The sequence below is a fragment of the Mesorhizobium sp. NZP2077 genome (assembly GCF_013170805.1).
In the GTDB taxonomy this organism is placed as follows: Bacteria; Pseudomonadota; Alphaproteobacteria; order Rhizobiales; family Rhizobiaceae; genus Mesorhizobium.
On the sequence record NZ_CP051294.1, the window covers coordinates 288358 to 346028 of the forward strand.

42 protein-coding genes and 2 pseudogenes (1 of these 44 running past the window's edge) are annotated in these 57671 nt (G+C 57.7%); 10 read left to right on the forward strand and 34 right to left on the reverse strand.

Annotated elements, in window-relative coordinates; translation table 11 throughout:
* Positions 1 to 3: 3 nt before the first annotated feature.
* Positions 4 to 1248 (reverse strand): Xaa-Pro peptidase family protein, encoded by a 1245-nt coding sequence (locus HGP13_RS37225; RefSeq protein WP_172235176.1) that lies wholly within the window; start codon positions 1246 to 1248, stop codon positions 4 to 6.
* Between the two features lie 331 nt (positions 1249 to 1579).
* Here HGP13_RS37225 and HGP13_RS37230 point away from each other — a divergent pair, with 331 nt between their 5' ends.
* From HGP13_RS37230 to HGP13_RS37240, 3 genes are all read left to right on the forward strand, one after another.
* Complete coding sequence (locus HGP13_RS37230) at positions 1580 to 2341, forward strand: SDR family oxidoreductase (RefSeq protein WP_172235177.1); 762 nt, start codon at positions 1580 to 1582, stop codon at positions 2339 to 2341.
* Positions 2342 to 2350: 9 nt separating this feature from the next.
* Positions 2351 to 3163: a 3-oxoacyl-ACP reductase family protein gene (locus tag HGP13_RS37235; protein WP_172235178.1), complete on the forward strand. Its 813-nt coding sequence runs from the start codon at positions 2351 to 2353 to the stop codon at positions 3161 to 3163.
* Between the two features lie 112 nt (positions 3164 to 3275).
* Positions 3276 to 5324, forward strand: a complete 2049-nt coding sequence (locus HGP13_RS37240) for a hydantoinase/oxoprolinase family protein (RefSeq protein ID WP_172235179.1) — start codon at positions 3276 to 3278, stop codon at positions 5322 to 5324.
* Positions 5325 to 5438: 114 nt separating this feature from the next.
* On the opposite strand, the gene HGP13_RS37245 is transcribed toward HGP13_RS37240, so the two are convergent.
* The 7 genes from HGP13_RS37245 to HGP13_RS37275 all read right to left on the reverse strand — a co-directional run bounded on the left by HGP13_RS37245 (position 5439) and on the right by HGP13_RS37275 (position 14239).
* Positions 5439 to 6533: a GlxA family transcriptional regulator gene (locus HGP13_RS37245; protein ID WP_172235180.1), complete on the reverse strand. Its 1095-nt coding sequence runs from the start codon at positions 6531 to 6533 to the stop codon at positions 5439 to 5441.
* A gap of 50 nt (positions 6534 to 6583) precedes the next feature.
* Complete coding sequence (locus HGP13_RS37250; RefSeq protein ID WP_172235181.1) at positions 6584 to 8104, reverse strand: trimethylamine methyltransferase family protein; 1521 nt, start codon at positions 8102 to 8104, stop codon at positions 6584 to 6586.
* A gap of 102 nt (positions 8105 to 8206) precedes the next feature.
* Complete coding sequence (locus HGP13_RS37255; RefSeq protein WP_172235182.1) at positions 8207 to 9253, reverse strand: betaine/proline/choline family ABC transporter ATP-binding protein; 1047 nt, start codon at positions 9251 to 9253, stop codon at positions 8207 to 8209.
* A gap of 72 nt (positions 9254 to 9325) precedes the next feature.
* Complete coding sequence (gene proX / locus HGP13_RS37260; protein ID WP_172235183.1) at positions 9326 to 10357, reverse strand: glycine betaine/L-proline ABC transporter substrate-binding protein ProX; 1032 nt, start codon at positions 10355 to 10357, stop codon at positions 9326 to 9328.
* A 17-nt stretch (positions 10358 to 10374) separates the two neighbouring features.
* Positions 10375 to 11358: an ABC transporter permease subunit gene (locus tag HGP13_RS37265; RefSeq protein ID WP_172235184.1), complete on the reverse strand. Its 984-nt coding sequence runs from the start codon at positions 11356 to 11358 to the stop codon at positions 10375 to 10377.
* A gap of 520 nt (positions 11359 to 11878) precedes the next feature.
* Entirely contained in the window at positions 11879 to 12106 is a 228-nt protein-coding gene (locus HGP13_RS37270) for a hypothetical protein (RefSeq protein WP_172235185.1), read from the reverse strand.
* A 483-nt stretch (positions 12107 to 12589) separates the two neighbouring features.
* Positions 12590 to 14239, reverse strand: a complete 1650-nt coding sequence (locus tag HGP13_RS37275; RefSeq protein ID WP_172235186.1) for an ABC transporter substrate-binding protein — start codon at positions 14237 to 14239, stop codon at positions 12590 to 12592.
* Positions 14240 to 14710: 471 nt separating this feature from the next.
* Between HGP13_RS37275 and HGP13_RS37280 the strand changes: the two genes are divergently transcribed.
* Together HGP13_RS37280 and HGP13_RS37285 are read left to right on the forward strand one after the other, a co-directional pair.
* Positions 14711 to 15772 carry an alcohol dehydrogenase family protein gene (locus tag HGP13_RS37280; protein ID WP_246707537.1) on the forward strand — a complete coding sequence of 354 codons (1062 nt, stop codon included), beginning with the start codon at positions 14711 to 14713 and terminating at the stop codon, positions 15770 to 15772.
* Positions 15773 to 15862: 90 nt separating this feature from the next.
* Positions 15863 to 16957, forward strand: a complete 1095-nt coding sequence (locus HGP13_RS37285) for a proline racemase family protein (protein ID WP_172235250.1) — start codon at positions 15863 to 15865, stop codon at positions 16955 to 16957.
* A 4-nt stretch (positions 16958 to 16961) separates the two neighbouring features.
* Here the strand turns inward: HGP13_RS37285 and HGP13_RS37290 are convergent, their stop codons facing one another.
* From HGP13_RS37290 to HGP13_RS37305, 4 genes are all read right to left on the reverse strand, one after another.
* Positions 16962 to 17990: a LysR substrate-binding domain-containing protein gene (locus HGP13_RS37290; protein ID WP_172235188.1), complete on the reverse strand. Its 1029-nt coding sequence runs from the start codon at positions 17988 to 17990 to the stop codon at positions 16962 to 16964.
* A 113-nt stretch (positions 17991 to 18103) separates the two neighbouring features.
* The gene (locus tag HGP13_RS37295; protein ID WP_172235189.1) at positions 18104 to 19441 is read right to left on the reverse strand and encodes an FAD-binding oxidoreductase; all 1338 of its coding nucleotides are present in this window, start codon (positions 19439 to 19441) and stop codon (positions 18104 to 18106) included.
* Positions 19438 to 20337 carry a dihydrodipicolinate synthase family protein gene (locus tag HGP13_RS37300; RefSeq protein ID WP_172235190.1) on the reverse strand — a complete coding sequence of 300 codons (900 nt, stop codon included), beginning with the start codon at positions 20335 to 20337 and terminating at the stop codon, positions 19438 to 19440. The genes HGP13_RS37295 and HGP13_RS37300 overlap by 4 nt, the downstream gene beginning before the upstream one ends.
* 1 nt (position 20338) lies before the next feature.
* Positions 20339 to 21769, reverse strand: a complete 1431-nt coding sequence (locus HGP13_RS37305) for an aldehyde dehydrogenase (protein WP_246707538.1) — start codon at positions 21767 to 21769, stop codon at positions 20339 to 20341.
* Between the two features lie 529 nt (positions 21770 to 22298).
* Between HGP13_RS37305 and HGP13_RS37310 the strand changes: the two genes are divergently transcribed.
* From HGP13_RS37310 to HGP13_RS37320, 3 genes are all read left to right on the forward strand, one after another.
* Positions 22299 to 23312 (forward strand): proline racemase family protein, encoded by a 1014-nt coding sequence (locus HGP13_RS37310; RefSeq protein ID WP_172235191.1) that lies wholly within the window; start codon positions 22299 to 22301, stop codon positions 23310 to 23312.
* Between the two features lie 242 nt (positions 23313 to 23554).
* Positions 23555 to 23737, forward strand: coding sequence for a 4-oxalocrotonate tautomerase family protein (locus tag HGP13_RS37315; protein WP_172235192.1), 183 nt, complete (start codon positions 23555 to 23557; stop codon positions 23735 to 23737).
* A gap of 97 nt (positions 23738 to 23834) precedes the next feature.
* Positions 23835 to 24623, forward strand: a complete 789-nt coding sequence (locus tag HGP13_RS37320) for a DMT family transporter (protein ID WP_172235193.1) — start codon at positions 23835 to 23837, stop codon at positions 24621 to 24623.
* Here HGP13_RS37320 and HGP13_RS37325 read toward each other — a convergent pair.
* From HGP13_RS37325 to HGP13_RS37335, 3 genes are all read right to left on the reverse strand, one after another.
* Positions 24607 to 26163, reverse strand: a complete 1557-nt coding sequence (locus HGP13_RS37325; RefSeq protein WP_172234322.1) for an ISL3 family transposase — start codon at positions 26161 to 26163, stop codon at positions 24607 to 24609. The genes HGP13_RS37320 and HGP13_RS37325 overlap by 17 nt on opposite strands.
* A gap of 130 nt (positions 26164 to 26293) precedes the next feature.
* The gene (locus HGP13_RS37330) at positions 26294 to 27850 is read right to left on the reverse strand and encodes an ISL3 family transposase (protein ID WP_172234322.1); all 1557 of its coding nucleotides are present in this window, start codon (positions 27848 to 27850) and stop codon (positions 26294 to 26296) included.
* Between the two features lie 38 nt (positions 27851 to 27888).
* Positions 27889 to 29190 carry an ISKra4 family transposase gene (locus HGP13_RS37335; RefSeq protein ID WP_172235194.1) on the reverse strand — a complete coding sequence of 434 codons (1302 nt, stop codon included), beginning with the start codon at positions 29188 to 29190 and terminating at the stop codon, positions 27889 to 27891.
* Between the two features lie 252 nt (positions 29191 to 29442).
* Here HGP13_RS37335 and HGP13_RS37340 point away from each other — a divergent pair.
* Positions 29443 to 29612 (forward strand): annotated as a pseudogene (locus HGP13_RS37340) (transposase); the annotation flags it as partial.
* Between the two features lie 108 nt (positions 29613 to 29720).
* On the opposite strand, the gene HGP13_RS37345 reads toward HGP13_RS37340, so the two are convergent.
* The 17 genes and pseudogenes from HGP13_RS37345 to HGP13_RS37425 form a co-directional block, all read right to left on the reverse strand.
* Entirely contained in the window at positions 29721 to 31109 is a 1389-nt protein-coding gene (locus tag HGP13_RS37345) for a PLP-dependent aminotransferase family protein (RefSeq protein ID WP_172235195.1), read from the reverse strand.
* 33 nt (positions 31110 to 31142) lie between these two features.
* Positions 31143 to 32579, reverse strand: coding sequence for an NAD-dependent succinate-semialdehyde dehydrogenase (locus HGP13_RS37350; RefSeq protein WP_109670665.1), 1437 nt, complete (start codon positions 32577 to 32579; stop codon positions 31143 to 31145).
* Between the two features lie 82 nt (positions 32580 to 32661).
* Positions 32662 to 33561, reverse strand: coding sequence for a dihydrodipicolinate synthase family protein (locus HGP13_RS37355; protein WP_109670667.1), 900 nt, complete (start codon positions 33559 to 33561; stop codon positions 32662 to 32664).
* 948 nt (positions 33562 to 34509) lie between these two features.
* Entirely contained in the window at positions 34510 to 35742 is a 1233-nt protein-coding gene (locus tag HGP13_RS37360; RefSeq protein ID WP_172235196.1) for a serine hydrolase, read from the reverse strand.
* Between the two features lie 126 nt (positions 35743 to 35868).
* Positions 35869 to 37104, reverse strand: a complete 1236-nt coding sequence (locus HGP13_RS37365; protein ID WP_172235197.1) for an FAD-dependent oxidoreductase — start codon at positions 37102 to 37104, stop codon at positions 35869 to 35871.
* A gap of 313 nt (positions 37105 to 37417) precedes the next feature.
* A complete protein-coding gene (locus HGP13_RS37370; RefSeq protein ID WP_172235198.1) occupies positions 37418 to 38608 on the reverse strand; it encodes a Xaa-Pro peptidase family protein in 1191 nt (396 codons plus the stop codon).
* A 263-nt stretch (positions 38609 to 38871) separates the two neighbouring features.
* A complete protein-coding gene (locus HGP13_RS37375) occupies positions 38872 to 39942 on the reverse strand; it encodes an ABC transporter ATP-binding protein (protein ID WP_172235199.1) in 1071 nt (356 codons plus the stop codon).
* Positions 39943 to 39955: 13 nt separating this feature from the next.
* Positions 39956 to 41797: an ABC transporter permease subunit gene (locus HGP13_RS37380; protein ID WP_172235200.1), complete on the reverse strand. Its 1842-nt coding sequence runs from the start codon at positions 41795 to 41797 to the stop codon at positions 39956 to 39958.
* A gap of 322 nt (positions 41798 to 42119) precedes the next feature.
* Positions 42120 to 43232: an ABC transporter substrate-binding protein gene (locus HGP13_RS37385; RefSeq protein ID WP_172235201.1), complete on the reverse strand. Its 1113-nt coding sequence runs from the start codon at positions 43230 to 43232 to the stop codon at positions 42120 to 42122.
* Between the two features lie 929 nt (positions 43233 to 44161).
* A pseudogene (locus HGP13_RS37390) lies at positions 44162 to 45561 on the reverse strand (ISKra4 family transposase).
* A gap of 255 nt (positions 45562 to 45816) precedes the next feature.
* On the reverse strand, positions 45817 to 46527 hold the full coding sequence (locus HGP13_RS37395; RefSeq protein ID WP_246707515.1) for a plasmid pRiA4b ORF-3 family protein: 711 nt from the start codon (positions 46525 to 46527) through the stop codon (positions 45817 to 45819).
* 201 nt (positions 46528 to 46728) lie between these two features.
* Positions 46729 to 47202, reverse strand: a complete 474-nt coding sequence (locus tag HGP13_RS37400; RefSeq protein ID WP_172235203.1) for a Mov34/MPN/PAD-1 family protein — start codon at positions 47200 to 47202, stop codon at positions 46729 to 46731.
* The gene (locus tag HGP13_RS37405) at positions 47199 to 49007 is read right to left on the reverse strand and encodes a ThiF family adenylyltransferase (protein ID WP_172235204.1); all 1809 of its coding nucleotides are present in this window, start codon (positions 49005 to 49007) and stop codon (positions 47199 to 47201) included. The genes HGP13_RS37400 and HGP13_RS37405 overlap by 4 nt, the downstream gene beginning before the upstream one ends.
* A complete protein-coding gene (locus HGP13_RS37410; protein ID WP_172235205.1) occupies positions 49000 to 50037 on the reverse strand; it encodes a cyclic GMP-AMP synthase DncV-like nucleotidyltransferase in 1038 nt (345 codons plus the stop codon). The genes HGP13_RS37405 and HGP13_RS37410 overlap by 8 nt, the downstream gene beginning before the upstream one ends.
* Entirely contained in the window at positions 50030 to 51154 is a 1125-nt protein-coding gene (locus tag HGP13_RS37415) for a patatin-like phospholipase family protein (RefSeq protein WP_172235206.1), read from the reverse strand. Before HGP13_RS37415 ends, HGP13_RS37410 begins: the two co-directional genes overlap by 8 nt.
* A gap of 211 nt (positions 51155 to 51365) precedes the next feature.
* A complete protein-coding gene (locus HGP13_RS37420; protein WP_246709237.1) occupies positions 51366 to 51998 on the reverse strand; it encodes an SMC-Scp complex subunit ScpB in 633 nt (210 codons plus the stop codon).
* Between the two features lie 163 nt (positions 51999 to 52161).
* A complete protein-coding gene (locus tag HGP13_RS37425; RefSeq protein WP_172235207.1) occupies positions 52162 to 55137 on the reverse strand; it encodes a Tn3 family transposase in 2976 nt (991 codons plus the stop codon).
* A gap of 233 nt (positions 55138 to 55370) precedes the next feature.
* Between HGP13_RS37425 and HGP13_RS37430 the strand changes: the two genes are divergently transcribed.
* Positions 55371 to 56021: a hypothetical protein gene (locus HGP13_RS37430; protein ID WP_172235208.1), complete on the forward strand. Its 651-nt coding sequence runs from the start codon at positions 55371 to 55373 to the stop codon at positions 56019 to 56021.
* A gap of 26 nt (positions 56022 to 56047) precedes the next feature.
* Here HGP13_RS37430 and HGP13_RS37435 read toward each other — a convergent pair whose 3' ends face one another.
* Complete coding sequence (locus tag HGP13_RS37435) at positions 56048 to 57607, reverse strand: ATP-binding protein (RefSeq protein WP_172235209.1); 1560 nt, start codon at positions 57605 to 57607, stop codon at positions 56048 to 56050.
* A protein-coding gene (locus HGP13_RS37440; RefSeq protein WP_172235210.1) for a PIN-like domain-containing protein crosses the window boundary here: on the reverse strand, positions 57600 to 57671 show its 3' portion. The gene runs 1860 nt beyond the window's last position; only the last 72 of its 1932 coding nucleotides appear in the window; its start codon lies beyond the right edge, outside the window — the gene reads right to left on this strand; the stop codon is at positions 57600 to 57602. The genes HGP13_RS37435 and HGP13_RS37440 overlap by 8 nt, the downstream gene beginning before the upstream one ends.

Here is a 57671-nt window from a genome sequence, read left to right on the forward strand (position 1 = left end):
GAACTAGCCTAACAGTCGCTCTTCAAACGGATAGTTAGAGAGCAGTTCATAGCCATCGGAGGTTACGAGCAACTGCTCTTCCAACTTGACACCATCTCTTTCGCCAACCGCACCGATGTAGCTCTCAACACAGATGACCATGCCAGCCTCAAGGGTCGCGTCATAAGCCACGGGCCCCCGAAACGACGGCTTGACCTGGGGATATTCGTCGCACATGCCAACGCCGTGGATCAATGCGGGGTACGCCTGTTGCCGGAATTCCTCTGGGACCGGCCAAGCTGAAGCTTGAAGATCCTTCATGCTCAGGCCAGCGCGTATCAGCTTCATGTTCGTTTGCAACTCGTCGTAAGCGAACTGGTAAAGCTGCTTCTGCCGCGCGCTTGGCGCCTCTTTCCCGTAGTAGAATGTCCGAGAGACATCGCAGAAATATCCGAATGGCCCAACCATATCGGTATCAAAACCAACCAGATCACCCGGCTCGATCACACGCTGAGTGGCTTCTTGCAACCATGGATTAATCCGCGGACCTGACGCAAGCATCCGCCCCTCATGCCAGCCTCCCTGATTGGCAAGATTGGTATAATTGAGCAGCCCCCACAGTTGCAATTCCGTGACCCCCGGGCCCATGCTTGCCTCCATGTGGGCAATGCCGTGTTCCGCCACGGCGCAAGCCCAGCGAATACAAGCGATCTCGTCGTCAGATTTGATGACTCGAGCGCCCTCCACGATGCTAACCGCATCGACAACCTCAAGACCGCGATCCATCAAAGCCTGCGTAATGCTGGGATTGACGTACTCGACCGCTACCTTCCGGTTGGTGGTACCGATCTCGCTGAGGAATGAGACAACATCATCCGCGAAGAGCTTTGCGGTTTCCGGCAGCTCATTACCGCCTTCAAAAAAAGAGATCGGCCTTCCTGGTCTGACGCTGTCGGCCGAGGAAGCGAGAGTAAATGCCTGATGAAGGGTAATTGGGCCATCGAGCGGCAAAAAGAGATAGGTGACAGGAATATGAGACTGGAACAGGGGGAAGGTGTTGTAGTCGACCGTATACCGGATAGTGATCGGACTTACTAGGATGCAAAGTGCAACATCTGCCTCACGCATAGCTGACCGGAGCCGCTCCTTCCGATAGCCGTCGAGACGTTTAAAGTCGATGGCCGGCATGGGGCGAAATTTGCGCAAATCGCTCCAATTATCGCTAAGGACGAGGCCGTCAGGACCTGGCGTAATCAACTTATTATCCATCGCGGACCCCCCTTCTGTGTCAACAGCGTGCCATGCGGCAAGCTTGGCACCCTTCAACATATGCGGCGACCTTAGGAGCCGGCTGTACCTACTTCAAATGAGTATTAATGGTGAGCCGGATAACCAGGAGTCATAGCTGGACTGGATTTGCCCCCTTATCGACGCCTGGGATTTCGGGTTCTGACTTAGAACCAGGCCCATGACTGTAGATTGTCCGTCACATGACTTTTTCGATGCTTGCGAGGACGTCAAAACTGGCTGTAATCGAGATAGACCTTCAGGTCGCCCGTATATTCTCGTCGGGCTCAACTCCTCTGAGCGAGACACAACCATGGCCGATACGAAAAAGGTCGTCATCGTTACCGGTGCAACGTCTGGCATAGGTGAAGCTGTCGTAACAGCATTCGGCGCCGCAGGGGCATCTTTGGTTTTGGTAGGCCGTGATCCGGAGCGTGGTAAAAGGGCCCTGCGGGCATTGGAGAATGTAGGTTGTGTTGCAACCCTGATGCTGGGAGATGTCGCTGATCCGAGCTTCGCGGACCGGGTGGTCGCTTCCACTGTGGGGCGATACGGTAAGGTGGATGTCTTAGTCAACAGCGCGGGCACGATCCGCCGGGGGACGGCGGTGGAGACCTCAGACGAGGATTGGCGGCAGACCTTCGACGCTAACGTCAGCGGTGTATTCTATTTCAGCCGAGCAGCGGTGAAGGCCATGAGGGGCACTGGTGGCGGCAGCATTGTAAACATAGCATCCAACGTTGGATTGGTCGGCTGTACCAACCTCGCGGCCTACTGTGCGTCGAAGGGTGCGGTGGTTTTGCTGACGAAAGCCATGGCTCTGGATCACGCCAAGGAGCAAATCAGCATCAATGCTGTGTGCCCCGGCGCTGTTGATACGCCCATGCTAGTTTCGGCTCATAACGAGCCGGTCACGGCTGATGAGATCCTGCAGCGCAACATCGATTCAATACCACAGGGTCGCGTGGCCACGCCGTCGGAAATCGCAAGCCTTACAGTGTTCCTTGCGAGCAAGGAGGCGAGGCACATCACCGGTGTGGCTATCCCGATAGATGGCGGCTTCACGGCGGGATAGGAGGGATCCATGGGTAACAAGCTATCAGGCAAGGTTGCCGTCGTTACCGGCGGTAACAGAGGAATTGGTCGGGCTATTGCCGAAAGGCTCGCCGCGGAAGAAGCGGTGGTTGTTGTTGGTGATGTGTCTGGCGAACCTACAACTTCTAAAAGCAGCGCCTCTGAGTTGATATTTTTGCAACTCGACGTCACAAATCAGGAGTCGGTTCGTTCCTTTGTAGACAAGGTCCTACAAAGGTTTGGCAAGATTGATATTCTGGTCAACAATGCTGGAATTGTGGTCCATAAGTCGATTGACGAACAAACTGTCGAGGATTGGGACCGGATGATGGCGGTTAATCTTCGGGGCCCGTTCTTAATGGCCAAATATGTTGCGCCGGAAATGAGACGGACTGGTTCGGGCGCAATAGTCAACATAGGGTCAGTAGAGGCGTTTATGGTCAATCCTTGGCACACCGCCTACGCGGCGAGCAAAGCCGGAGTGCACGGCCTAACGCTGGGACTGGCAGTCGATCTTGGCCCAGACGGTATACGCTGTAATACAGTATGCCCGGGCTGGATCGATACCGACCTCAATCGAGCGTATGTCGAGATGCATCCAGATCGCAGTTTGATCGAACGTGAACTTGGGCAGCTTCACCCCGTGGGCCGGATCGGTTGCCCCAAAGAGGTCGCTAATGCGGTGCTTTGGCTGGCGAGTGAGGAATCCAGTTTCGTGAGTGGCGAAATGATCGCCGTCGACGGTGCCCGGACCAGGAAGATTTCCCTGCCCCCGATCCTGGACGAAGAGTATCGGGCCAAGCTGTCGAAGCTTACGGTTTAGGGATGGGTTGCGAGCCTCGAGCGGTTTACGGCAAGTCTTGGTGCTTGGCAGGACTAGGGTCCAGCGGGGCCTTCGAAAGGCTACGCCGGGACTTTCAGGCGGCTGCCAGGTAATGACAAAGAGAGCTAGCCGACAAATGCGGCCCGTATTCCTTGGGATTGATACCGGCGGTACCTACACCGATGCCGTTCTGTGGGCCGAGACAGATGGTTCGCTGCATGGACCCACCAGGGGCGAGGTGCTGGCCAAGGCCAAGGCACTGACCACGAGGCACGACCTTGCCATCGGCATTTCGGGCGCCGTTGATGCGGTTCTTCAGCAGGCCGGCACTAGACCAGATGCCATCAAGCTGGTCTCAATGTCGACAACCCTCGCTACCAACGCGTTGGTCGAAGGCCAGGGCGGCCGCGTTGCACTTGTCATGATCGGGTTTTCCGAGGCTGACCTTGCACGCGATGGGCTTAGGACCGCGCTCGGCACCGATCCGGTGGTGTTTTGCCGGGGGGGACACGATGTGTACGGCAACACCGCGGGCCTCAACCTCTCCCCTCTCGAGGTAAGTTTGCCAGAGCTGAGTTCCTCTGTATCGGGCTTTGCCGTCTGCGGCTATTTTGCCACGCGCAACCCCGCGCATGAACTCGCAGCAGTAAAACTGATCCGCGACCGTACCGGCCTACCGGCCACAGCCAGTCATGAGTTGACGAGTAAGCTCGGCGGTCCGCGCCGTGCGCTGACGACGCTACTCAATGCGAGGCTGATATCGATGATCGACCGCCTAGTCGCGGCAACGGAAGGGTTCCTCAAAAAGCGCGGGATAGCCGCCCCCCTTATGGTCGTCCGCGGCGACGGCGCCCTCGTCTCGGCGGCTTTTGCCCGCCAGCGGCCTATCGAGACAATCCTGTCCGGTCCTGCGGCCAGCCTGGTGGGTGCCTGCTACTTGACCGGCTTTGACAACGCCGTCGTCTCCGACATAGGCGGCACAACCACGGACGTCGCTGTGCTCGAGAACGGCCGGCCGCGCTTGGACCTGGAGGGTGCGACTGTCGGTGGCTTACGCACCATGGTTGAAGCGGTGGCCATGCACACCTTTGGCCTTGGTGGCGATTCGGAAGTCACGTTGGAGGATGGAGGGTTAAGCCCGAAAATCCTGCTGGGCCCGCGCCGCCTAGTCCCTCTCGCCCTGGCAGGCATGACACATGGAGACGCCGTCAGATCAGAACTCGAGCGCCAGATGCGATCGCCAAATCCAGGCCGCTTGGACGGCCGCTGCGCAGTCCGCACCGGTGTTCCAGATAGGCTTGCTGCCGGACTATCCCCGGGAGAAGCGAAGCTTTACGAGGTTATTGGATCCGTCGCCGTCCCTCTCGACCGGCTGCTTAGCTCCAATGCCCAAGGCGCAACGCTCGATCGCCTGGTGGCAAGAGGGCTCGTGCAAATCGCGGGGTTCACCCCGTCGGACGCCGCCCATGTACTGGGCAAGCAGACGAACTGGGATCCGGTGGCAGCTAGGCTTGGCGCGGAGCTGTTTGCCCGCAAGCGCGATGGACGCGGGCAACCAATTGCCGCATCGCCAGAGGCCTTGTCCGAACGAACATTGCTGACATTGACGCGGCTGTCGGCTGAAATCATCCTTGAAACTGCGTTTTCCGAGGACGGGCTCAACGGCGCGGCCACCGTAGCGGACGCCCTGGTGCAGCGCGCTGTTGACGGATACCCGGGCATCGCTCGGCTCAGCGTCGCGCTGGACCGTCCTGTAATTGGGATCGGCGCCTCGGCTCCCCTGCACTACGCGGGTCTGGCCGCGTTAATTGGCAATGACTGTGTGGTGCCCGAAGATACCGACGTTGCCAACGCGCTCGGTGCCGTTGTCGGCCAGGTCAGGGTGTCGGCCGAAGCTCACGTCAGCCAACCCACGGAAGGACTATTCCGGCTTGCTGCGGGCGGTCGAGTTCGGGATTTCCCGGACGAGGCGTCGGCGATCGCCGCCGCTGATGCGGACGCCCGGGCTACCGTCGCTGAGTACGCGAGGGAGGCCGGCACCGACGCTGCCGAAATCAATGTCGCGACCGAGTTCCGTGTATCCACGGTCGAAGGTCAGCGCATGTTCGTCGAAGCCAAATTAGTAGCGGTCGCTCTCGGCAGGCCCAGAATTGCGGCTTAGGGAAGCGCAGGCCGACTGTTTCCGAAGGGCTATGCAGAGCACTGAGGGGATAGGTCGCCGCACGGTCAGTTAAAAGCAGACCGTTTTGGATGACAAGGGTCCCCTGTCCTTGAATTATCCCAGGCCAGGCCCAACCCACGCTGGTACGGTTAAGCGGCATTGTTGCGGCGAGACACCGTTAAATAATCTGAAGCACTTTGCAAAATGGGAAGGAGAGACAAACCCGCAAGCCATTGCTATATCGACAATCGCCATGCTCGTACCTTCGATCAACCGTTTCCCGTGTTCTACACGGACCCGAAGGTAGTGTCGCACAGGCGGCATGTGGACGTGTGCTGCAAACAGGCGCTCCAACTGTCGCCGCGATACGCCAGCGCGTTTTGCCACTTCGCTCATGCTCAGCGGGCATTCAACGTTTTCATCCATGATCCGCATCGACATAAGAAGTTTATCGCTGACACCGGCAAAGGCGAGCCCTGTCGGACCGGTCTGTCGGTTCGTCCCGGAGCGCTGTCCTTCGACCGTGGCGTGCCGGCAAACCTGCTGAGCCGTAAACCCCCCGACATGATTTGCGATCATATCCACGGCCAGGTCGAAAGAGGCTAGTTCGCCTGCACAAGTCGAAAACTGCCCGTCCTTTACGAACAGGGTGTCGCGGATGTCGGGCTGGCTGAACACCTCAGAGAAAGCGGCAAGCCGAGACCAATGGATTGTACAGCGTGTTCCGGCCAGAAGACCCGTCTGCGCTAGCAACCATGAAGCCGTTCCCAGTGCCGAAATGGGCACACCGCGACGTGCGATCATGCGCAAAAAGTTATTGCATTGTGGGCTCAGCCGCCGCCCTACCTGCTCACCGGCGACAATTATGAGGTGGTCCGGCCCCCGGGAAGGCGAACGAGAATTAAGTTCATCAGTGGTTACATCCACAGCAACCGAGATGCCGCTTGACCCTTCAACTGGCTGCGTGCTGAAACCGGCGATCCTCCATTTAAACAACTTCAACCGCATTACGGTATTTGCTATGTGAAAAGGCTCCAGAAAGGCGTGAAGTGCCAGCTGCGAGAACCCCGGAAAGAGAAGGATAGCCAGCTCGATCGGGCGGCCCTGAGACGGCATCTCCGCGACGGTCGACGCGTTGATCGCATTGATATCCGGATGTGCATTCATTGCTTTCGTCCAGCTGCCTTGCAAACAAACAGCCGCTTTCATAGAGACCGGGTTCGGTCGCTGCCGGCCATGTGAAACAGGATATAACGGTTCTAGAGGACAGCCTCACCGATATCGAGTTCTCGACGTTTCATGAAATCAAGAAGCTGCTCGTCGATCGCTTCATCGAGAGGTGGAGGCTGGTATTCCTTCAAGGATCGAACAGCTGCGTCCAACCCCCGCGTGTTCGCATCCCGGGCGCCGGCAAAACTCCATTGCTCGAAGCTATCGTGGTCCATCAGGTCAGGGACAAAGAAGGCTTGTTCGAAGTTCTTGAGGGTGTGCGCAGTTCCCAGATAATGGCTACCAGGCTCGCTCTGGCGGATCGCATCCATCGTTTCGTCCATCTCACTCATCACGAGCCCCTGGCCAAGCTTGTAGAACATGACCATCTGCTCGGCGTCGAGCATGAATTTGCTATAGCTTTGGGTCAGGGCCCCTTCCAGGTAGCCCGTGGATGACAGCACGAAGTTTGCACCGGCAATCAGGACGCCGTACATGTTACGGGCTGCTTCATAGCCAGCTTGCGCGTCGACAAGTTTTGAACTGGTGCAGCTCCCACTACACCGCCAGGGTAGCTTGTAGTGTCTGGCCAATTGACCGACCAGCATGTTCATGTGGTCGATCTCTGGGGTGCCGGCCATTGGCGCTCCGCTTTTCATGGAAACGGTTGCCAGCCACTGCCCATAAATGGAGGGCGCGCCTGGCCTAACAAGCTGAGCAAAGGCTATTCCCGCCAGCGCTTCTGCGTTGAGCTGAGCCACTGCGGCTATTGTACTTGCAGGGGTACTGGCCCCCGCCAAAACGAAGGGAGTGAAAAGGATGGCCTGATTGCTTGCTGCGTAGACCTTGACCGAATCCAGCATGGTCGCGTCCCAGACCAGCGGCGAATTGCAGTTGGCGATCGAGACCATGACCGTGTTGTTGTGAACGAATTCATCGCCGAAGACGATCTTGGCCATGGTGACGGTGTCTTGCGCCCGTTCTCCGGACGTCACAGCGCCCATGAACGGTTTGTCGGAGTATTTTATCAGGCTGTAATTCATGTGCAGGTGGCGCCTGGGAACGGCAATGTCCATTGGCTCACAAAGGACGCCTCCGGTCATGTGCATCGCCGGAGCTTGGTAAGCGAGCTTCGCAAAATTAACAAAATCAGCGATCGTCGAATTTCTTCGCTTGCCCTCAAGATCAAGCACGTTCGGCGATCCGTACGCCGGCGTAAAGATCGTCTTACGTCCCCCGATGGTGACTGTCTTTGCTGGATTGCGAGCGTGAATCGTAATGTATTCGGGAGCCTGGGCCACGAGCTCCATCAAATGGTGTCTGTCGATTCTGATGCGCTGACCAGTGACGCTGGCGCCAGCTGCGCGCCACATTTCCACCGCCTCGTCGTCACGAAACTCTATCCCTATCTCCTCTAGGATCTGCATCGAGTAGTCGTGAAGCCTAAGCAGTTGGTCCGAGCTCAACAAATCCATATAGGGCAGACCGCGTTCTAGCGACGGCATATAAGTCACCGACTTCTCAGAACGGAGCTTCTGTCGGGCGTCCCGGCCACCTGATCTTGCAGACATCTTTCTCTTCCTTGATTTACGCCAGAACGTAGGCCAGATTAGTGTTTAAAACCAACAATTAAAGCTGATGTACGGTATGTGCTGAGGTTATGCTCAAACGACCTAAAGCCGCTCTTGAATGCCCCGAAGCAGGGAAGCTGCTGTCACAATGCCCATGGCGGCTCCTGCCTCGTCCACGACCACCAGTGGCCGGTTCCCGTGGCGATTCGATAAAGCGACCAGTTCATTGATCCCGGCGTCAGGTCCCAGGCGTGGCGCATCGGCGAGAGCCGTGCCGTCGCCAGCGTCAGCGGATAGCGGCGACATTACAGACGCCGCCTTCAAGAGCTTCAACCGGCTGCTTCCCTGAACGAACTTTTCGACGTACGGATGCTTAGGGCTCCCGAGGATGTCTTCAGGCGAGCCGATCTGAAGCATTTGCCCGTCTTTCATGACACCGATCTGGTGTCCGAGCCGGACGGCTTCGTCCAGATCGTGCGTTATGAAGAGCGTTGTCTTTTGCAACTTGTCGGCGAGCTCTTTGAACTGGTCCTGAAGATCCCGCCGGATGAGAGGATCGAGCGCAGAAAAAGGCTCGTCCATCAGAAGGATGGCAGGATCGGCCGCCAGCGCCCTGGCAAGCCCAATCCTCTGTCTCATCCCCCCTGAGAGTTCGTCGGGATAACGGTCACCCCAGCCAGCCAATTGCACCAGCTCTAGCTTTTCTTCTGCGACTTCACGGCGCTGACGGGTGCTGACTTTCCGGAGCTCAAGGCTCAATGCGACATTGTCGCGGACCGTCCTGTGCGGCAGGAGTGCAACATTTTGGAAGACCATTCCGATTGAGCGGGCGCGAAGCTCGCGGATTTCATTCTCGGATTTCAGGTTGATATCCTCACCACCGACAATGATCTGGCCGGCGGTGGGCCTGATTAGGCGGTTCACGTGGCGGACCAACGTCGACTTTCCGCTGCCGGAAAGCCCCATGACGCAGAAGATCTCTCCGGCTTCTACCTTGAAGGAGACGCCGGCAACAGCGACCACACAGCCATGCTTCTCAAGCAAAGTAGCCTTTGAGAGGAACTCGCGTTGAATGTCGCCGAGATCAAACTTCGAGGTCGTCCCGAAGACCTTCCAGACGTCTCTGAATTCAATGGCGTGCGCTGTCAAAGGCGATCTCCACGTTGACGAAGCCCCGCCCGGCAACCCCGAAGGCCGCCGGGCGAGCCGATACAACCGCAATCACTTCGCGGCTAGCTTAGCCGTCGCTATCCAGCTGTTCCATTGATCGAGATGAGCCTTCTTCCAGTCCTCGGCATGACGACGGATGTCCTCGTTAGATTTTTCGCCCTTGTGGACAAGAAGATTTTCGTCGTCGATGTCCTGGATCGGGATCTCGACCTGCTCAAACCACTTGTTGGCGGCTGGGTTCTTCTTGAGGAAATCGTTGTTAGCGAACACATGGTGGGTGTTGACCGAGAACCCCAGATTTCCAATGCTGGGAACGGTTGTGACGGCGCCAGCCTGTTCGTCAGGCAATGACGTAAAAGGAACGGTCAGCCATGAAACATTTTCGCCGTGGCGAAGAATGCCGTTGACCCATGTCGGGGTCCAGCCGTAGTACAGCACCGGTTTGCCGGCCTTAACCCGTTCAATGGCGTCTGCTATCAAGGCGAAATACTCGCCCTGGTTATGTGTGACAGTGGCTCGAAGCCCATATGCATCAAGCTGGTGTTCGATGATCCGTTCACACCCCCAACCGGGCTCACAGCCGTAAAGGTCTGCTTTTCCGTCGCCATCGATGTCGAATAGCGCCGCGATCTTCGGGTCTTTCAGCTGATCGATCGTCTTGATGCCATACTTGTCGGCCGTAGCCTTATCGATCGAATATCCTTGGATTGAGTTTTTGGCGAGCGTCCCTACACGATGAGCCTTGGCGTCGCCGCCAGCCTTCTCCGCAAATGCAACATGCAGGGGATACCAGTGCGGCGTATAATAGTCTGCGTCACCGCTCGCCACAGCGATGTGGGCGACAGGAACCTGGGTCTGCAATGGCTCGTCGACGGTATATCCAAGGTCCTCAAGGCCGAGCTTCACCACATAGGCCTCGAATAACTCTTCGGCAATGCCGTTGTACAGGGGCCGTGCGGTGACGCCGGTGCCGGGAAGGTCTGCGGCTAAGGCATGTCCAGTAGACACCACCAGCGTTCCCAACACAGTCACAGCCGCGGCTAGTCGCCTAAGATGCCAACCTATTCTCTGTTGATCGTTCATATGAGCTCCCATTGTTGTTAAGCAGATACGCGTTGCCGGCGATTCTTCGATCCTTCTCGTGCCGCCGGGGCGCCTTGGAAGGAATTGACAACACTTGTGATGAGTGAGGCGGGGCCGCGTTTGTACCAGGCGACGTGGTCGAATTGCCTGCTCCTGGACATCGCAGATTGCGTTAGGCGGTCCAGAATGATCGCAAGGAAGACGATACCTGTTCCGGCCGTTGCGGCCAGACCGATGTCCAGGCGGCCAATACCGCGCAAAACCATCTGACCGAGCCCGCCAACCGCGATCATGGAGGCGACCACGACCATCGAGAGCGACATCATCAAAGTCTGGTTTACGCCCGCCAATATGCTCGGCAGGGCAAGCGGTATCTGGGCCTTGAACAGAAGCTGGCTGTCGGAGGCACCGAAGGCTCGCATGGCCTCGACAACTTCTTCAGAGACCTGCTGAATGCCCAGCGTGGTCAGCCGGATAACGGGCGGCAGGGCAAAGACGATCGTTACAATGACGCCGGGCACATTGCCAATGCCAAACAACATTACGACCGGCACGAGATAGACGAATGACGGGATCGTCTGCATTGTGTCGAGGATTGGCCGGCAGATAGCAGCCGCCCGATCGCTGCGGGCGGCCAGCACCCCCAGGGGAATGCCAACAACTGTGCAGAAGAGGACTGCGGTGAAAACGAGAGAAAGGGTTGTCATCGTTTCCCCCCAGATCCCCAGGAAGCCGATGACAGTCAACAGACTGGCGATCTGGAGCGCTAGCCTCCAGCCCGCAATCTGCCAAGCAATCAATCCGAAGCACAAAATCGTGACAACGGGTGGAATTCCTTTCAGGGCGCCGTCAAAGGTCCGGAGAAGCTGGTCAATGGGCCATTTCACGCTCTGAAAAAACGGCCGGTACTGGTCCACTACCCAGCCCAAGCCATTCGCGACCCAATCGTCGAAGGGTATGTGCCAGATTTTGAATGGGTCTAAAATGTCTTCAGGCTTCACCAAACTTCCTTTCAATCAGGATTTTGATTACGACTGAGCGGCCATCCGCCCGAAATAGCAGTCAGCAGGATCACAGTCTCAACCAAATGTTCTGACAGCCAAATGCAAGGCTGATAAGTCGTTTGGCGGGTCAAGCCGCCACATCAATGATACCCGGCAAAGCCATTTCTGAATCTGGACTTACCGGGCATTTCGCGCGACCTTCCATCTACCATGCCGCGCAAGAGGGCTCGTCCTCCTAACGTTCCCGAAACGCTAGCGGGGCCGCTTGGACAAAACAACCGGATAAAAAGTAATGTCCCGCGAGCCTAAATGTTATCAAAGGACGGCAAGCCCGCTGTGCTTGAAATGGAGCATCCTGGCGACGAAATAGCGCCAGCGGCCGCATCTCGGTCAACTCCGGCCGAGGCGAGCCGCTTCAAGGCTTCTCGAACCCCAACCCGACGATACGTCTCTCTGACCAGGCCATCCTCTCGGAGGTTTTCGCGGCAGCGTTCAACGTGGGCACGTTGCTCGCCAGTTAAATCGTGCTCAAGCTTTCTCTGCCAGTCCTGATGGGAAGGTCGACTTCCTTGACCGACTTGGCCGCCGTCGAGACCGAGGCCGGCCGGCTATCGTCATAGCGGGGCCGTATGGCGCTGTTGGGGTTAAACTCGGTTCGCTTGTCGTTTCCTGAAATGACGAGGTCGGGATCCGAAACCCGACCCGAGAGGCTATAGACGAAAGTCGACACGATGCGGTCTAGCACGGCATCGACTTCCTTCGGCCGGTGCACTGCTTCGTGCGGCACGCGGTCGGGAACGGCAGTCTCGTGATGCCGCGATCATTGTGGCGTCGAGCACCTCGCGATGATCGAGCGAGGTGATGATCTCGCGCCGGGCCGGGCAGAAATCATAGGGCGCATGAGCGCCATCGCCCTCGCCGATATGGAAGGCATAGATCTCGGGATAGGCCGTGAGCCCCATGCGGAGGCTTGGTTTGATGTCGTAGAAGGACGTGATGGCGTCTGCAGCAGGTGGGTGGCACCAATGCCGCCAAGCGGATCGTCGATCACCAGGCCGAAGCGGTCGAGCGGGTTCCAGTCTGGCAGCGCTTGCGCGATCGAGGCCGGCTAGCCTCCTATCTCCAAGTCGAACTTCAGCAGTGTGATGAGATGCATGGCTGTACCCACTCAACAAAACGCTAGGCCGGACCCACGAGGCCCGGCCAACAGTCACTCAAGCAGACACGTTTAGGCCTTTGAGAGCCAAACTTTGCCGAGATCGATCTCGAAAGTCGGGTGCATCGGGAAGTCTTTGACCTGCTTCGTGGAGTGGTGAAACACCGAAAGCCAGTAAGGCTGGATGATGATGCCAGAATCCTGCAAAAGCGCCTCAATTTCCTGCATCAGAACCTTACGCTTTGCCGGGTCCGGAACTGCCAACGCGGCGTCCAGTTTCTCGTCGAACTTCGGGTTCGACCACCCTGTTTCGTTCCATGCGACGCCACTGCGATAGGCCAAAACAAGATTTTGCACCCCGAGCGGCCGGTGATTCCAGTTGGTTATCGAAAGCGGGTATTTTAACCAGTCATTGTAGAAGGTGCTGCTGGGCAGGACCGTCCGCTTGACCTTGAACCCTGTCTCGCGAAACTGCGCAGCGATCGCATCGCCGGCGTCTTTAAGCCAATCCGTGTCCGGACTGATGATATTATGTTCGAAGTCGAACTGGCCAGCCTCGGTCATCAGGTGCTTGGCGGCATCAATGTCCCGTTTAGTCTCTGGGAGCGGATAAAATTCGGGATGTATCGGCGCTACATGATAGTTGGCACCAACCGTACCGCGTCCATCGTTGGCAAGCTGTAAAATGGATGCATTGTCGACGGCCAATTGTAGCGCATTGCGTACCCGCTGGTCATCGTACGGCTTGTTAGTGACTTGGGTGCGGCATAGCAGCGTTGTCGCCGTCTTCGCCTCGGAGATCACCAGACCCAGCTGGTCGTAGGACTTGATGCTATTGGCATAGGTCTGGTAGTTCGCATCGATCTCACCGGACTCGAAAGCACTCGGCACGACGGTCGCATCGGACCCATAGTCGATAAACTGAACCTCATCCAGGTATGCTTCGCCGCCCCACCATTGTCCCTGAGTGCGACGCTTCAGGACGGCCTTTTGGCCCACATCCCAAGATACCAGCTCAAATGGACCGGTGCCAATCGGGTGTTTGATGAGGTCGGAGCCATTTTTCTCGAAGTCGCGGTGCACGACCAGCGCCGGGTAGTCTGCGATTCCGGGGATAATGGTGATGTCGGGCTTCGACAGCTTGAGTTTGACCGTGTGGTCATCAACCTTAAGGATGGCGCCATCCTGGGCCTTGCCTGTTTTATCGTCGATCAATGAGCTTAGTCGTGTGGCCATCGAGTTGCCGGCGGCGTCTCTCTCACACCAACGCCTAAGGTTGAAAATGACATCATCGGCGGTAAAGTCGTCACCATTGTTCCATTTCACACCCTTTCTGAGGTGCAAGACGTATTCCTTGGCATCTTCACTCGTATCCCAGCTCTCCAGCAGCCGGGGCTCAAATGTGTATTCAGTAGTGTATTTGACCAATGGCTCCAGGAACTGGCGGTAAATGTTGGCAAGCTCTGAAACGTCAACGGTACGCGGGTCCTTCGCGCCATATACGATCATCGCCACTCGCAACGTGCCGCCTTTGGTCACAGCGTCTTCGGCATGCGCAGACGGAACCGCACCGAGCATCGAGTAAGCAACGGCGGTGGACGCGCCGAAGATGGAAGCGAGAGCCAGGAATTCCCGTCTGTCCATATCGCCCTTCCTGACGTCATCAGCGAGATTGCCGAAGAGTTTGGGCAGTCGGTTGCCATTTCTGCTGAAAAAACGCATGTGAAGCTCCCCAAGGTTATTCGAACGGCTCATGCGGCGACAGTGCCGCTAGGCCGTCATTAAGCACCGACAAACCTAGAATTCCTGAGGGAATTCAGCGCGGCGTCAGAGGTTTGCCCCTGATGACAAGAACGCTAGCCATGCGCATCCCCCAAAACAACCTGATAAAAAGTTATGCGCGGCGCCAAGGAAAGTTATGCGGCGCTAATGGAAGGTGCACGATATGAACTGCCTTGCGGTCCGGGCCTTTGCTGGCCGGAAATTCCCGGAATGAACAAGGCCTACACGGGGTGCACGGCGTGCTGCTCCATAACATTTTGGCCCACGTTTCATTACTTTTCGTTTGGTTGCTTTGCCTCCCCCATCTCGCTAGCGTCACCGGCGATCTACCAGACAATCAGGACGGATGGTTCCCGGATGAGTAGTACAGCCGCGAATGCGCCCGCCCGGGTTGGCGATATCCCGGAAGTTATGGTCGGAGTAGTGCTTGTAGGGCACGGCGGTTTCAACAAGCTTGAGTATCGGCTGAACATCCCAGTCCCGAAGCCCGGTCCAGATGAAGTCCTGATCCGGGTTGCTGCGGCGGGTGTCAACAATACCGACATCAACACGCGCATTGGCTGGTATTCCAAGAGCGTGAAAGCCAGCACCGGTGAGGCTGCGACGCAAGCTCAGGACGCCGACGCGACCTGGACCGGGGCGCCGATGTCCTTTCCCCGAATTCAGGGAGCGGATTGTTGTGGCCGCATCGTCAGCGTCGGCAACAACGTGGACCCGCGCCGCGTCGGTGAGCGTGTCATTAACGCGAATACGCTGCGTTTTTATGTCAACTACCGGCCAATGGAGAGCTGGGTGTTTGGCTCCGAGTGTGACGGGGCATTCGCACAGTACATGAAAGCCCCCTCCTGCGAGGCGCATAAGGTCGACTGCGATTGGAGCGACGTCGAGCTAGCTTCAGTGTCATGCTCCTATTCGACGGCAGAAAACCTGCTGCACCGGGCCGGATTGAAGCCGGGTGAGCATGTCGTTATCACCGGTGCATCCGGTGGGGTTGGATCCGCCGCAGTCCAGTTGGCAAAACGACGCGAAGCCTTCGTGACAGCGGTCGCGGGCCCGACAAAGGCCAACGAGATGCGGAAGCTGGGCGCCGACCGCGTCATTGCGCGCGGAGAGAGCCTGACCAAGCACCTGGGCAAAGAAAGCGTTGACGTCGTCGTCGACGTAGTCGCTGGGCCTGCCTTTGCCGACCTTCTCGATGTGTTGAAGAAAGGCGGGCGCTATGCTGTCGGCGGGGCGATTGCCGGTCCCATTGTCGAACTCGACGTACGAACGTTGTATCTGAAAGATCTCACTTTTTTTGGGTGCACATTCCAAGACGACGCCGTTTTCAAGAACCTCGTATCGTACATCGAAAGAGGCGAAGTCCATCCTTTCGTTGGGAAAACCTTCCCTCTGAAAAATATCGCGGAAGCCCAGCAAGAATTTCTGTCGAAAACTACTAGCGGCAAGCTAGTGCTCATCATTCCTGATTGAAAAGAAGTGATGCAATGGCAAAGCTGAGTATCGCGTCAATCGATGTCTTTGCCCACCGTCGCCCGTCTTCAACAGATCCGAAAGATCAAGATGTCCAACGCCCCGAGCTACGAAATTCCGGTCTCCTCCACGTTCACGGCCTACGATTGCCACTGCGAAGGCGACGTGGAAAAGGTTGTCGTCTCAGGCCTACCTGAACTACCTAAGGGGACAGCATTTGAAAAGATGAAGTTTTTTCGAAAGCATCATGACGATATCCGCTTGTTCTTTCTCCGCGAGCCTCGTGGCAGCATGATTCAATCTGTAAATTTTATCGTGCCAACGGAAAATCCGGAAGCGGTTGCTGCATACATTATTGCCGAGGCGGAAGAGTATCCGGAAATGTCAGGTGGCAACACGATCAGCGTGGCAACGACCATGCTGAAGACCGGCATGGTTCCGATCACAGGCCCGGTGACCCGGTTCAAGCTTGAGGCCCCTGCAGGCCTCATCGGCATCGAGTGCGATACGGCTGACGGAAAGGTCGGTGCGGTCCGGTTTATCAACCAACCTGCTTTCGCCTACTGCCTTAATAAGACCATCCAGCTGCCGGGCTTTGGCGACCTTACCGTTGACGTCGGCTATGGCGGCATGACTTACGCTATCGTCAACGCACGGCAGTTTGGGTTTGACCTCGTTGCATCCGAGGGCCGGAGGCTGAGCGACTTGGGGCAGGAGATCAAGGCAGCGGCTGCGGCGCAGATTCCGGTGTCACACCCGCTGAACACAGAGCTTCCGGGCATTACTCAGACAATGTTCGTGACTCCGATCGAGCGTTCCGACCGGGGAGTAGAATCGAAGAACGCGGTGATCGTTTCCCCTGGACGCGTCGATCGCTGCCCGTGCGGTACGGGAACATCCGCGCGTTTGGCTGTCATGCATGCCAAGGGTGAAATCGCGGAAGGGGAGCGATTTACCCATAAATCGCTGATCGACTCAATCTTTACCGGGGAGATCCTCGCCACGACAACAGTTGGGCCGTACAGCGCCATTATTCCGGCCGTCAGTGGACGCACCTGGATCACCGCGAAGTGCTCCTACATTCTGGAAAAGGACGATCCCTACCCCGCGGGCTATGCAATTACTGACACCTGGCCGCAAATGACGCCTGAGCACGTCTCGGTCGCAGGCACCGCGCACGCATAAGTTCTTATCGGAGCGGAAGGGTTGGTAGTTCGCCCGATGCCGGCTCAGTGAGAGTAATTTCCTCGGCGCCGGCGATGGATGCCGGTATCTGGCCGCTAACCGTCAACGGCATAGGATTGAGACCAGCTACCTGCGTGATGAGCCAGTCCCGGAAGATCTGGACATCTTCCCGGTCGAGTGCGGCATCCGGAATCACCAGATGATGCTTTCGGCCCGTCAGATAACTTTCTGTCACGGGTCGTATCAAGACACCCTCATTGAGGTAGTCACTTACCACGTGGCGCCATCCAAGCCCGATGCCAAAGCCTCTGATAACGGATTGGATCATCGTTGAGTAATTGTTGAACGTAATCGCACGCTTGAAATCGGCCGAGACCCCAAACTGACCGAGCCAGCCAGCCCAATTGAAGGGTGACCAGGGGTAGACGGACCAATGCTGGTCATCCATATCAAGCAGGACCTCGTTGACCAGATCACTGGGCGCCACAATAGACGGCGAGTGCGGCAGATACGATTTCCCACAGATCGGAAAGACCTCCTCCGCGAAAAGCTCGACAGCGGTGAACCCCGGCCGCGGCAGGTGCCCCATCACCACAGACACGTCAAAACCATCGGTCGCCGGCGCGGGGCTGCGTTCGAGAGAGACCAGGTGGAGATCGATGTTCGGATTGTTCATGATAAAATCGCCGATCCTGTGGCTCATGAACATGGTGCCGAACGACATCGGCATTCCCACCGTTAGCCGCCTAGCTTTTTGCCCCCTGCGCACGCTGTCAAAAGCCGCAGCGATGTGTGCAAGACTCAGGGTGGTAGCTTCAAACAACTCTTCACCTGCGGGCGACAACGACACCTTCTGGTTTCCGCGATTGAAGAGCTGCGTGTCGAGGTGATCCTCAAGCGTCAGGATATGCCGGCTTACGGCCGCCTGAGTAACGGAGAGTTCATTGGCAGCCTTCGTAAAGCTTACGTGACGAGCTGCAGCCTCAAATGCTCGCAGCGCGCTCAACGGCAGCCGTCGATAATCCTTGGACATGCCTAATCGTTATCCCGGCCCTGTACAAAAGTAAATCGCAAGCCGCGGCGACGCCGACCTGCGAACGCGAGGTCGACGCAGGAGCCCACTGAAGACCTGTCCCGAAAAACAAGCTATTCGCGGCCGGCGTGCCATTCTCTGTATGCCAGGTTAACCCGTGCACCCACGGCTGTGAACGGCCGCGGAGGCAAGGCCTGGGGCTCATCGAACGCGCTGAAAACTTTGCCGAGTGCCGACTGATGGCCGAGTAACAGCTCCGCGGTCGCTATACCGGCCGACGTGGACTTGGTTCCGCCGATGCCGTTGCAAGCACAGGCCGCGAAAATCCCTTTTTCCACCTGGCCGAACAGAGGAACGGAATTGCGGGTCAGCGCCATCGCGCCCGCCCAGCGATACTGCATTTTGAGGTGACGGTGATCGGGGAACCGATCGGCGAATTTGCGATCGAGGAGGGCCCCTGCCCTCCTCATCGTGCCACCGCCTGCTTCGATGTTGGGGTTGTATGTGTAACGCGAGCGTACCAGTAGCCGGTCGCTGTCTACCCCATTGATTCGGCGAATCGTCGTTCCCATTGGCGCCGCCGGCGTCGCGCCCCACTTCCTAGATCCGCCAAGCGAAGATGGCGCGAACGGTTCAGTCAGCGCGGCGTACGTAAAAACATGGAGAAGTTCTCCTCTTCCGAATCCGAAGCTTTCGGCATGCCCGTTGGTAGCCAGAACCACCCGCCCTGCTTTGACTGTGCCTTTCGGGGTTTTCACGACACAGCCGGAAGACGAGGCCTCAATGGATAGGGCCGGCGTCCGCTCGAATAGCCTGATCGACCCCTGAAATAGGTCAGCAATTGCTCGCACCATCGCGGCGGGCTGGACCATGACGGCACCGGGTGTGAAAAGCCCTGATTTGAATGATCGTGTCCCTGTGAGCTCTTGTGTCTCCGTCTCACCCAGCAGTTGATTAGGTTCGCCCATCGACTTGAGCTGGGACGAGTACTCCTCGAGATGCTTAGTGCCTGACTCAGTCATGGCGACGCTATATTTGCCGCTCGGATCGAAAATGTCTTTGTCCCAGCCATTTTCCTGAGCGAGGCGAGCGTAGAGTTGAATAGCCGTGCGAGCGACCAGGATCTCGTCGCGGTTTTGAGCAGCCGCATCGACCCCGAAATTTCCCGAGGCAATGTCGTGAGGCAGATCAATGAGAAACCCAGAATTTCGGCCACTGGCACCATTGCCAACCAGATCGGCATCGATGATGGCTACCGACAAATTTGGGTCGAGTTCCGATAGCCTCACAGCGGCTGCAAGGCCCGCAAAGCCCGCGCCTATGATGACGACGTCGGCGTTGATGCCGCCATCTAGCGCGGGCGTTGGGGTCCTGGGAGGAAGCAATGCCGTCCAGCCGGATTGCGCGCCGTGGTTAGGAAGACGACGTGCGTGGAACGTCTTAGTGGTCATCGTGCTGTTTCTTTTTCAACCAAGGGCCCCAAGGCCGCTTTAAGAGCTGCAATACGTTCTGCGGGCACCGGCCTGAAGGGTTTCCTCACTGCGCCGCTGCTGTAGCCCGTAATTTCTGCGGCTGCATACGCACTTGGAACATAACCGCCATAGTCGCCCTGCCAAAGCAGCGACATGATAGGCTCGAGGATGCGCCACTGGGCCTGAACGTCGTCCCAACGCTTTTCCTTGGCCGCCTTGACGATTGCCACGCAGGCGCGAGGCGTGACGTTCGCACCGCCCCAGATCAGTCCTGAACAACCTGCAAACAGAGAGAAAGGTACGAGTGGATCCGCACCATTGAGGATTTCAAGGCCGGTACCGATCAACTGAACCTGCGAGGTCAGATCTCCACTACTGTCCTTGATTGCGCGGAACTCCGGAAGTTCGCAAAGCCTGCGGAGCAGGTCGGGAGTTATTCGTACACCGACTGCCTGAGGCACATTGTAGCCAATGATAGGCAAACCGACCTTGGCGACTTCCGCATAAAAATCAAAAACGCTGTCGTCGGTCGACGGACCTTCGAAAAACGGAGGAAGCAGCATGACTCCGTCGGCCCCGGAGTCCTTCGCAAATTGGGTCCTGTCGACTACGTCGGCGGTCAGCAGAGCCGAGGTTTGAGCAATGACCTTCGCCCGTCCCGCAACGATACGGGTGCCCCGTTCTATAAGGGCTTTAGACTCGTCCGTCGTGAGGTAGACGTGCATACCGGTGCCGGAGCTGAACACGAAACCATCAACACCTGCAGCCAGATATCGCTCGACGTGCTCCTCCAGGCGGTTGAAGTCGAGGCGACCTTTGGCATCGAATGGAGTTGTGATTGCCAGATTGAGACCTTGGAAAGCAAATGACGACATTTCAGAAACCTCCGTTAGAGCTGCTCAGGTCAACCCACAGGGTTTTTATCTGGCAATACTGATCGTGTGCGTGCAGGGACTTGTCGCGGCCACCGAAACCGGATTGTTTGTAACCTCCGAACGGGGTTGCGGCGTCGCCCTCCCCGTAGGAGTTCACAGTAACTGTGCCCGCATTGATTGCCCGGGCGGCGCGAAGCGCACGCGTGCCGTCACCACTGAATACCGAGGCCGCCAAGCCGTAGTCAGTTTCATTAGCGAGAGAAACCGCCTCCGCGAGGGATTTCACAGCAATCACCGAAAGGATCGGCCCGAAGATCTCTTCCTTGACGTGGCGGCCTTCGTGACGCTTGAATTCAATGATTGTGGGCTCGATAGTAGTGCCATCGACGGCATTCCCACCGATAATCACCTTGCCATCGTGCTCGAGATAGCTGCTCACCTTCTCAAAATGGGTCGCAGAAACGAGCGGTCCGATGCGGGTCTGTGGGTCCAGCGGGTCACCCACGATCCACGTCTTGGTTACAGCGGTAAGCTTCTCGAGCAGACGATCCTTAACATCCACATGGACGAAAAGACGTGAAATTGCCGAACAGTTCTGACCCATATTCCAGAAGGCGCCGTTTGCGATATGAGCAGCCACGGCATCGAGATCCGAGGCGTCTTCCATCACGATGCAAGGGTTCTTGCCTCCAAGTTCAAGCACAACTTCCTTCAGGTTGCTTTCAGAGGAGTACTTGAGGAAGCGCCGGCCAGTCTCAGTCGAGCCTGTAAACGAGATGGCATCAATGCCAGGGTGGCGTCCAATCGGTTCGCCGACGTCAGGACCGTCACCGGTCACAACGTTGAAAACTCCGGCAGGCACTCCGGCATCGAGTGCAAGCTCCGCTACCCGCAAGGTCGTCAGCGACGTTTCTTCGGCCGGCTTTACGACAATTGTGCACCCCGCTGCAAGGGCCGGGCCTATCTTCCAAGCCAAGGTCAAAAGCGGGAAATTCCACGGCAGGACGATCCCCACCACCCCGATCGGCTCGCGCACAATAAGACCAAGTGCTGCATCGTTCGCGGGGGCGACCTGATCATATATTTTGTCAATGGCTTCCGCGTGCCATCGCAGGCTGTTTACAGCCTCGGGGACGTCGATATTGGTGCAGTCGCCAATGGTCTTGCCGCTGTCTAGGCTTTCCATCAGTGCAAGTTCGGACGTGTTCTCCTCGATGAGTGAAGCAAGACTGAGCAAAACTTTTTTGCGGGCGGCTGGAGCGAGTTTCGACCAACGGCCGTCCTCGAGGGCATGCCGAGCGGCGGCAACCGCCTGGTCCACATCTGCGGCCGAACCCGCAGGAATCTCCGCCAAAACCTCGCCTGTCGCAGGGTTCAGTGTCTTGAAGGTTTTGCCCGATAGAGCGGCTGTCTGCACCCCATCCACAATCATGCTGGTTGGAAATCCGAGCGATTGGGCCTGGGTCTCATAGTCGACTTTGTTCAGCACTTCAGTTCTCCCTCGTGTCCCAATGACATCGACAACAATGTTCCGTGGAGCTCGCCCTGCATGCGCAAGGTGCGTGGGCACCCCCAACTCGACAAGGACGGCGCTATACATGGCCGTCAAACTGGCTCTCATGCGCGGAGTTCAGGAACGCTAGAAGCCTGCAAATACTAAAACAACCGGATAAAAAGTTATGCGCGGTAACCCTAAAAGTTATCGAGAATGGACGCTTCGCACGTTGGCAAGAAACGGACCGGACAGCGGCTGATCGAACCTACAGGCGGCGCGCCGCCGAGGACGGCCGCTCAGATATTCAACGTCCCTGTCGCGGCTGTTCTACGTCGCCAGACCAAAGCATCGTAGGTATTTGAAGGCTGGAGCAAAGGACTTAGCCTTTTCCCGGCCTCGTCCCATCGCCTCTACTGCGCACCTCGGCATATGTTTAGAAGGGTGCCAACACCGCAAAGCGGAAACCATGAGATTCAGCCACAGATTGTCGATCGTCGATTCACATACTGCCGGTGAGCCAAGCCGGTTTGTTGTTTCAGGTTTCCCAACGATACCTGGCTCGACAATGGCCGAGCGGATGCGCAACCTGATCAACGATTACGACTGGATCCGCCGGGTGACCATGAATGAACCGCGGGGCCACCGCGACATGTTCGGCGGCGTGATCGTCCCCCCCGTCAACCCAACTTCGCATGCAGGTGTGGTCTATATGGACGGCGGCCAGTTTTACAATATGTGCGGGCATGCCTCGCTCGGGCTTTGCGGAATGCTCGTTGAGACCGGGCAGGTACCACGTACTGGCCGCACCACAGAAGTCCGGTTAGATACGCCTGCCGGGCTGGTGGTCGGATCGGTTACAAGCAGCGATGCGGGAGACGTGGAAGCGGTATCCCTTATTGACGTCGCGTCCTTTGCTTTTGCCCTGGATCAGTTTGTTGAGGTCCCTAACTACGGCCGAGTCCGCGTTGACTTTGGATATGGCGGGAATATTTTCGTAATCGCCGAGGCCGCAGACATGGGCTTCCAGTCCATCGACCCGGAACACACCACCGATCTGATCAAGGCCGGCGTGGCGTTGCGCCAAGCGGCAAGGCTGCAATACCGGTTCCAGCATCCCGAGCAGCCTCATATCGACGGGATTGACCTTGCGATGTTGACCGCTCCGGCCTCAAGCAATGCCACGGACGCGCGCAACATCGTCATCCTCGGCCAGGCCCAGGCAGACCGATCGCCCTGCGGCACCGGCACGTGCGCGCGCATGGCCGTCGAGCATGCTAAGGGCCGGCTCAAGGTCCAAGAGCGCTTCAGGCACGAAAGCTCCATTCGGACATTTTTTGAAGCGCGCATACTGGAAACAACGAAGGTTGGACCCCTGCCTGCGGTAATACCGGAAATTAGTTGCCGACCTTTCCTTACCGGCTTTAGCGAGTTCGTCGTTGATCCAGAGGATCCATTGGGGAACGGCTTCGTGCTCGGATAATTCTGGTTGGGGTATCATGCTGCTCTAGCCAAGAAGGAACGCAACAAGGCGTTCCCACGAAGACCGGAGCTTGGCAGCTCATAACCCAGGGTCATCACCAACCGCAGCAATACTCATTTGAAGATTGCCAGTTGAGCGCGTTATCTGCCTGGATATGAAGCACCTGCTTGGGTCCGCCAATTCCTGTCGACCGATGCCGAGCACCGCCACCTCCTATCCTTACCAGCCACTGAGGAGCACATATGCCTGTAATTCACATTGAAACCTTTAAGTCGAGCGACGAGAAAAAGACGGAACTGGCCGGGGAAATCACCAAGCTGTTTTGTGACAAGATGAACCTGAAGCCAGAGCAGATCCACGTAGTCTTCGACGAGTATGAGCCGAACAACTGGGCAACCGGCGGCAAACTCTGGTCGAAGATGTGAGCAACAGTCTGGAAGGTTGGCCCGCCTGGAATTTGAGGCATCGAAAGCCATTGTTGCCCGCACCCCCAGAAATGCCTGATACAACTCGAGATTGTCCGTGTCGCAAATCCTGCTGATGTCCATCAACCAAGGCAGTGCATATGCGTTGAAGCCTCGGCGAAAAGGCTTTTGGACCCTTGTGGGCCTTATGTCGGTTCCGCTATGGGCTCTTTGGCCACTTATGGCGGTGATATCGGCTGACAGCATGCCCACGTTTCAATTCTCCGCCATCAACTATGCGGTGGCCGCGTCGACCTTGTTTGCTCTCTCCAGAAGGCGTGCATCCAAGGCACAGCTGATCAACCAGCAGCTAGTCCCTATCCTGATGGTGGCACTCGGCCTTTTGATCGGGAATGTCCTTTTCCTATACTCGCTCAAGTTTATTTCACCCGCGCAATCAAATATCATTGTGTACCTCTGGCCAATCATCGTCATCTTGCTTGCCACAGGTTTAGGCCTCCTAACTTTTTCCCCAAGGCACCTGTTTTCTGTGCTCCTCGCGCTCGCCGGAGCCGTTTTGGTGATTGGTCCCGATCTCGCAGCCGGGTCTTGGATAGGGATCGCGCTGGCCTTCGGAAGCGGCTTCGCCTGGGCTGTCTTCTGCGTCTACAGGATATGGCAGGGTCCTGATGCCCCGGACGCCCTGATTGCTGGCCTGACCGTTTCGTCAATTATCGCTTTAATTGTTCATTTCATGGTAGAGAGCACCACGCTGCCAACACCCATGGCGCTTTTTGGGGTGGTCTTCACAGGGATATTTCCGCTCGCTGTCGGCAACTGTGTTTCGGCGTGGAATAAGGGCTCTGACGCACTTTTGGTGGTGATGGAGCCTACCCAGCGCCGATGACGCGCGCCTGGAGTAGGTCGAGTTTTCCTCGGCCGTACATTTGGCGTTTCACGAGCTTGAGTTTGGTGATCTGCCCCTCGGTTTGGCCATTGGACCAGGGAGATGTGATCGCCGCGCTCACAGCCGCTCGGTCCTTGACGATGCCGTTGGCGAAGGGGGCAACAAGGCCCGATCGAGCTTGCTCCAGCCATGGCTCAAGATCGACGAGAGACTTCTTGCGGATCATGGCCTGGAAGGCGGCGATGATTCCTCGGGCATCGACCAGCTGGGGCACACCGCCCTCAATCGCGGCGACAAGGACGGTTTCGGACTTGGAGAGGTTGTCGCGACCGACGGTCATCAGCCGCGCTATGGTCCGCGCCGAGGGCGCCCGGCTCAAGGCGCCACCATCGACCTTTTCCGCCTTCCGACGGCGCGTAGCCCACTCGGTGACAACCCGAAGACTACCACGGAACCCTTGGCCTTTGAGCCGTCGCCATAGCTCGGCGCCGTTCCGCCGTCCGGCCGACCACTGGGCGTCGAGCCATGGCAGGTGCAGTTCGAGCGAGTTCTCGCGGACGCGGAAGATATCCGAGCGTTGACCGCGCATGACGCGACGGACAAGGCCGCGGCTGTACCCGGTCCGGCGAACGATCTCCTTGATCGTCACCCCGGTCTTGGCCAGGCCGAGAATGGCGGCGTTGGTGTCTTCCCGGCGAAGATATCCCTCATATTGGATCCGCTCGGCGGCAGTGAGCAGGTCGGGATTGATCGTGACTGCGCCGATCGCGGACCGAATCTGGCGCATGGATTTGCGCACGGCGTCGAGGAAGGCGCGGCTGGCGTTCTCCATCAAGTGCCAACGGTCGGCCACCTGGATCGCCTTCGGCAGAGCCTTGGCTGCAGCCATTGCGTAGCCACCGCCACGGTCGCGGGCGACGATGCCGATCTGAGGCTGGTCAGAGAGCCAGGCCTGAGCCGTCGCTGGTTCCCGGTCAGGCAGCAATGCGATGGTCTTGCGCCGCTCCAGATCGCAGATGAGGGTTCCATAGCGCTGGTTGCGTCGCCACGCCCAGTCGTCGATCCCGATCACGGCTGGCGGAACGAAGCGCGGGCTGCCGCGCCGCCGCACGACGCGCAGCAGGGTGTCGTTGCTCACTGGCAGCATCAGTCTCCGGGCGAAGCCCGCTGCCGGGCGCCCGCCCAGAACAAGCCCAAGATGATGAACGATATCGTCGAGGCGAGCGGTTCGCCGCGCCCATGGCGCCAGGACGCCCTCGTCAAAGCGCTCGGCGAAGATTCGCCGGCCGCACAGAACCGCGTCGCAGTGGAACCGGCGCACCAGGACGACCAGCCGAACAGGCTTTCCAGCCAACGGCAGATCCGCCAAGCGCCGCTGATACCGGCTGTGGATCCGCTCCGATCTCGTTCCGCAGCCCGGACAGGCACTCGCCATGCTCAAAGGTCGGATCGTGATGAGCGTCGCGTCGACCGCACTGGCGGCATCTTCAACAACAAAGCCGCGAGGGACGAGAGTCGATGGTCGGAGGGCCTGGCCCATGGCATTGATTCCTTTTGTGAAACCAGTGCCAGCCGACGTCACAATGTCATCAAAACTGAGTCAGAGCCCCTTTTGCGAGCCGATCCAGGGTCCCAATTGGGCTCTGACGCACTTTTGGTGGTGATGGAGCCTACCCAGCGCCGATGACGCGCGCCTGGAGTAGGTCGAGTTTTCCTCGGCCGTACATTTGGCGTTTCACGAGCTTGAGTTTGGTGATCTGCCCCTCGGTTTGGCCATTGGACCAGGGAGATGTGATCGCCGCGCTCACAGCCGCTCGGTCCTTGACGATGCCGTTGGCGAAGGGGGCAACAAGGCCCGATCGAGCTTGCTCCAGCCATGGCTCAAGATCGACGAGAGACTTCTTGCGGATCATGGCCTGGAAGGCGGCGATGATTCCTCGGGCATCGACCAGCTGGGGCACACCGCCCTCAATCGCGGCGACAAGGACGGTTTCGGACTTGGAGAGGTTGTCGCGACCGACGGTCATCAGCCGCGCTATGGTCCGCGCCGAGGGCGCCCGGCTCAAGGCGCCACCATCGACCTTTTCCGCCTTCCGACGGCGCGTAGCCCACTCGGTGACAACCCGAAGACTACCACGGAACCCTTGGCCTTTGAGCCGTCGCCATAGCTCGGCGCCGTTCCGCCGTCCGGCCGACCACTGGGCGTCGAGCCATGGCAGGTGCAGTTCGAGCGAGTTCTCGCGGACGCGGAAGATATCCGAGCGTTGACCGCGCATGACGCGACGGACAAGGCCGCGGCTGTACCCGGTCCGGCGAACGATCTCCTTGATCGTCACCCCGGTCTTGGCCAGGCCGAGAATGGCGGCGTTGGTGTCTTCCCGGCGAAGATATCCCTCATATTGGATCCGCTCGGCGGCAGTGAGCAGGTCGGGATTGATCGTGACTGCGCCGATCGCGGACCGAATCTGGCGCATGGATTTGCGCACGGCGTCGAGGAAGGCGCGGCTGGCGTTCTCCATCAAGTGCCAACGGTCGGCCACCTGGATCGCCTTCGGCAGAGCCTTGGCTGCAGCCATTGCGTAGCCACCGCCACGGTCGCGGGCGACGATGCCGATCTGAGGCTGGTCAGAGAGCCAGGCCTGAGCCGTCGCTGGTTCCCGGTCAGGCAGCAATGCGATGGTCTTGCGCCGCTCCAGATCGCAGATGAGGGTTCCATAGCGCTGGTTGCGTCGCCACGCCCAGTCGTCGATCCCGATCACGGCTGGCGGAACGAAGCGCGGGCTGCCGCGCCGCCGCACGACGCGCAGCAGGGTGTCGTTGCTCACTGGCAGCATCAGTCTCCGGGCGAAGCCCGCTGCCGGGCGCCCGCCCAGAACAAGCCCAAGATGATGAACGATATCGTCGAGGCGAGCGGTTCGCCGCGCCCATGGCGCCAGGACGCCCTCGTCAAAGCGCTCGGCGAAGATTCGCCGGCCGCACAGAACCGCGTCGCAGTGGAACCGGCGCACCAGGACGACCAGCCGAACAGGCTTTCCAGCCAACGGCAGATCCGCCAAGCGCCGCTGATACCGGCTGTGGATCCGCTCCGATCTCGTTCCGCAGCCCGGACAGGCACTCGCCATGCTCAAAGGTCGGATCGTGATGAGCGTCGCGTCGACCGCACTGGCGGCATCTTCAACAACAAAGCCGCGAGGGACGAGAGTCGATGGTCGGAGGGCCTGGCCCATGGCATTGATTCCTTTTGTGAAACCAGTGCCAGCCGACGTCACAATGTCATCAAAACTGAGTCAGAGCCCCAATTGCGGGCCGATTGACACTCGGCCAAAGCGGAGGCAACGCGAAGCCCAGCCCGATAGCGCTTTCCATAGTTGACGATCGCGCCGCGATTTGAATGAACATAGGTCAGGAGCTGCGAGGCGAGGCTATAAAGCCGTGCGATTGAGAACTCGCCGGCGCTTTGCGAGTCTTTCAGTCTCGCCAGGAGTGGCTGCAGGCCGCGGATCGCGCCATCGACTCGCCCGTGCCAGAGACGCCACTTCACGGATCTGATGTCCCTGTCGATGGTTGGAAGCACTTCAAAAGGGTCGGACTGGGATCGCACGATGTGATCGGCGATCTGCTGCATGGGCTGGATCTTCATGGCAATGTGGAACCAGTCGATGATGTGGGCTGTCGGCTTGAGCATGGCGCGGGGCAGCCGCTTCAGGATTTCGGCGCCGTCCGAGATCACGGTGACGTTGCCAAAGTCGCAATATCCTTCTTGCTGAAGTGCGTGGAGGGCTCGATCCCGGATTGCAGCCTGGTCGGTGTTGCTGGTCACGAAGTAGCGGCCACCGACATCACCCCGACCGCCGCGGCCGCATCGAGCTACAACGAGTTCGAAGTTTCGCGCGGAATTGGGATCGGCGCTGCGAACATGTGCCGTATCGATGCTGATGACGAACTCTTTGCGTCGGCCGCCGGGAAGCTGCATTTCAAGCTGGCTTCGATCGTCCCTTTGAGCTCGCGCGCGCCTTTCTTCCTTCGCGTTCTGTTCATCGAGCCGTTCACCGACCCTGATGGTCCGCTTGCGCACGGTCGCGTACGTCTCGGTGGGTTCAATCGGCAGAAATTCGCCAAGCACCTTTGCTGCCTGCCGATACGGCATCATGCTTCCCAATCGCGCCGTCAGTTCAAACAGTTCAGGCGTGGCTCGATCAGGGCAGATCTCGTTGAGTGGTGCGAAGGCAGCGACCATGCCAGGATGGCAATCCCGGCAGAGCATCCACCGGGGATTGCGGACCTCCACCGTGCCGAAGACAGTTCTGATTTTGCGCGTCGTATAGCCCTTGACCGGCCGGAACGTGTGGCAATCAGGGCAGACGCGGCGAAAGAGCGAGTAGGTCTCCGCCTCGTGGCTGACGACCGCGATCTGCAGGGCCGCCATGATTTTCTTTCCATCGGCGATCGACAAGCCGATATCGCCGTCGGACAAGCCCTTCCAGCTCTTGTCGATGCGGACCTCCTTCCGGCAGGTGTCGCCAAATTCGTTCCTGCCCTCGATCGTGATCGTCCATTCCACCGCCATCGTTGCTTCTCCGAACAAAGCGACGGTGATGACCTGCTCGGGCCTAACAATCCGTGCTCAACCCCAGAAAAATTACCGGTCTCATCCGAAGCGGCCAAAATACCCCATCTCCGCCGAACGCATTCCCGACAGGCGCGGCTTCAAGTTCACCGCCGAAAACGTCGTCATGCTGCTGCGGGCACAAGCTCAGACTTGATGTTCCCGAGACGTTCCTGATCTTGGCCAAAATCGCAGCTTCGGGCCGATTGGGCCAAATACGCCTGCCGGACCTGCGCGACGGTGCTGCAGGCGCCAGCTCCGGAGCGGCCGACGCCGGCGGCCTGGCGACGCCGGCGCAGGTGCTGGTCAGCAAATATTGCGACCAAACACCGCTCTATCGGCAGTCGCAGATCTTTGCCCGCCATGGCCTCGATCTTCCGCGCCGACTGGGTTGGCGACTACTTTCTTGTGAGCCGCCGTCAAGACTTTTGCAGGTGTCAGTCGCATACGACCTTTGCTGCTACACAGGCCTTCAAGATGGTCAAGTTTCGCTAGGCTACCGAAGCAACGTTCACTGGATGTCGCTTCAAAATGTCGCGGAGGACCCGAAGAACACTGTGTAGTTCGCTAGGATTTTTCGGAGCACCCAAACATATGCGGACCGCACCTGGCTCAGCTTCTCTCACGGCCGAAGCGATCGGGGGCGTTACAAGGATCCCACGAGCCCGCGCAGCGGACACAAATTGATCTGAGGACCACTCGCGGGGCAAAGGCAACCAGCCATAAAACGCTGGACTCGGAATCCTCGCAACGTCAGGGAAGGCTTCCAGCAGAAGGCGGTAGCGCTCCAAAGCATCTCGTCGCCGCTCCAGCAACAGTTCATCGAACTTCCCGCTGGCAATCAGGCGCACGACGGCTTCGCCCAACATTGGAGCGACAAACCAAGCAGAAGCATGCAAAAGAAGCTCGATTTGCGCCACATAGGATGCGGGGACCGTCAAAGTTCCAAGCCGGAAACCGGGAGCGATGCATTTAGAATATGACGTGATGTAGAAGGTTCGGGTTGGAGCCAGGGATGCAAGCGGGAGCGGGCGTTCAGGGAAGAAAAAGCCATAGACATCATCCTCAATCAAAGCCAGATCGAACTCGTCTGCCAACTCGGCGATCTGATGTCGCCGGGCAGCCGTCATTGTCCGGGCGGTGGGACTGTGCAACGTTGGCATGCAGTAAAGCACCCTTGCCTTTGTCTTCTGGCAGGCCTCTTTCAGAGAGTTCGGAACCATACCCTCTTCGTCCATCTCAACTGGAACTAAAGTCAGGTTGCTGGCCGCCGCAACTGCTTTGAAACCAGAGTAGGTTAGGTCGTCGACCAGAACGCTATCGCCGGGCTTGGCGACCAAGCGCAACGTCATATCGATGGCGTGCTGGGCTCCATTACACAAAAACAACCGCGATGGTTCGATATTGTAGGAGTCGTCGGATAGTGAGGCGGCGATGATCTCGCGGTGCCTCCATATGCCCGCGTGCGGGTGGTAGCGGAGCAGGGGAGCAAGATCATCTTCGCGGATCACGTCGCCTAGGAGTGCCGATAGGATCTTCGTTTCCTTACCATCCGCGGGCATATTCAATGCTAAATTCACTGGCTCGTGTCTTGCCACAGTTTCCGATCGGATACCTGCGCGCTTGCGCACGAATGTGCCCTGTCCGACGTGACCGCTCACGACACCGCGCTGTTCGGCCTCCTGGTAAGCCTTGCTGACCGTACCAACGGAAAGACCAAGTTCTCGTGCCAGGTCACGATGAGCTGGCAAACGGTCGCCTTCCGACAGCAAACCGTCTGCGATGTCCTCTTCTAAAGCATTAACTAGTGCAAGATAGCGCGGGCCCTCAGCGCTTAGCAGCCGCGGCCGCCAGCCTGATAACGTCTCGTCCAAGGTCATGTCCCGCGCCTCTTTTGCTATTTGTCTCATCCCCTACAATACATGAAGATGACCGACGTATTTTCTGACGGTGTAAGACTCCAAACCTTCGATACCGCCCTCTCGACCCCAGCCACTATCGCCAATGCCGCCGAACGGAGTCTCCGGGATCGTTACCACCATCTGGTTAATGCCGATTACACCTACCTCCATGGCCTCCGATATACGATTAGCAGTCGCCGCGGAGCGGGTGAAGGCGTACCCAGCCAAACCATAAGGCAATGCATTCGCTCGCGCGAGCCCCTGTTCTATATCATCCACAGATTGAACCAACGCAAGTGGCCCAAACGGCTCCTCGGTCATAGCCCTCGCCTGGTCGGGAATGTCCGCCAGGATCGTCGGCATGTACATCAGGCCTGAAGCGTTGATGCGCTCGCCCCCCGTGATTAGCCGCGCTTGATGGGACAAGGCGTCCGCGATGAGATCGTCCATGGCTGCGATACGGCGGGTGTTGGCCATTGGTCCCACGGTTGTGCCCGATTGCAAGCCGTCGCCCACGACTTGTTTCTTTACGAAGGCCCGCGCATGTTCCAGATACTCTTCGTAAATTGGACGCTCTACAAAAAATCGGGTCGGCGACGTGCAGACCTGGCCGGTGTTTCGAAGTTTGATAGCCATCGAAAGCTCTGCTGCACGCTGGACATCAGCATCCTTTGCGACAATCACGGGTGCGTGACCGCCAAGCTCCATAGTAGCAAGGGTTAAGGTCTCTCCGGCAAGCCGAGCGAGGTGGCGCCCAACCGGTGTGGATCCGGTGAACGAGATTTTGCGGATGATCGGCGACCGAATGAGATACTCAGATACTTCACTCGGCACCCCGAACACAACGTTAAGTACGCCCTTTGGCAGGCCGGCATCGGTAAGAGCACGTGCTATCTCGAGGGTGGTGCCTGGCGTTTCCTCGGCCGGCTTGATAATGCAGGTGCACCCAGCAGCGAGAGCAGGCGCGATCTTGCGTGCTGGAGTTACGGCCGGGAAGTTCCAAGGGGTGAAGCAGGCTACTGGACCAATAGGCTCCTGCGTCACAGTTTGACGCATATCGGCAAGTCGCGCAGGAATGACACGTCCATAGCTGCGTCTTCCCTCTTCTGCGAACCAATCAAAGAATTCCGCCGCAGCTGTGATCTCGCCCTTGGCCTCAGCCAAAGTTTTCCCTTCCTCCAACGTTAGCACAGTCGCGATATGATCGAGACGGTCGCGCATCAGATCCGCGGCGCGGCGCAAGATCTGCGCCCGCTCGAAGGGCGAAGTACGCTTCCAGCTCTCAAAGGCGCGGCTTGCAGCCGCGAGAGCTCGATCAAGCTCGGGCTTGCCTGCGTGCGGCAGATTACCGAGCGACTGTTCAGTAGCCGGATTGAGGACGGTTTCGCCTCCAGCTTTGGTTTCCTCTATCCATTCGCCGTCAATGAGGAGTGCAAGTTTCGTATACATATCTATTCCTTAGGTAAGAAAGGAGACGCCCTAGTAAGCCAGAGCGTTCTTGACCGGCTTTGGTACCCGTACGGAAGCCTCTTTAAGGCTTCGCCCAGCGCGCAAGACCCGCATCAGAGATGATCTTTGCAATGTTTGCTTTCTGTTCATCTGCCAAAGGCAGGAGGGGAAGTCGTGGACCGCCGGCACTTCGGCCAAGCTGATCCATGGTCTCTTTGATGGCCGCGTAATACGCGCCGGACTGGAAGCAACGATAGAAAGCAAAGACGTCGCGCCCAAGCTCAGCTACCACCTTCTCTCCGGTGAGAGCCTTATCCCAATAGTCGCGGATGAGGGGGCCGGCGATTTGGTGCGCCATTGCGACAACACCATGAGCGCCAACGGCACGAGCCGGAACGATCATGGTCTCATATCCAACGAATACTTGAAGCTTATCACCCACGCGTTGTACGAGCTCGCTGACTTGGGTGATCACACCCGAACTGTCCTTGATAGCCACCACGGTGGGTAGTTCGGAAAGCTGCTCAACGAGAGCCGGCGTAATGTCGATTCCAGCCCGGCGCGGGCTATTGTAGAGCATAAGCGGAAGCGAGGTGTTCCGAGAAATGTACTCGAAGAACGCGACGATCTCGCGCGGGCTCGGCATGGCATAGATTGGCGGCAGTATCATGCCGCCAGCGCAACCCGCTGCGACAGCCGACTGGCATGCTTCCAGCACATCTTCGACGCGCAGATCTGCTACGCCCGCCAAAACTGGCACACGGCCAGCCACATGATCGACCGTTACTTTGTAAAGATGGGCACGCTCTGCTTTGGTGAGAGCATAGAATTCGCCTGTGCTTCCAGCCGCCACCACGCCCTGCGCGCCGTCGGCGATTGCATCATCAATGAGCTCTTTATAGCGAGTTTCATTGATCGAGCCGTCTGCTCCGAAGGGAGTTACGAGAACAGGAAAGATACCGCTCCAGTTTACATTCGTCATAATCCACGATCCTTTGTTAGAAGATACTTTTTGAAGGTGCAAATGCCGGCGGTGCGATTGGGTTAGGGTGGGCAAGTTCCACAAAGCGTTCGTCGAAAACGACAAACCTCGGAATACTTCCAAGATCGCGGCACGGAATGGGAGGCAATCCGCCCGGGAGATCGGCACGATCAACTTGAAAACCCGCAGCGCCACTGCTCCAAGGTGTTTCACTCGTTCAGGTTGGTGCATGTATCCGAGATGTAGCCCCGCCCTTCCGTCACAGCGCCGCTTGCTACGCGCTGGAAGGCGGACGAAGGGTGTTCAGCCGTCGTTGGCACTGACGCCAGCCCGCTCAATGCGGCGACGCTAAATGCAGTCACGACCATTGCGCCGACAAAATGAACGATTGGAACCTCCTCGGGCGAATTGGAATATATCATTTATGTATTGCACTATATCATTTAGTTTGCGACGCGCAACATTAATCTTATGCCGCCATTTTGACTCCCAGGTATCTCAACTCATGGATGCACCGCGGGATGTTTGTGATCTAGGCGGTCATCAGCTGTTCGCCTTGCCTAGGAGCGGTAACAGAGTGGATTGGCCGACGAGATACCGTGAGCCGCCAGCAAAGAAGCTCAGTACGAGGTCGGCATATCGCCGCCCAGCAATGTAGGTGGGAAAAGTCGAGGCCGTAGGTCTTACCATCTGTTTCGGCCGCGGCTCCAGTCGATCAGAGCGAGATACTCCCACGGCATCACGTGAAGAAGGAGCGTAACGGCGACGACCTGGTGACGCTCACCTGGACATCACAGAGGTGCACTATCTCCTCCGGCCCTACGATGTCCTAGGTCGTCATCGTGAAATGACATTCATGATTTCGTTTTCTGTGGGGCCCGCTTGAGCGGACACAGCAAGGCAAAACTCAGGCTCATCAAGAGTTAGCTCAGCGACATACGCCACTGCTCACTTTGCCCGCAGCATTCTTCCAAGTGTCAGCAACTGCGGAGATGTGATCCTGCAGCCGGCGCCTTCGGCGACCGGGTGGGAGGCAAAAATTGCCACGACCATCTCCGCCTTCGGCGCCACATAGAGGCGCTGGCCGTGAATGCCACGTGCTTCGAACGCCCCCAACTCGTTGTCCGAGACCCACCACTGACTGCGATATGTGTAGCCAGCTTCAACGTTTGCTCGCTTCCCACCTCTTTGCACGTCATGCACGACAGATGCGGGAATAAGCTGCTTTCCATTCCATCGTCCTTCGCACCGCATCAGCTCGCCAAAACGCGCAAAGTCTCGAAGCGTAGCGCTCAGGCCACTTTCAGCCAGCGGCATGCCACCCGGATCGATCTCTAGACAACCGTCCTCTTCGCAGCCAAGCGGCGCCCACAGGCGTTCGTGCAACAATTGAGCGAAAGAACGACCGGTAACGCGCATCATGACCCAAGCCAGCACTTGGGTGTTCAGGCTCTGATAAGCGAATCGTCCGTGCACTCCGTGCTTGCGCACGGTCCTTAGGTAATCGCATGAGGTCCGGGGGCCGTTGTAGCCAACCGGTCGCGGTAGTCGCCCAAATGCCCATCTGTACTGCCAGATGTCAGAGTGCTCGTCGTAGCCCTCCCTGAATGTAATGCTGGTCCGCATATCCATTACCTGACGGATAGTGGCAGCTTCCCATGCCGTGGTTCGCAACTCCGGCAGATAGTGCGAGATGGTCTGAGAGTCGTCCAGCACGCCTTCGTGAATGAGCGCCGCCGCGAGCGTGCCGGTGTACGACTTCGTGCACGACTGGCACTCATGCGGCAGGTGGGGCTCGAGTGCACCGAAGTAGCGCTCGTAAACAATTTTTCCGCGATGTAATACCACGACGCCGTCAACGTAAGTGTCGATCAGCGCCTCACCGAAGCGTCTAACGACACCGTTCAGGTCTGCGAAAGATAGCTGGTCAATTTCATCGCCCCCCTCGCCGCGGTCGAATTGGACGGGTGTGCCCTGTCCGCGCCACACGTTAACTGTAGGCATCAGCTCACGCATATGCGAGAACGACCAGCGGATTTGTGGAAAGTCACGGAATGTCCCACCCTCAAACGTGATCCGCTTGTCGCTTGGCGCAGGCGCCCCACGCATCCAACCGAGCTCTCGGGGATCGGATGCGCGACCGTCGAGATAGTGATGTCCGTTGATTTCGAGGGTTCCCAACACAATTTCTCCTCTTTCGCGTATGCGGTGCGTGTAACCAGTCCAAGCGGCATCAGCGCTCCGCGTTTTTCGCCTTATGATCGCGGATTGATCAGCCCGTAGCACCCAGGTCTCGGTTTCTTCACTCTATCTGAGGCGATAAGGTGTGCACGAGAGTCGAGGCGTACGCGCCGCGACGAGATCGGAGATGAGTGCTGCTGTCATCGGCGCGCCGCTGATGCCCATGTGTCCGTGCCCAGTGGCAAAGAACACGGAGGCATAGCGAGGATGGCGATCGATGATGGGCAGACTGTCAGGTGTTGATGGTCGCACGCCCATCCACTCGGTCACTTGACCGACCGCGAGATCCGGCAGCATCGCTTGAGCGGATACCCGCAACTTCCTATTCTGCCCCTTGGTCGGCGCAGCATCAGGTGCCTCGAACTCCGCGATGCCGACGATACGGAGACCTTCACCTAGGGGCGTCGCCACGATTGCTGAAGCGGCGTCTGTAACCGGCCGGCTTATAGCGCTCTCAGCCCCCGGCATAGTGATGTGATAGCCGCGCTCGCTGGCTAAGGACAAAGTGACCCCGAGCGAACGCCCCAGATCTCGGCTTGCGATCCCAGCGGCAATGACAACAGAATCAAATCCGTGAACGCCCGAATGCGTCCGGAGTTTCACTCGGTCCGCCTCTGGGTCGATAGCCACGACAGCCGCTGCCTGTATCGTTGCCCCTAGCGAAGCCGCCCTGTCCATTAATCCCTGCACAAGGCCTAGTGGGGACGTGACATGGCCGCTGTCTGGAAAGAAGATGCCGCGTCGATAAGAGCGAGACAATTGAGGCTCTAGTTCTAAAACCTCGTCGAATGAGATTCTTTGAAATCGAACCCCCTTCTCATTTCGCATCGAGTCAACGATGTGATCCAAAGGCCCTAATGAATCGACTCTGTAAACATGCAGTGCGCCATTCGGTCGAAAATGCCGGTTCCAACCAGCTTCTCCGAGCATGTCTTTATAGAGACCGGCGCATTGAGCATTCAGAGCGTGAAGCGCATCGTAAGCAGGCCTCCAATTCTCCAAGCGTCCGGTGCTAAGGAACCGAAGCAACCACGGGAAGGTGCGAGGAAGTTCTCGCGGCGCCAGACGTACCGGACCATTCTTGTCGGTGAGCCACCGCATGGCTTGCCGCATAACGCCTGGATACGCCATTGGCAGGGACGAGCCTGCATTATACTGTGCCCCGTTGCCCCAGGAGCACCCGTAGCCAACACGGTCTTTTTCGAACACCGTAACCTGATGCCCCTCGCGGGCTAGCATTAGCGCACAACTTGCGCCGACGACACCTCCACCAATGATAGCCACGGTGCGACGCTCAAACATTTGGAGCCCCCTTCTCGCGGGTCGTTAACCTCGTCGCGAACGTTTAAGACCGAGCCAGACGACGCTGACCACTCACTGCCGCCGCATTGACATAGCTCGACGCGGGCGCGCACGAGGTTCCTCCTGGATTCGGGAAGGTAGCCCCAGTGGACAATCCGTCTGCTGAGTCCATCGACGGGAACACGCTTGGCAATATGGTCTCCACCTACTTCCTCCTGTTCGAAGACGGAACTCAAATCGAAGTTCCCGTATACCGGCGGTTTGCAATTCAGCAGCGTCACGTCTGCTGGGGGAGCGAGTCCTTTCGCCCTTTTCAGACGGTGAACAGGTCGACAGGCCCAGCCCCGGAGAGTGCTTCGATGCCGGTCTCGGTGACCAAGTAAGTGCCACCCAACATCACACCCAACCCGTCGCGTGGGAGTGATAGCCAAGAATGGACATAAAAGGTCATACCGGGCACTAATGTGCCGGTAGAAAATCTATCGAGCTGGAGGGAACTCAACCAAATAGGGGGATAGGCAATACCAATGCCGACACCAAAACGCATCTGCGCAGCGTCGCCCAAACCAGCGCGATCGATCGGTTTACGCGAACCGTTGTCGATGTCAGCGACATGAGCGCCAGGACGGCATTCCTCCAGACCGGCCACTAGCGATTCCCGCGCTACATCATACAGTTTGCGCGCGCCCTCGCCCGGTTCGCCCGTGGCCAAAGTTGTCATCCCCACACTATGATATCGGCGGGCCACGCCGGCAAACTCAAGGTGAACAAGTTCATTTTTGCCAATAATCTTTAGCAAAGGGGCTGCGTGGCCGCTTGCTGAGCGCGCCCCACTCCCACATTCAATCGGAAGCGCTGGATAGTCACTGCCAGCTTCCCGAGCTGCCCGTTCCACAGCTGCGCAAAGCGCGATCTCACTAATACCAGGCTGAAGGCTTCTACGGGCTGCTTCTACGCCGAGATTTGCATAGCGTGCGGCTTCCTTCATGAAGTCAATTTCAGCCGGCGACTTTATGAGCTGAAGCTTGTTCAACAAGTGACTTACATCACCAATTTGTAAGTTCAGTGCAGTTTCGAGAGCCCGCATATAGCTCCCGGTGACCGCCGGTGACTGCATGTCCAATCCTAGGCGACCCTTCGCTATCCCCTGATCGTTAGCAATTTGGCCAACGACCTTAGCCACATCGTCTACGAAAAGTTGATACGTCCGGACGTCCGCCAACCAGGAAGTCTCCTTTACCAGTGGAAGGTCCAGGTTGCGGACCAACAATGTCGGATCCCGACTTTCATCGACGCTCAGTACCAGAGCTTGTGGGCAAATGTTGGCGCAGATTGAATCGTAACCAGTGAGGTAAAAGATGTTTTCCGGGGCGACAATAATACTCCCGCCATAACCCGCCGTGGCAAGTTCTTCACGAGCACGCTTGAGCCTGAATCTATGCTCTGCTTCCGAAAAAGCTTGAAACGCTGGCTTGAGCATCAATATCTCCTTGAGGTTTTCCAATCCCGATCTGTTGCCGCCGTGATCACACTTGGGCGCCGGGTGAGCGATTTTTCATCGTTCCCTGGCGGCATCGAGCGCGATCGAATGCAATGACACCAATGCAAAGCATTGCAGGATGATTCGAGTTCTACAAATCGAGTCCAACACGCACGGTAGGCTGGCACTCGTAAACGGGCTTGCCTGTTGGAATCCTTGGCGAAAGGCGATAGTTCGGCCCGTTGAACTCTCGACGAGGACACCCACGACTCCGATTTGATTGAGCATCAATTCAAAACGGTAGAGTTCCCCATATTCCATGATACTGACACGGGACTTCCGTTCGCAAATTGCGCCTGCCCTCGGTTTTGTTGCTTGACGGTTATGCTTTCGTTTCCGCAGCGAACCACGTACCGGGTCAACTCGCCTAAAAACAGTGCATTTTCGATAACTCCATCAAGGGTATTTCCGACGTCAGCAGTCGCGCCTCGCGGGCTGATATCGATATGCTCCGGTCGTACAAAGAGCCAACCGGCGTCACCACATGACTGTCCGTTTAAGCGAGCTACTCCAGAATCGCGATCGCCAATAGTCACCTTTCCGGCTCCATTTTCTATCTGGTCGATGCGACACGGCAGAAGATTAGATTCGCCGACAAAAGATGCAACGAAGCGGTTCGTTGGATTGTAGTAGAGGTTCTTGCTATCCGCGACTTGAACGAGCCTGCCTTCGTTGATCACAGCAATTCGATCGGACATAACAAGCGCTTCGTCTTGGTCATGGGTGACGAAGATGACCGTCATGTTCAACTCTTTTTGGATGCGCATGATCTCAATTTTCATGTGTTCACGCAAATTGCGGTCGAGAGCACCAAGTGGTTCGTCCATGAGCAGGAGGCTCGGGTCGAAGACGATGGCACGGGCCAGTGCAATTCGTTGCTGCTGTCCGCCAGAGAGCTGATTAGGAAAGCGATCGCGATACTCACCCATCTTCACGAGTTCCAATGCGCGGCGTACTTTCTGCTCTGTTTCAGCCCTTGCAACGCTGCGAACTTTGAGCGGGAAGGCAACATTTTCAGCCACTGTCATGTGCGGAAACAGCGCATAGTTTTGGAACACCATGCCGATACCACGTTCATAAGGCGGGACGTCCACGATCGAACGACTGCCCAGCATCATGTCGCCGCCGCTAGGCTGCTCGAAGCCGGCGATCATCTTTAGCGCGGTCGTCTTGCCGGACCCGGATGGGCCGAGAAACGAAACGAATTCGCCCGGCTCAACGTAGAGATCGAAGTCGCGCACAACGTGAAGAGGGCCGTACCACTTTTGGATTTTCTTCATTTCAAGACTGGTGGACATTATTCCCTTCCTTTCATTGACCGTTGCTGGCAGAGGTGCGCCTGTCGTGCCGCACCCTTATCAACTGCGTTGTCAGAATTGCTACCATCACAAGCAGGACGATAAACGACGAGGCCGCACTGAGCAGCGGATTGAGTTCGTATTTGATATCGTTCCAGAATTTGAAAGGTAGCGTCAGCGTCTGCCTTCCGATCATGAACATTGTAATGAGCAGTTCGTCGAACGAAGTTAGGAATGCAAGCAAACCCGCTGTCAGCAGCGCCGGCTTGAGGAGCGGCAATGTAACTAAACGCAGAACCTGCATTGGCCGTGCGCCATGAATAGCGGCTGCTGCTTCTAGCGACTGGTCAAAACCACGCAGTGCAGCTGCCATTATGACAACAACATAGGGTACCGACAGAAGGACATGGCCAACGACCAGTCCGGCGAAGCTTCCGAGCAAATGGATTCGTGCCTCGAACATGTAAAGAGCCGTCGCGATAACGATAGCGGGTACCATGAGGGGCGACAGTGAGAACAGGAACAATGCTCTCTTGATTGGCAGCGTGGTACGCACCAACCAGAAGGCGCCCATGGTCCCAATGATCGTGGCAAAGATTGCAGAGACCGCCCCGAGCTTGACAGAGAATAGGAATGACTCGTGCCAATCAGAGGCGTGTAGCAACTTCACCCACCACTGCAGCGAAACACCTGGAGGAGGAAATACGACAAACGGGGACGAACTGAACGAAAGCATGAAGACGACGATCAGGGGGGCTGTCAAAAACAGAAGAACGAGGATTGTATAACCCCAAAGCCAGCGCGCTTTACGTGTCAAGAACGGTTTTGTTGTCAGATGGATCAGCGTCTCTACAGCGTTTAGAGCCGGATGCATTGCCCGTTTCGCATTCGTGAATAAATGAGATTTCGAGCGTGGCTTTGGAGCTGGACTTTCGACAGTTGAAGAAGACCAAATCATTTCGAGCGGAATGAACAGACTCGCGAAGAACAGAATTCCAATCGTGACTAGGAGGAGGAGAATTGACGACGCAAAGCTAAGTTCGAAGTTTAACAGCGTCGTCATTTGCGTGACAATCAGCTGCGTTATCATTGCATCGCGTGGCCCACCAAGGAGAGCAGGAGTAATGTAGAAGCCAATAGCGATGATAAACATCAATATCCCGGCAGAAAAGACGCCTGGTAGCGACATAGGGAAATAGACGCGCAGGAAGGCCTGTACCGGCTTGGCGCCTAGTATTTGTGCGGCGCGCGCCACATTGTGGTCTATCCGCACCATAGAAGAGTACATCGTGAAGATTGCCATCGGCATCAGCACGTGTACCATCCCTACAATAACGCCAAAGGTCGTGTTGAGAAGTGGTAGGGGCTCACTGATGAGTCCGAGCCAGATCAATGCGTTATTTATAGGCCCTTGGCGCCCGAGGATGATCATCCAAGCGTACGTTCGAATGAGGAAGGCTGTGAACAGCGGAACGAGGATGAACAAAGTCACAATCGACAAAGCGCGCGACTTAATCTGAGTCAGCAGGTAAGCAACGGGATAAGCGGCCACCAACGACAGAAGCGTTACAGCGAACCCGACTTCCAGTGTTTGGAGCATGACGCTGAAGTTCGTGTCGTCGGAGAATATGCGCGCATAGTGCGAAAAGGTTAGTTTGCTACCTTCGACGCTGCCCCAAATAACAATTGTTAGCGGGATGACGAGGAACCCAACTAAAAGCACTGAAATTGGCGTGGCGATGATCGCGCCGCGAATCCATCGGCGTGCTAATAGCGCGTTCAGGAGATCATGGCTCCTGGGCACACTTACGACTGCCGCATCTGCGGCCTTTTCTTTTGCCAGGAGAGTGGTCATCCTCTTTTGCTCCTCCCTTAAGTCGCTCATGGCCGGTTCAAATTCCTGTTAACAGTGACCGACAGTACAGAAGCAACTTCTGGAATCGATGTTTGTGTTATGCGCGAGGACTGATCCCGTCTTCGAGCTTAGCAATCTGTCAACAGCGCCACATGGATTTTAATTTGCCTCAAGTGGCGGCCGACGTCTCCATCGTACCGCCACTTGGAATCTCGCATTTTATCGAACGAGAGTGGTCAGCTTTCGACCAGTTCTGCCGTGCTGGCAATTAGCACCTGCCTCGGAATGCATTTCAGCTTTCCTTGCCGCACCGACAGACCGACTATTTTGCCAACTCCGCTTGGCAACGTTCGATTGCGTAATCGAGGTTTGTCTTACCGTCGGGCCTCGCCTGCGACCACCAAGCATAGTCTTGGGTGATCTGCTTCTCTGCGATTCCGGGGGCGCCCGGCAAGTTCTCGGCGAACTCTTTCGGAAGGATTTTGTACGCGTCCTTGTTCACAATGCCATAAGGAATGGCCTTAGCAAAGGCGGCCTGCGCTTCGGGGCGGGCGATATAAGCGAGGAACTTAGCCGCGTTGACTTGATTCTGAGAGCCCTTCACGACGACCCAATTGTCGTATTGCAGAAGAGACTGATCCCATGACAGATCAACCGGCGCTCCTTGCTGCTTCAGATTGGCAATTCGGCCATTCCAAGCGGATCCCATATCGGCTTCGCCGTCGATCAGGCTCTGCGGGGCCAAACCACCCTCGTCCGGTCCCCACCAGCGTCCAACATTTGGCGCAATTTGCTTCAATTTCGCAAAAGCACGGTCAAAGTCGAGCGGGTAAAGCTTGTCCATCGGAACCCCGTCGCCAAGAAGCGCTCCTTCGAGCAAACCGCCGTAGAGAGTGTTTGCGCAATTCGGAAGCGCCCGCTTCCCAGGGAACTTGGCCACGTCATATATATCGGCCCAGTTTTCGGGATGCTTAGTGCCTTTCGGATATTTTTTTGTGCTATAAGTAGGGACAACAGAGTAAGTATGTGAGCGGAAAAAATATTCCTTTCTCACATCTTCCGGGATGCCGGCTAGCGTTTCCTTCGAGAAATAACTATAATCAATCTTGTCGAGAAATCCTTTGTCGATCCAGTCTTGAACCTCGCCGCCGCTGGCAAACGAGAGGTCAGCTTCAGGCTGTCCTACCTTTACTGAGGCCAAGAGCTTCGCATTTGTAGTGGGAACGATCACTACCTTAATGCCGGTATCTCGCGAAAATGGTTCGAACCACGCCTTTTTGCGGGCGTCGTCAAATGCTCCTCCGCCGCCAGTTGTGGTAACGAGCTCGCCCGTCCCCTTGAGATTGTCGGGAATTTCGTCTGATAGTGCGACGGATGGCAGCGCTGCCAACAGAAGGGCCACACTAACTGCAAACTTCATAGTTGGAATTTTCATTGGTCATTCCCCTGATTTTGATGGGTCTACTCCCGATTGCGTTTTCATTGTGTAGCGACGACGGGAGTGTTGCGCGCGACACATCGGCATTTTCTTCTTTTCCTTCCGCGGCTGACTTGAACTTGCGCCTCGGTTAGCTCCCGACCAACACCGGCCTGGATTTCAGGCAACCATCTGGCGGCACAAACCTACCGTAGGTCAGGATGCCGCGGCCCTGCGAAGACCGCATGGGCTTGTCAATTGGGAATCTTCGAGACCATTCTTCCGATCCACGAGCGCCGTCGCGGCCTTCGAACCAACCCTTCATGGGAGCCAAGCCAACCACCGGGTCTGTATTGGGCTTGCCCGAGGTCTGTCGCGCTTGAGTGATACGCGCTCGAGGCCCTCCATGCGAATAATCCGGATCAAGTGCGATCGGGACTGCGGAGCGCAACATAGGTCTGGTTCCCTGATTGTCTTATGTCATTTACTCATTGCACTATATCATTGTTGTGGCATGGCGCAACATCAAAGATTCCGCTTTTTCGAACGAAGATGGCTCAAAGCCGATCAGATCTTGTTGGAGGGCTTCTCGGCTATGGCGAGGGACGATTTCAGTGGGGGCTCAGCGGCACGCGTAGCCCGTCGATGCAATCGAGTGTGCTGGCCGTCTCTTGCCAACGGCTTGATGGCGTGTCCCTGAGCGCTACGCAGCGGGTCGGGTGTGAATCGGCGTGCAAAAATTGGATGCCGACCCGGGGTCAGTTTTGGAAACGATGACGTAATTGCTGCCGTCGCTCCTTTGAACGAAGATTCGGCTGACGGCAAAAGCCGCCGACCATTGAGATCAAGGAGGCCGCAGTGAAGCAATATGTCGGATTGGATGTGTCGCAGCGAGAGACCAGCGTTTGTGTCGTCGATGATGGGGAGCATGAGGATTTGTGGGGCGGTCATGCGGCGCTGGCCGTTTCTCTGTGCTCGTGATTGTCGTTGGCCATGCCGGGATACCATTGCCGGAAGGTCAAGCGCAGGGAGCCGTCGAGGGTCTGCGTGCGGGTTTGCAGCAAAAGATGCGCGCCGGTCCGGCTCCATTGCATCTGTTGCTTTTTGGCGAAGCGCTTGCTGATGACGGCGTTGACGGTGGCCTCGACGAAGGCCGAGGATATCCGCTCGCCGGACCGATAGCGCTCGCCGTAATTGATCAGGCTCGCGCTGTTGGCGGCGATGTAGGCTTGGAAGTCGCCGATGGCAGTCAGGAACTTGCGCATGTTCGGATAGCCTGTTTCCAGACCTTCCGCATCGAATTGCAGGTCGGCGATTTCGTCACGGGCACGACAGCTATTGCCATGCCAGAGATACCATTTGATCTTGCGCAGAGCTTCAAGCATGTCCTGTCCAGCCTGCTCGTCATGGTTTTCGAGCCCTTGCGCGAACTGGCGAAGGACCGTGATGCGCATGGTTATATGGAACCAGTCGAGGACATGCTCGCTGGCCGGCGCGATCATTTCGGCGAGCGAGCGGACCTCTTCGCCGCCATCCGTGATGAAGGTGATATCTTGGTTGGCCTGAACACCCTGCTTCTTGAGATGATCGAGGATGCGCCGTTGCGGCTTGCGGTCGTAGCCGTGGACGAAACCGATATAGCGCGGATCACCGTCTTCGGGCAGCGAACGCCCGACGATCAGCTCAAAGTTCCTCTTCCGGTCGTTGCGGTCACGGATGTAGCCGCCATCCAGGCCGATGACGATGCGGCATCAGGAATAGGCAGATTCATCCAGTCGCGCGGGCAAGCATCCTGCATGAAGGAAACTTTTTCTTCCGTTAGTTCCCGCTCAATACGGCGGGCCGCGCGCAACGCATGCTGCCGGACCGTCGTGGCGTTGGCCCCGCAAGCGATCGGCAGCACGTCGGCCAACAGCTCGGCGGCGGCAGCATAGGGCACGAGTGAGGCCCACCGGGTCTCCAGATAGAGGCGTTCGGGCGCGATGTGGTCGGGGATCAGTGTGCGCAATGGTGAGATTGTTGCAGGGCCGTTCGCGCCGTCAATTCGTGGCAGGCAATAACGCGGGCTCTTCAGGCGCACGTCGCCGAACAGGGTATGGAAGGTGACGGGATAACTTCCCTTGCTGCGCAGACGGCGGCCATCAAGATGGCGGTTCTCCTGGAGCCACAATTCCACCTGCGTCTCCACCATCGCCTGCTGCAGCTTCGCCAGCAGGATCTTCGCCTCCGACAGCGACAGACCGAGGTCCTCGGCCCCTTTCGTCACTTTCACCAGATCGGCGACCGTTTCGGTCGCGATGGTCTCTCCACCATCATTCATCATCTGCAATACCAGTCGCGCCCGCATGTCATCACTCCAAGATCGAGTTTTCCAGAATGGCCGGAGTGGAAAACCTGATGCTTGCAAAACATCCGTTTGCGCCCTTCGGCCGTGCTGGAGACAGTGATATCGAATACGGGTTACCGCCGTGCTCCTGGAATTTCGGCCAGGCCGCGGATCCGGCCGCACGAGCGTTGCTTAGGGGGATCCGGCACGATCGCGGTGATGACGTGGCCCTCCTGGCGGTCGACCTACTTTCGAAAGATCGAGACGCCAGAACCCTCACATCTGCTGATGCATAAGGTTGAGATGTTCACCCTGTTGCAGGCGTTCATTCGTTTTCCGGCGTTCGAAGCGGTTTCCCAGCCAGCTTGCACGCTCCTTCAGTCTATCCAATGCAGCGCGCAGTTCCTCCGCACGATCAGGATCGTCCAGCACGGCAAGGGATTTCGTTTCGGCAACTTCCTGCAGAAACTCCGTCGTGATCTCCAGGTCGTCCATCGTCTCGTAGCCGAAGGCGTTGTCCTGCCGCCAGATCCAGGCTTCCGGCCCGCCGCAGTCTTCCTGCGGACAGTCGCCGTCTCCTCCCGTGCATGCTGGATAGTGAGCGCCCGGTTTGACTGACTGGCGCTCCTCTAGCCGGATCTCGTGCTCCCAGGGAATGTTGAGGTCGTATTCGTACAGGAACCGGCTGCCTTTGCGCAGCTTCAATTCGCCAAGCGTCATGGCCGGGGAACGGGCACCTGTCTCCCACGAGCCGTACCGCGCCGTGTAAATGATGAACTGGTAAAGGTGGATGCCTTCCCATCCCGTCGCGACCTGAAGGACGCCATGAAACTCGCGCAGCGTCATCGTCGAGGCAACCTGAATCCGACGCCACACCATCGGGTTCACATCCTTTAACCAGACGCGGAACTGCAGGATGAAAACCTCATCCTCCGAGGCTGCCGCCTCTCCGACAGTTTTCCTTGCTCCCCGTTTTGCACTCTTCACACCCGCCGATCCCATCGAAATTCAATGACGACGGCATACTTTGTTTAGGCATGCCCCACAAATCCTCATGCTCCCCAAGTTGGGATTGTCGGTCGATCACTTCCGGCCTTATCAGACGCTGTCGGCCTAAGTGGACCACGCCCAGCGCCACGGCGCCATCCGCACATGAGGTACCTGACCCGGCTCCGGCCGGGGTTAGGCTTATTCCGCGACAGGTCTCAGCTGAGCCCAGCTTTCGGCACCGAAAATTGCCACAAACAGCCCGTCCGGTGGGGGTTCGGTCCCGACAATGATCATCAAGAAGCCCGCAAGATCATGGCGCGATTTGGCAAACATGTCATGCATGCTCGCCCGGTCGACCGGTGACGGCGTGGGGACCCGTTCCGGGTGGGTGTGCCAGTCTCCCAGGTAATGCAGGCCTTGCTTGTGCAGTCGCCGGATTTCGGCCCGATCAGCCCATTTGTTGGGAATGAAAAGAAACCGAGACCGCCTGTCGATGGCGCGCGGGCCCGTCGCTGCTTCGACAATGATGCGTTGTCCCTCGAAACGCGCAAAAAGTTGCCCACCGGCTTCGCGGTCACGCCACCCGATCTGGCGGTGGGGGGCAAAATGATCGAGGACGGCGGTGGCAAGGATCAACTCCTGCTCGCCAGACGCAGCCAGGTATTTCATCATGCGGCCTTGGCAAGCTTGCGGCAGACCGGGCAATCCGCAGCCGCGGGCCAGTCGCGGTCACGGATCATCCCGCCCGCGCCGGGATCACCCATCACATCCAACCAGCGCGGATCGACCTCGCCGCCTTGAGCGACCCAGTTGGCAGTCTGGCCGATCCATATCTTGTGATGTGGCTTGCCCGGCGGCTCCAACAAACAGCGGATTGTCTCGCCGCTGAGAAGCGCATGGGCCCAGGCAAGCTCGGCAGGGCCATAGGGCGTGAACGCACCGCCGCAAGCCGGGACAGCGACAATACCGTCGTCCGGCCAGCGGGTGACTGCGAGGTGGGGAGTGCCTGTGTCCGACATGCCACAGCGCAAACAACCGCCCTGCCCCGGAATGTATACGGCATGCGCGGCCGCCGCATTGGGCTCAAGCCAACCGTAAAGAACAGGCGGGAGCCCTTGGCTCTGCTGGAGATGGTTGAGCAGACTGTCGACTTGCCAGACACCCGTCGTCGCGACAATCATGTCGGCGTCACGCAGGCGTTCGACGTCAATCGCCTCAGCCACCTCCGGGCTTGCCTCGACCGCCTGAAGATGTGGCAGGTTCGCCCTCACGTAACCTGCCAGCTGAACACTCTTGAACGTACCGACGGACTGGGCTCCCAAAACATGGCGGCCAATGTTCTCCCATTCAACCACTTCACCATCGATGAGATGGAGATTCCCGATACCGGCCTTGGCAACAAGCTCGGCCAGCGTGCTGCCCAGCGAGCCGTTGCCGATGATCACGACGCGCTTGCCCTTCAAGACCGTCTGGCGGGCATCATGATCGCGCCCATGTATCCACTCGTGGTCAACGCGCTGGACCAGGTAGCGCCTAACTTTGCTGGCAGGCGCCAGTCCGCGTTGAAGGGCAAACTTCAGCGGCAACCGCCCCGGTCGAAACCCCCGGTTGATCGGATCGTGTTTGCGTCCCACGCCGTCCTGCTTTGGGGGCATCATCAGTTTGACGCTGCCGAATCCGGTGCCGGTTGCCGTCTTCACACCAAGCAGCACCTCATCAATGGTTTCATCCACAATGGCTTTGCCCAAGAGTTCCAGCGCGGCTGCGTCTCCGGCGACGAGACGCCTTATGTCAGCCCCGTTCTTCGGGAAATCCGCTGGCAGCGGCACAGCCGGCAACCACAACAAAAGGGCCTTGGTTGCATCATATTTGGCCGCCTTGGCGGATGAGCCAAACCGGTGACCAAGCCATCGCCGCAGCTCGGCCTCGCTGTCCGCGACGACATGGTCTTTCTGGCCTTTCCAAATATAGACCGCGCGAGAATCCCCCCTGGCCTCGACCAGACTCAAGACACGCGGCGCGGTTTCCACACTGCGGTTCCAGTAGGATACGAATTCGGCACGAAAATCGGCAGCGGTATTGCCGGCAAGGTTCTGCTCGATCATAGCCACGCCTTCTTGGAGCAAGGCGTGGACTACAGCGACCGGCCGCTCGGTGCTGAACGAGGTTTGCGAAGGATAGACGCAAAGCAGCCCGTTTTCCTCCAGGTGCGGCCATTGCAAAAGGCCTGGCCCATCAACGACAAACAACCGGGGCGGCGCGAACGGAAATGCCGCCGGAACCACGATCGCCAGCTTCAATATCCGGCCATCGTCGAAGGAAACTGAGAACTGCCAGCCGGCCGCAGCCACAAGCGACTGGATCGCCGTGAGCTGAGCCGCATCCATCCGCGTGGCACTGAAAGCCTGAAAATATGCATCGAGGGCCACAAGGGCCTGATCATGCAGCTCCGCCAGCAGCGGACGGGCTTCAGCCATACCGTCCGCCACCGCGCTTATCGACCGCTTCCCTGCCCGCCTCGGCGTAATCTCCGCGCAGGATCGCCGCGGACGTCACCACGGCCTCGGCCTTCTTGGTGGCGCCGCGGTCAGTGAAGAATTCTGTCTTGAAGACCTTGTCCCAAGCCTTGCGCGCATCTGCTTGACTGCAATCGGCATCGTCGAGAACAGCCAATTCGTCGATCGCCCATTTGAGTTTGTCGCGCAGCAGCTTGGCACGGCTGTCGTCTGGACCGCGTGTGAGCTTGGCCCCATAAACGACGGGGTGGTCGACCTCGAGGCTACCTTCAAGCCGGGAATGGACGTTTTCCATCGTCCGTCGCAGCGAGACGTCGTCGTGGTCAGAGTTCTTGGAAAACCGCTCGGTGACAAGCTTGGTGATCATGAACCCGGGGGCAATCTGGCTACGCCACGATTCCCGGCTACGGGCAAACGCCTTCATGAGCTTGACGACGCGGCGCATCTGCCCACCGTTGAGCTGGTCGGGGCTCTGCGCCTTGTTTTCGTCTTTGAACCAAGCCGTCACAGCCATCGGATCGGACTTTTTCCAATCCGTGCTAGCCAGCTCGTAGACATACTCCTGGTTCTCCTCGAAGCGTCGGTAGACAGGAACGTCAACGTGGTAGCCAAGATCGTAGTAGATGCGAACGCAGTTCTTCAGCACCTCCGGGGCCTTTTTGAACTTGTCGTCATGGACCGCCTTACGCACCATTTCCTTCGCGTCGGCTGCTGTCTTGTCGGCACCGCGCGGTCCAACCAGCTTATCCTTATCGAAATAGACCCCATCATCGATGTCATAATCGAGCTCGGCATGCTGGGTCATCGTGCGCATCGCATAGGACCCTTGAGTCCGGCATCCGACCGGTGAAGGTTCCTCATCTCTCTTCAGCCCGTCTTTCAACCGTTTGCGGTTCGTGTTGCGCCGGTCGCGCATCGTGTCGCGTTCGTCCTTCGGCAACTGCACTTCGGTGTTGTGGAACGCCGTCATATCGTCGTGGCAATCAAACATCTTTCCCTCGCTTGGCTTTGCTCTCCGGCGCTTGGCGCAGAAGCCTGTCGATTGCTCGACCGATTTCAGATTTTTCGTCTCCGCAGGCGCTTAGCGCCTCATAGGCATCGGTCTGGCCCTGTTGAACCAAGGCATCCATCGATGCCTTGGAGGTCTCATCCAGGTCAAGATGGCCCAGCATCGCCCCTGCAATGTCGCCATGCGGGAAGCGGACGATCGACAGCTCACGGCCGGTATGTTTGCCCATCATATGGGCGATATGGTCGAAGGCGTATTGTTGCGCGCTGATGCTGACCGCAGCCGCGTCCGCGCCAAAGCGCCACTCCTTGAAGCCCCGATCAACCAGAGCCGGCGTGATCTGATCGCCGGAAGGCGGCGGACAGGTTCCTAGGCAAAAGATTTCAATGGCATCACCGGGTTGTGTGAGCTCAAGGGCGTCGGTCAGTCCGACTAGGATCGGATTGTTGGCCCAAAGGCCACCATCTACGAAGGCATGCCCGCCCTGCATCTTGGGATTGGGCAGCCAGGCCACCGATCGAAACACCGGCGCCGCCGTGGTCGCCATGCAGACGTCGACAAGTGTGTAGTCGTCGTCGCGGTGCTTGCTGTTTTCAAGGTGCGGGGTTTTGAAGACCCACGATCGGTGGCGTGACATCTCGACCGCAGGGATGGCAAGCCCTATGCCGCGGTCATTCCAGATGTCGATCAGCTTCATCGCTTTGAGTTGTGCGGTTAGCGCCACCTTGAGGGCTGCCGCCCCTGCTCTGTTCAACGCCGCACGCCTGCCGAATTGCCAAAGGATCTTGGCAAGCGCCGAAGGCACCTTCTCCGGGAAGATTTTAGGCCCCTCGTTCCGATAGAGATCGATCACCTTGCTCATGCGGACATCCGCCGCCAAGGCGCAAGCCAGGATCGCCCCAGTGCTGGTGCCGCAGATCAGCTGAAATGCTTTGCCAAGGTCAATATGCGTGACCTTGCGCGTATCGGAATACCTGGTCATCAACGCGTCCAGATAGGACGCGCTGTAAATGCCGCGCATGCCGCCGCCCTCAATACAGAGGACCCGGAAGGGAGGCTTATATGCCTGTTTGGCCGAGGGCGTCGTTTTGCGCGCCAAGAATCAATCTCCATTGGGAACCGGCTATATTAACGTGGTTTTGCTTGACCAACCAAGCATGTTCTTTGTTTGTTCAGAGAATTTATAGTCTTGACGATAGGCCTTATGTTTTCGGGCTGCGTCGCCCGCTCGGCGGAGCCCGTCCCGTCCACCAAGCCAAGCCGGAACGTTTGCAACAGAACCGCCCAGACTCCGTCAAGGATCCCCTCTCTCAGGTACCAAGCCCGATACCCTCGCTATTAACGCTTGCATCTTCCTCGTCGCCGTCGCCCTCCCCGCTGCTCAGCCCGGTCGGAATATCTCCAGCCAGCAGCTTTTCCTTCGACAGCAATCCGGCATCTTCAAGTGCCTCGAAATCCGGCAGGTCTCGCAGCGTGTCGAGCCCGAACTCCAGCAGAAATTCTTTCGTCGTGACGTAGGTGTAGGGCGCGCCCGACGTCGGGCTGCGCGGACCGGAAGCGATCAAGCCGGCACTGCGGAGATGACCAATAAAATCGCGACTGATCTCCTTGCCGAAAAACGACGACAATTCTCCCCGCGTGATCGGCTGGAAGTAGCCGATGCACATCAGCACCAGCACCTCTGACTGCGTGAGGTCTTTGGCACGCCCACTGCCGCCGCCCGCTGTGCCAAATGCGCTGCGGATGGCGTCGGCGTAGGCCGGCCGCGTCAGGTGCTTCCAGCCGCCGGCGACAGCGACCAGATCGTATGGCCGGCCGCGCAGCTCTTCACGGATATCGTCGATCAACAGGTCGATGCTGCAGCTTTTTCCGACGACGCGCGCCAGCGTCTCGCGGCCGACCGGGTCACTGGCGGCGAAGATGGTGGCCTCGACGCGCTGCATCCATTCGCGCCAGCGCGCCTCCGGCGGCAGATGATCCAGCTCGCGATCAAACAAATGGTCATTTGGCCGGCTGTCGCCTCCTTGTGCTCCTCCCCTTCTCCTTTGAGGGGTCGGAACAAGATCTGCTTTCCCAGACACGCTAAGACCGAACGAAGCATGAACATCAAGCTGCGCGAAGTCGGCGCGCAGGCAGTCTGAGCAACCGGAAGCCTTCGGGCATTTGACGCTCGGTATCCCAGGCATAGATGCCTGTAAGATTGATGTGTTCCCAACTGAGCGGCGAGATGTGCTTCAGCAGCGTGTCGGGAATGTTTTTGCCCGCTTGCTTCAGATGCGCGACAGCACGGTCGAGATAGACCGTATTCCAGTGCACGATCGCGCTGACGACGAGATTGAGGCCGGATGCGCGGAAGGCCTGGCTTTCGAACGATCGGTCACGGATTTCGCCTCGCTCATGGAAGAACACGGGGCGCTTGAGTTTGTGCGCAGCCTCGCCCTTGTTGAGGCCAGCCTGACAGCGCCGTCGCAGTGCCGGGCTCGAGTACCACTCGATCATGAACAACGATCGCTCGATGCGGCCCAGTTCCCCCAGAGCCCTCGCGAGTTGGCTTTCCTTCGGAGACGCCGAGAGCTTCTTCAGAATTGTCGAGGGCACAACGGCGCGGGTGGTGATCGACGCCGCAAGATGAAGCAGATCATCCCAGTGATCGAGGATCAATGTCGTGTTGATCGGCGCACCGATGTGATTGGTTAGCGCAGGATAGGCGTCGCCTTTCTCGAATGTGTGAAACTTCCGATCCCTCAGATTGCGTAGCCGAGGCGCGAACCGCTTGCCGATCAGAGCGAACAACCCGAACACGTGATCGCTTGCGCCGCCTGTGTCGGTGAAATGCTCCTGGATATCGAGGATCGTGTCCTGATCGAACAGGCCGTCGAGCACATAGGCAGCCTCGCTTTCCGTCGGGCTGATGGGCAAGATGCTGAAGTAGCCATACTGGTCAGACAGGTGGCTGTAGAACTTCGATCCCGGCTCGCTGCCGTAATGTAGATTGACGTCACCGCGTTTGGCGGCTCGATCACTTGCCCGGAAGAACTGCCCGTCGGATGAAGCTGTCGTTCCGTTGCCCCACAGACGAGAGTACGGATGGCGGCTGTGTGTATCTGTCACGCAGGCTTGCGCTGCGCGATACGTCTCTGATCGAGCGTGGAAGGTGCGCATCCAGCCGATCCGATGAGCGCTGATGCCCTTTGAAGCACTGGCCATCCGCTTCGGACCGAGGTTGGTCGCGTCAGCCAGAACGCCGGCCAGCATGGCGGATACGTTCTGCGGCGCATCCCCAGTTCGGACGTGGGTGAACTGGTCGGCGAACCCGGTCCATTCATGCACTTCTCTCAGCAGATCGGGCACCTCGATTTGCGGAAACATGTCACTTATTTCGGCGTTCAAATCTTCTGCAGCGGAAGGAACCTCGCCGACGGTCGGCGAAACGATCAGCGTCCCGCCTTCAAGACGAACCCCTTCGAGCTTTCCGGCTCGTGCCCGATAGGCAAGGCGTTTGAGGTTGAAGTCCAGCATTTGGCGAGCTTCAGCCAACCAGGCCGCTCCATCAACTTGTACGCCAAGGCCGAGTCGGTCTTCTTCCTTCATTGCAGTGAAAGTTGGTCGAGGCATGAGGTGCTCATCGATCGGGCGGAACGAGCGGCTGCCGTCGACCCAGACATCGACCGAACGAAGCCTGTCTCGCAATGTGGCGAGTGTTGCAATTTCATAAAGACGCCGATCGGGCTTTTCCTGTCCGAAGATGAGTTTCCGATCGGCTTGGCGGAGGTGCGTGATCGGGACGCGCTCCGGGAGTGTCCGGCGCCTCTCCGAGTAGAGGCGTTTCAGCACACCGACCGCCGCAAGAAGTGGATCGTGTCGGCGGGTCGAGCGGAACGTCAACGCCTGCAGGAACGCACCCGCATATTTGTGGACGGTCGCATACTGCTCGGCTGCTAAGGCCAGAGGTGAAGCCTCGTTGTCTTCGACCATAGCGGCAAGCTCGGGCTTCATCCGAAGCAGTCGAGGCCAGCCAACTTCGCGGTCGAGTGTCTCGATCGCATCATCGCCATTATCATTCGCCGCCTGGAGGGCGGATATCGTATCGAGGAACATCCGCAGAATCTTTGAGGTCTCCGGCCGAGCGTCCATGTGCCGCTGTTTTTTGCGATTGTTGGCTTGCGAGAACAACCGACCCATCAGCTTGATGAACATCGTTACGGCATCGTCGGTGAGTTTCTTACCGAGCTTGATGATCTGCGCCACGATCGTCGAACGCCGGCGATTTGCACCGAAATCTGTGGCGAGCCACGCAGGAGTGGCGTCGCCCTCCCGAATGAGCTGGTCCCAGCGTCCAGATGAAATACGCGCCTGCAATTGAGGATCGATTTCGAGCGTGTGCAGGAAGGCAATTCGTTCGGTCAGTCCAATTAGGTTCGAAGCACCGGGCGCGTCTGGCGCTGATCGCAGCCAATGGAATCGCGTTTGACCAATAGCCGGATCGACGTGGAGCAGAGCGTCGAGCGCTTCCAACTTCTCGGCGGCGATATCTTCGAGGAGTGTGATTTCTGCGCGTCGGCGTGCAATGGCGCGACCGGCCAATCCGATCGTCTCGATCGCCGCCTGAGAAGGGAGTAGCGCACCGCGCTGCCGAAACGCAGATATCACCGCCGTGACGATCGGGTGCCCCTTATCCCCGGCAGCCGCTGCGTCGATAGCAGCCAGAAGTGCTGCACGCCGGTCGTTCTTGTTGGCTATGTGAAGGCTGAGATGTTCGGTCAGGAAACGCCTGTGCTCGAAACGTGTCTGCACCCGACGCGCATAGATGGCGTAATCACGCGAGTCTACGGTGAGCTGGTCGGCCAAGTAGCGGATGACCGTCGCATGAGGCTGCTCGTCTTCTCCCAAGAGACGCCCAGTATGCCGCATGACGCAAAGCTGGATGGCGAAGCCCAGTTTATTATGCGCGCGGCGACGCACCTCACATTCCAACCTGTCAATTGGATCGAGAGTATAGTGCCGGAGCAGATTATCCTCGTCAGCCGGGAAGCCAAAAAGAACCTTTGCCTCCGCCGCATTGACCAGCCTTCTTCGGCCCATTCGTTCGCTCCTCGCTATGAAGGAGCCGAGCTTATGGTCGCTGCAAGATCGATCGCAATCGAGTTGGTAATCTTATCCAGGGGACAAACAGATGTTCGTGCTTCGTTCGACCTTAGCGTGTCTGGGAAAGCAAATCTTGTTCCGGCCCCAATGAAGGGAAAAGCCGCCTTCGAGAACGCCACGGTCGAACGCCTCCCTGGTCGACGGTTTCATGGTCCTCGCCAGCGCTGGCTGTGGCGGAACTCGCGAAGCACGTCAATCATCAAACCGGATTGGCGGTCGGTATAGACGAGAACCCGGAGGGCCTGGCTGCAGCAGCGACACGCCTTAGCATTGAAGCCCCTCAGCAGCGGCTATTCCATTCGCCGGGCCCGACCAGAAACTACGATGTGCAAATTGTTGCCGGACGAACGCCCAAGGCGGGGTCAATTGTCCTCATGCAAGCCGACGTCCTTCGGCCAGACGATGAGTTCGAGGCCTGGATAGTGAAGCAGCGCCCTTTTGACGCGGTAACCTTTTGGTTCACTGGAATCCATCCTGGCAGACAATACGACAATATCATTAGCGAATTGGCGATCACCAGCGACATGCACCATCGCATGGCCAACGACCTTGCTGTATTGGATCTTGCTGGCGCGATTTTTTCGCCTGGCGGCATTCTTCACATCGCGCAGCGCGCGATCGCAAGCAGGGAAATACGCGTCCGTACCTCGACAGTTGATGAGTTGAAAGCCCTTCTTGAACATGGGCCGTTTCGGATTGCGGAAATTGCGGATATGAGTCTCTTTGAATATTCAGAGCCGACCCTGGGACCACGCATTGGTGTTCCCTCAGAGGGCAACTCGTCCTACGTCATATCAACAATCCTGCGGCTGGAAGGCTAGTAAGCCGCCGCCATTTTCAACTTCTTTCACGAAGGCGACCAGTCGAACACATCTTTAACCAAAGCGCGAACTGAGTTCAGGCACGGCGTGGCCAAACGTTCAGCGAATACCACCATCAATTCCTCGAGGACTCTTTCCTGAATCTCTTGTTCGCGCTGTTCGACATCGAACACCGGCGCTGGCTCGGCCAGCTGGGATATCGCTTCGGTTTTGGCATCGGCGAGACGCGATCCAAGGTGGCGGAAAGAGGCAAGCGTCGGTGTATCAGCGTTTCTCGATGCCCGCGCAATCTGCCCTTGGATTTTGGTGATTTCCGCTGATAGCGTTATCACCTTGTCTTTGTTTTTGAACGATGCCGCTTTTAAACTTTCATAGCTCTCAAAATACCCTTCTGCCTTCTCGGTCAGCTTTTGCAGGGTCAACTGTGCTTCATTGGAAATTTCCTGCGCCGCGGAACCCAGGTCCTTACAGACGGAGTTTGCGATTTCCTTCTGCATGTCCTGCCAACTTTTCGTTTCCTCAAAACCATCACGCCGTGCGTTCGGGATCACGGCTTTGAGGTCGACATAGATTTCGCCCACGAACCAGTCCTGATATCGAGCGTTGGACTTCGCCCTTTGCTGAAAAATTTGGCGAACGACGTCGGTACCGTCGATCTGAATATTCTTGGCGCGTACACGCAGGCCTCGGTACTCTGCCTCCAGATAAGAGCCGGGCACGTCTTTGAAGCCAACCCATGCCCACCAAGTCTTCGATGAGGAGAAAAACGGCGTGACCTTCACCAGAGGTGTGAGGTCGGCACCGCCTTCAACGCTGTACGTCTTGCCGTAAGGTTTGTAGATCAGCTTTGGCTCCTCACCCGGTTCCTCAAGTATCACGTTGACCTGCGGAATACCGATCCCTCCTTCTGCCGCATGGTCGAGGATCTGCGCCACGAATGGAAAGTCAGGCGCGAACGGAACGGGAGCCACTTGCGACAGGAAGCGAGCCATTAGGTCCGATTTCAAGCATTCCTCAGGAGGCGAGGTAAAGCCATCAAGCACGACCTCGAAGAACGATGGCAGCGTTTTATCGACATCCTCGATCTCAACCGTGACGCACTGTCTCAGCAGCGCATCTGCGGTAAGCGTGCTGCCCATTGCAGGCGACATCAGCTCGCGCATTTTAGCGGCTTTGAAGGTAACGGTCGTCTGCTTTGGCTCGCCGGTTGCCTTTGTCCGGAACGTCAAGGTGTTGGCAAAAACGATGCCGGCCAATCGGCCAATGCCTCGAAAACCCGCGTCCGTCCGATAATCTTTCCGGGAAGCTCCGATGGAAGCAAGGGTGGACGCAGCGATGTCAACCGAAAGCCCCGCTCCATTGTCGCGAATGGTGAGACCCACGAAATTATCGTGGAAACTGACAGTAACCTTGCCCGCCCCAGCCGGGAGGATATCGAGATCTTCCACTGCTCGCTGTATCGAGTCGAAGCCGTTTTGGACATATTCTCGTATCGCGTTACGAGATTCCCCGTACATTCCGACAGTCAGCGTTTCCAGGATGAAGGCACCAAAATACGGCTCGACGCCGACCGAGACACTAGTCATTGCCATTCTCCAGTTCATTCAGCCAGACTTCAGAGGGATTCTTCAGTCCGGTGTGCTCTCCGAT

Bases quoted from the DNA above. Each gene is read 5' to 3' on its own strand.
- HGP13_RS37225 (WP_172235176.1), bottom strand. From the start codon at position 1,248: ATGGATAATAAGTTGATTACGCCAGGTCCTGACGGCCTCGTCCTTAGC.
- HGP13_RS37230 (WP_172235177.1), top strand. From the start codon at position 1,580: ATGGCCGATACGAAAAAGGTCGTCATCGTTACCGGTGCAACGTCTGGC.
- HGP13_RS37235 (WP_172235178.1), top strand. From the start codon at position 2,351: ATGGGTAACAAGCTATCAGGCAAGGTTGCCGTCGTTACCGGCGGTAAC.
- HGP13_RS37240 (WP_172235179.1), top strand. From the start codon at position 3,276: ATGACAAAGAGAGCTAGCCGACAAATGCGGCCCGTATTCCTTGGGATT.
- HGP13_RS37245 (WP_172235180.1), bottom strand. From the start codon at position 6,533: ATGAAAGCGGCTGTTTGTTTGCAAGGCAGCTGGACGAAAGCAATGAAT.
- HGP13_RS37250 (WP_172235181.1), bottom strand. From the start codon at position 8,104: ATGTCTGCAAGATCAGGTGGCCGGGACGCCCGACAGAAGCTCCGTTCT.
- proX (WP_172235183.1), bottom strand. From the start codon at position 10,357: ATGAACGATCAACAGAGAATAGGTTGGCATCTTAGGCGACTAGCCGCG.
- HGP13_RS37275 (WP_172235186.1), bottom strand. From the start codon at position 14,239: ATGCGTTTTTTCAGCAGAAATGGCAACCGACTGCCCAAACTCTTCGGC.
- HGP13_RS37280 (WP_246707537.1), top strand. From the start codon at position 14,711: ATGGTCGGAGTAGTGCTTGTAGGGCACGGCGGTTTCAACAAGCTTGAG.
- HGP13_RS37285 (WP_172235250.1), top strand. From the start codon at position 15,863: ATGTCCAACGCCCCGAGCTACGAAATTCCGGTCTCCTCCACGTTCACG.
- HGP13_RS37290 (WP_172235188.1), bottom strand. From the start codon at position 17,990: ATGTCCAAGGATTATCGACGGCTGCCGTTGAGCGCGCTGCGAGCATTT.
- HGP13_RS37295 (WP_172235189.1), bottom strand. From the start codon at position 19,441: ATGACCACTAAGACGTTCCACGCACGTCGTCTTCCTAACCACGGCGCG.
- HGP13_RS37300 (WP_172235190.1), bottom strand. From the start codon at position 20,337: ATGTCGTCATTTGCTTTCCAAGGTCTCAATCTGGCAATCACAACTCCA.
- HGP13_RS37305 (WP_246707538.1), bottom strand. From the start codon at position 21,769: ATGATTGTGGATGGGGTGCAGACAGCCGCTCTATCGGGCAAAACCTTC.
- HGP13_RS37310 (WP_172235191.1), top strand. From the start codon at position 22,299: ATGAGATTCAGCCACAGATTGTCGATCGTCGATTCACATACTGCCGGT.
- HGP13_RS37315 (WP_172235192.1), top strand. From the start codon at position 23,555: ATGCCTGTAATTCACATTGAAACCTTTAAGTCGAGCGACGAGAAAAAG.
- HGP13_RS37325 (WP_172234322.1), bottom strand. From the start codon at position 26,163: ATGGGCCAGGCCCTCCGACCATCGACTCTCGTCCCTCGCGGCTTTGTT.
- HGP13_RS37330 (WP_172234322.1), bottom strand. From the start codon at position 27,850: ATGGGCCAGGCCCTCCGACCATCGACTCTCGTCCCTCGCGGCTTTGTT.
- HGP13_RS37335 (WP_172235194.1), bottom strand. From the start codon at position 29,190: ATGGCGGTGGAATGGACGATCACGATCGAGGGCAGGAACGAATTTGGC.
- HGP13_RS37345 (WP_172235195.1), bottom strand. From the start codon at position 31,109: ATGACCTTGGACGAGACGTTATCAGGCTGGCGGCCGCGGCTGCTAAGC.
- HGP13_RS37350 (WP_109670665.1), bottom strand. From the start codon at position 32,579: ATGTATACGAAACTTGCACTCCTCATTGACGGCGAATGGATAGAGGAA.
- HGP13_RS37355 (WP_109670667.1), bottom strand. From the start codon at position 33,561: ATGACGAATGTAAACTGGAGCGGTATCTTTCCTGTTCTCGTAACTCCC.
- HGP13_RS37365 (WP_172235197.1), bottom strand. From the start codon at position 37,104: ATGTTTGAGCGTCGCACCGTGGCTATCATTGGTGGAGGTGTCGTCGGC.
- HGP13_RS37375 (WP_172235199.1), bottom strand. From the start codon at position 39,942: ATGTCCACCAGTCTTGAAATGAAGAAAATCCAAAAGTGGTACGGCCCT.
- HGP13_RS37380 (WP_172235200.1), bottom strand. From the start codon at position 41,797: ATGACCACTCTCCTGGCAAAAGAAAAGGCCGCAGATGCGGCAGTCGTA.
- HGP13_RS37385 (WP_172235201.1), bottom strand. From the start codon at position 43,232: ATGAAAATTCCAACTATGAAGTTTGCAGTTAGTGTGGCCCTTCTGTTG.
- HGP13_RS37400 (WP_172235203.1), bottom strand. From the start codon at position 47,202: ATGATGAAATACCTGGCTGCGTCTGGCGAGCAGGAGTTGATCCTTGCC.
- HGP13_RS37405 (WP_172235204.1), bottom strand. From the start codon at position 49,007: ATGGCTGAAGCCCGTCCGCTGCTGGCGGAGCTGCATGATCAGGCCCTT.
- HGP13_RS37410 (WP_172235205.1), bottom strand. From the start codon at position 50,037: ATGTTTGATTGCCACGACGATATGACGGCGTTCCACAACACCGAAGTG.
- HGP13_RS37420 (WP_246709237.1), bottom strand. From the start codon at position 51,998: ATGCAGCGCGTCGAGGCCACCATCTTCGCCGCCAGTGACCCGGTCGGC.
- HGP13_RS37425 (WP_172235207.1), bottom strand. From the start codon at position 55,137: ATGGGCCGAAGAAGGCTGGTCAATGCGGCGGAGGCAAAGGTTCTTTTT.
- HGP13_RS37435 (WP_172235209.1), bottom strand. From the start codon at position 57,607: ATGACTAGTGTCTCGGTCGGCGTCGAGCCGTATTTTGGTGCCTTCATC.